Source organism: Paenibacillus sp. J14 (genome assembly GCF_000518465.1).
In the GTDB taxonomy this organism is placed as follows: domain Bacteria; phylum Bacillota; class Bacilli; order Paenibacillales; family Paenibacillaceae; genus Fontibacillus; species Fontibacillus barengoltzii.
The window spans coordinates 1-42,761 of the sequence record NZ_JADQ01000042.1 but is presented as its reverse complement, the minus strand read 5'-3'; the positions used below and the strand labels follow the sequence as shown (position 1 = coordinate 42,761).

The following is a 42,761-nucleotide window of genomic DNA, read 5'->3' as shown; positions in this document are numbered from 1 at the left end:
TTNNNANAAACTGACGAGATCGGATCGAATTTCAAGGCCGAAGTACACCGGTTTGAAATTCATCCTTAAAAATCTCAGTTTAATTACTCACTCGTTGTTCAGTTTTCAAAGATCAACTTCGTTTTTCGTCATCGCTTTGTTTCAGCGGCGACTTTTATAATATATCACAGTCAGTCAGGTTTTTGCAAGAGTTTTTTTGAACTTTTTTCTTGCTAATGTTTTCCTGTCCTTCACTGCTTGTCCATGCAAAACAAGGACGATTGCTAATTTACCATAAGATTAGCCCCGCCGTCAACTATTTCTTAACCTATTCTTTTGCTTGTGGAAAACGAGCCCGCCGGGCATATTTCGATAATTCCTTGGAGGGAGCAAAGCGAGCATACATCCGGAAAATCGTTTTATAGCGGTTAGCGATCGCCTGACGAATATCTTGATCGAGTCGCGTATCGTTCAGATCGAGCAGCATTTCATCCAATTCTTTTCGCAGCACATAATCCAGTTCCTTGCATTCCTTATCAGTGAACAACATTCCCAGCATGCATAACACTCCTTGTTCGATCCATGTTTTAAGATATCGATCTATTTATAGATGCTTTAATGTTATGCTCACTTTTTGGGAAATTTATGAATGCATGCGAAAATCATTAATCACTTTAATTTTCAAAGACCTGACTTGCCGCTCAACCAACGAGATAAAAAGTTAACGTGCTCTCAATCACCGCAGCGACCAGCAGCATAACAACAATCCAGATCGCCCCCCGCCCGGCAGAAACAAGAAAGCCTCTCCAATCCACCGTACGCTCCGAGGCATCTCTGGAACCAGCCTCTCCTAAGCTCTTTACCGCCAAATAGCCGAATTGCATCCCAAACCCTGCGGCAATCAGAATCGCAGGAATTTCAAAGATCCCATGAGGAAGCAGACCACGAACGATCAAATCCACTAAATTCTCACCTCGACCGCCAGCCGCCGCCACCACAAATCCTAAAGCCAAACCGTTCATCAACAAGAAGAAAGCCGGTAAAATCCCAAGAATGGCGCCTAGCAACATCACACCGAGACTTTTAGTCACATTATTAAAAAAGATAAACAGGAAGAAGTTCCACTCCGGATGCTCCGACTGTGCCAAATCCCGGCTGATCCGGCTAAGCTGTTCGAGATTAGGCATTACCAGGCGGGTTAACGTGTCTGCATTTGCTGCCCCCAGAACTAGTCCCGCTGCAAAAATCAAAATCGATAGCAGCATGGCTTTCTTATATTTACGTAAGTCGCGGATAAACTTCCGAATCGAGAACATTGCATCAATCTCCTTCAAATTATGATCGGCCAAGCGTCATAAAGCTGTGGAACAAGCATACATTTGTACAAGCGGATCAGTTCAGATCATTTCATTCTGATAACGAGAGGGGCTTAAAGGTTCATGAACAACTTCTTCTATGTCCTTAACGGAAAGAAAATCAAACGCTTTTTCTTTGTCTTCGCTGCGGCCCTCTTTGCTGCCGGCGTCATTTACGTGGAGCAGGGCCATGTCACGGTATTCTCAGAGGAAAGCGCTCCGTCGGCTATTTATAGCGTGTCCACGAACAAAAAAGTCATAGCCCTTACCTTCGATATCAGTTGGGGCGATACGCGGGCCGAGCCGATTCTCAACGTGCTGAAGGAGAAGAATGTGCAGAAAGCCACCTTCTTCCTGTCTTCGCCTTGGAGCAAGACCCATCCAGACATCGTCAAAGCAATTCAGAAGGAAGGTTATGAAATTGGAAGCCACGGGCATAAGCATACGAATTACAGCAGCCTGAGCGACGAGGAAATTGCCCGTCAGATTTCAACCGCACATACGATTTTGACCGAAGTAACAGGCCAACCTCCTAAGCTGCTGCGGCTTCCAAACGGTGACTTCGATAAGCGCGTGCTTAGAATTGCGGCAAGTCAAGGCTACAAAGTCATTCAATGGGATACGGACTCTCAGGATTGGATGAACAAAGGAGTTCAAACCATCGTTGACCGCGTCGTTAAAAAAGCCCATCCCGGGGATATCGTTCTCCTTCACGCCAGCGATTCGGTGAAGCAAACGCATGAAGCGTTGCCGATTATCATCGATGAGCTCCGCAAGAAAGGCTATGAGTTTGTGACCGTAACGGACCTGCTGCAGGAAGCCAGCGTTCAAGGCAACGAAGTCCGTGATCAAGCATGGCTGAAGAAGCAGCTTGAGTACGCAATTGGATTGTAAACTGTAGCAAAAAAGCCCAGTTTAGGCTGGGCTTTTTGGTATTTCTGTACTTCCTGAATTCAGCACGCGCTGCAGAATTAAGATTTGATATGCATTACATGCGACTAATGGCGCAACAATCCAGGCCGTCGCGGAATTGACCCCAATCTTCAATACGCCAACGGTCTCTACAATCGTAACCGCAATCATAAAGAACAACGTGGGAATCCAGGCAGTTGCATTCGTCAATTTCGCCTTATAAAACGCAGTCCCCACAGCCACAATAAGAATGACAATGCCAAGGACTATGTCAGAATACCCGTTCTTCTCCCCGCCTACGAAAATGCGGAAGAACATGAGTTCCAGCAACGCTAAAGCAGTTAAGACCAACTGGATATATTGCCACGTTCTTCTGGAGAAGACTCCGTTCCCCATATAATTGATCATTAAATATGCAAAAAAGCCCATTTGAGAATACACGCTAACCATAATGCCCACACCAAGTAAAATCCCGACATTGACCAGAATATCGGTCAAGCCTTTATATTGCAGGGTATCGGCCCATTGCAACAACAGGCCGACAATCAGCGACCCCGCCGCTCCTACGGCTAAGGTTGTCCCAAATAAGTAAAGCCACTTTTTTAAGTTCAAACCCCTTCCACCTCCACTAACGAAATATTTTACCAACGATCCCGGTAAAAAACCATTGTTTTTAAGCTTTTCGTTGGGATATTTCCGTTTCTAAGCCGCATACTAACTTCAGCAATGATGATAAGGAGGAAGGGAACCATGAAATGGCGGGGTACCCGTTGGATTTTATGCTTCTTATGTACATTCACTCTTCCGCTTGCAGCCTGCGGTTCTGAACAAAGCTCCTCCTCCTCTTCCCAGGGTGGGGGATATAAAGAAACGAAGTCGATGGTCATCGATATTCTTAAGACCGACGAAGGTAAAAAAGCTATATATGAAGCATTAAGCTCTCCGCCAAGCAGCGAGAGCGGCGGCTCAGAATCCGGTTCGGAGTCCGGATCTGACTCTGGTTCCGGTTCAGATTCCGGTTCCGGTTCAGGTGGATCCGGAGGAAGCGGCGGAAGCGGATCGTTTGGGGTGAAGATGATTCTCCCGTCCCAAACCGCCAATGAGGTGCGTATGGCGGTCAAGGAGACGATCACTTCCCCTGAATACAAAAAGGAAATTGAGAAGATCATGACCGATCCGCAGTTTGCCGGAGATTTTGCGAAGGCGATTAACGCCCAAAGCAAAGAGCTCCATATGCAGCTGATCAAGGACCCAACGTATCAGAAAGCGATTAGTGACATCCTGAAATCGCCGGAAGTCATGAAGATGTTCCTTGATTTAACCAAGACGCCGGACTACCGCAAGCAATCCATGACGGTTATGCAGGAGGCCATGCAAAGTCCATTGTTCAAAATGGAAGTGCTTGAGCTGTTAAAAACCGTTGTTCAAGAGCAACTGCAGCCTAAGGTCGAAAAAGAGCCTAAGGATGACGGAGGCAGCGGTGGCGACGACGGCGGCGATGAAGGCGGACAAAGCAAAGAAGGCGGAGGCAGCGGTGGAGCTTCATAAGCTGATAGCAATCAACGCTCCACAAAAAAAGACTGACCCTTTAGGGATCAGTCTTTTTTACATTTCAACACGATGCGCTGCGCCAGTTCGTCATACAGCTGACCCACCGGGGTCTCTGCTTTGTACACTGACGGAGAAAAGTCCGGCTCGGAGGGATGGTTATCCGGCGCCCCCAGCGGGAATTGTGCCAGCAATTCCGTATGTAAGGACTCTGCCAACCGAGCACCGCCGCCGCGCCCGAAGACATAATCCTTCTCGCCGCATTTGGAGCACTCGTAGTAAGCCATATTTTCGACGACGCCCAGCACTTCATGTTCCGTGCGCAGCGCCATAGCCCCTGCTCGGGCAGCAACAAAAGCAGCAGTAGCATGCGGGGTAGTGACGATGATCTCCTTGCTTTGCGGAATCATCTGGTGCACGTCAAGGGCGATATCCCCTGTACCCGGCGGAAAATCAAGCAGCATATAATCCAAATCGCCCCACTGAACATCGCTGAAAAATTGCCGAAGCATTTTCCCCAGCATCGGGCCCCGCCAAATGACCGGGTTATTGTCCTGGATAAAAAAGCCCATCGACATCACCTTGACGCCAAACCGTTCTACAGGTAAGATTTGGCCGTTCTCCACCACCGGGGCCTCTTCAATCCCCATCATATCGGGAACGCTAAAGCCATAGATGTCGGCGTCAATTAAGCCCACCTTCTTGCCTTGACGCGCCAGGGCCACCGCCAAATTCACCGTGACGGTGGATTTGCCTACTCCCCCCTTACCGCTGGCAACAGCAATAAATTGCACGCCAGATCTTGGATCAAGAATCGGCAGCCCCTCCAACCCTGCTCCATGCCCCTTCAGTTCGTTGCTTTGGCCATGAGATGAGTCCGAAGGTTGACGAGCCGCGCTAAACGCGGCCTCACGCTCCTGCTCCGAAGCTTCACGGAAGCGAAGATGCACATCCTTCACCCCTGCTTCGGATAAACGAAATCGGATCTCCCGCTCGGCTTCCACTTGTGCTGCACTGCCTTTCTCAAAGCCAACGACGGTTAATGAGACGCGGTCTTCCTTGATCATAATATCGCGAATCCACTGGAGGTCGACTAGACTGAGACCTGTGGTTGGTTCTGCAACCGGGCGTAATGTTGCCTGAAGCTGTTCTTTCGTAATCACTGACAGCACCTCGACTTCATCAGATAGTTAGGTCTATTAAGATAGTTAGTTCTATTATATCATTACCTGACATCCTCTGCCGGGGTTTGTACCTTTTCTCCAGAATAATATCGCAAGATCCCCTGATAAATGGAAGCAGCTACTTTCCGTTGGTACGATTCCGTGCCAAGCAACCCCGCTTCCTCTGGGTTCGATAGGAACCCGACCTCCACCAGGACAGCCGGAATCTTCATCGCTTCAAGCAAATACACTTTCTTATCCGCACGATTCGCTACCCGGTCGGTGTTCTCCAGATTCCGTCTAAGCTCTTCCTGTACGAGCGCAGCCAAGTTGGCGTTATCTGCATGATTGGGATAATAGAACGTTTGTGCGCCTCGCCAGCGCGGCGAAGGAATGCTGTTCATGTGTATACTCACGAGCAGATCGGCCTGCTGTTCCTCAATAAAGCGGACCCGTGTCATTAAATCCTCGGTCTTCCGTTTACTGTAGCCCCTCGTGTCGGCCGCGGCCAGGTCCTTGTCCTCCTCGCGGGTCATGACAACCACCGCACCCGCCTGCTGCAAATAATCGCGCAGGTACAAAGAGACGGCGAGATTGATGTCTTTCTCGATCAGCCCCTGCTTACTGCTGGCTCCCCCATCGGGTCCGCCATGCCCAGCATCCAGGGCAATCACCTGCCCCGCCAGCGGCAGACTCCAATAATTCCAGGCTTTCTGCGCCGGCACCCGGTAGAAGGCCAACCCCAGGATCACGGCAGCCAGACCTACGCCGATCAGCGCTATTTTGATGTGGTTCAGAGTAATCCATAACGTCACCTTATCTCGATCGCGCATAAAAAAAGCCACCTTTCTCCCTTCATGACATTACTCATGATATGGGACAAGGTGGACAAATATGACTCTTATCGGATTAGGCTAACCTGTGATTTAAGTGGGTTGCACCTGCTGCTTCATTCCTTCGATCAGGACCTCCGCAACCTCCGGCCGGGTAAATTCCGGCGGCGGACAAACCCCATCGCGCAGCAAACCGCGTACCTTCGTTCCGGACAAGGTTAAGTGATCTTCTTTCGGATGTGGACAGGTCTTGCTGGAAGCCATATTCCCGCATTTCGTGCAGAAGAAGCTATGTTCAAAGAACAGCGGCGTGATGCCCAACTCCTCCGAGGTGAAGTTCGAGAAGATCTCTTGGGCCTCATACGTGCCGTAGTAATCGCCAACCCCAGCATGGTCGCGACCCACGATAAAATGCGTGCATCCGTAGTTTTTGCGCACCATCGCATGAAAAATCGCTTCACGTGGTCCAGCATAACGCATCGCTGCCGGGAACACCCCTAGAAAAGCACGATTTGCCGGATAATAGTGTTTCAGCAGCGTTAAATAGCTCTTCATCCGAACATCGGCTGGTACATCGTCGGATTTGGTCTCGCCGACCAGCGGATTAAGGAATAGCGCATCCACGATTTCCATCGCACTCTTCTGAATATATTCATGCGCCCGGTGAACCGGATTGCGGGTCTGGAACCCTACAACGGTTCTCCACCCCTTCTCGGCAAAGATCCGCCGCGTCTCGGCTGGGTCAAAATAAAACTCCTTAAACCGCGCCGGTTCCGGTCGGTTCAACACTTGAATCGAACCCCCAACGTAGTATGGCGAACGTTCCAGCAGCTTCTTCACTCCAGGATGCGCAGGATCATCGGTTTTGAACACTTTACGCGCTTCCTCTGCCTGATCTACAGAATAGACGCTGCCTATCTCAAGCAGACCGTAAACAACGCCGTCCTGCTCACCAATCAACGCGACCTGTTCTCCTACTTCCAGACTTTCCGCTTGTTCTCGTCCGACAGAGAGAGTAATCGGAATACTCCAGACCGTCCCGTCAGCCAGCCGCATACGATCAACGACCGACCGATAATCGTCTTCGTTCATAAACCCGGTTAAGGGTGAAAAGGCCCCCACCCCAATGAGGTCCAAGTCCGAAATCGTCCAGTTATTGATTTGAATGGATGGAAGGCCCTTTGCCTTTTCCAAGAGACTGTCCCGTTCAGATCCAGTTACCACCCGGTTAATCAGACTTCCACCATGCGGTAATATTGACGTCACCCGTATCTCCCCCAATTCCGTTATTTCAATGCCGTGATTATTGGTGCAAACCGCATTCTGTTTTTTCCGTACCGGACCAACGCCCTGCCCGTGGATCTTCGCCTGGCATTACCGGACGGGTACAATGTTCACAGCCAATGCTAGGATAATTGCGGTCATGCAAAGGATTATAAATGAGCTGATGCTCGCGAATGTAGTTCCATACATCATCCGAAGTCCAGTTAGCGATCGGATTAAATTTCACCAGACCAAACTTGGTGTCGTATTCAATTTTCTTCGCATTGGCTCGGGTTGGTGCCTGGTCGCGGCGAATCCCGGTAATCCATGCATCGTAACGGCCTAACACCCGTGTCAGCGGCTCAACCTTACGCAGGTTGCAGCAAGCGTTAGGATCTGCCTTCCACAGCTCCTCCCCATACTTCTGTGTCTGTTCTTCTGGTGTTAGCAGAGGGGAAATTCGTACAAATTCCAACCCATATTTGGCCGCAATCGCGTCCCGGGTCTCATAAGTCTCTTTAAAATGAAAATCCGTGTCTAAGTAAAAAATGTCGGTAGACGGGCTGATTTGCTGCAGCATATCGACCAGTACAACATCCTCAGCCCCAAAGCTGCAAGCAAAGGTGATATTCGGAAATGTCTCTACCGCCCAGGCGAGGATTTCTTGGGGGGATAACGACTCAAATTCCTCGGCCTTGGCCGCAATCAGTTGCTCTTTTTCCAATAAATTCACTGTTCTTCAGACCTCCCGCATCTGGTTAATCCAGACTTGCAATTATTCCAACTAATCTGATTTGAATTATATTTAAAAGTATAGGGTATTCCCTCTAGAAGTCAATACTAAAAATTCCAAAATGAAAAAAAGTCCGATGGTATCCGTTAATTTAAACGCAAAAAAAGCCCCTTTCCAAAACGGAAAGGGACTTTCGTAAGCAATATAAAGATTAACGTTTCGAGAACTGAGGAGCACGGCGAGCTGCTTTGAGGCCGTATTTCTTCCGTTCCTTCATCCGTGGGTCACGCGTCAAGAAGCCTGCTTTCTTCAATGCAGGACGCAGTTCCGGATCTGCTTTGAGCAGAGCACGGGAAATCCCGTGACGGATTGCGCCAGCTTGACCGGAGATACCGCCGCCATGAGCGATGACGATCACGTCGTAGTTACCCAGCGTTTCCGTCAAAGTCAGCGGTTGTTTTACGATCAGCTTCAGCGTTTCCAGACCAAAATAATCGTTGATGTCGCGTTTATTGATGACAATGCGTCCTTCACCCGGTACAAGGCGAACACGAGCTACCGAATGTTTACGACGACCTGTCCCATAGTATTGTACTTGTGCCATGAAACTGTCCTCCCTTTTAATTATCCGCGAAGTTCGTAAACTTCAGGTTTTTGTGCCGCATGTGGATGCTCAGTGCCCGCATAAGCTTTCAGTCTCAGCTTCATTTTCTCGCCAAGACGAGTTTTAGGCAGCATGCCGTGAACGGCGGATTCAATTACACGTTCAGGTTTCGTTCTCAGCAAATCCTTAGCAACGGTCACTTTCAAACCGCCCGGATGCAGGGAATGACGATAATATTTTTTGTTATCGAGCTTTTTGCCGGTCAGGGCGATTTTCTCCGCGTTGATGACGATCACAAAGTCACCGCAGTCAACATGTGGAGTAAATTGTGGTTTGTGTTTACCGCGGATAAGAGCAGCAGCTTCGCTAGCCAAGCGGCCCAGCGTTTTGCCTTCGGCATCGATGATGTGCCATTTGCGCTCTACTTCGCCTGGCTTCGCCATATAAGTGGTACGCATGTAAAGATCCTCCTTCAAATTCGTCCGAAATGGTTCATCCTGCTGAACACGATCATGCTCTTCGGGTCGCTTGACCTACGTCAGCAGATTTATCTTCGATCGTTTCATTCATGTTTAGCAAGCATATAATTCTTGTTTAAGCGGCTTTCTTGACTGGGGGCTGTGGGATAGCCATCAAGAAAACACAACTTTTATTTTACAGGAAGCCCAGTTAATACGCAAGCCTTTTTCAAAGGTTATCCCGAAAAAATCAAGCTTCCAAACCCCACCATTTCAGTCGTTCAAATCTTCTTCTTCGTATTCTACGCTCCAGAGCATCAGCCCTTTACTCTCCGCCGTTGGGCCTGCGGCTGTCCGATCCTTCGCCTCCAGAATCGCTTGGATCGATTCAGGCGTCCGTTTACCTTCACCGACCTCGATCAAGGTGCCCACGATGATCCGGACCATATGCTGCAGAAATCCGCTCCCCGTGACATAAAAATGGACAATCCCCTGCCCCGTTGCTCCAGGAATTTTCGCTGATGAATCCACCTCGATGCGGGCATCATATATGGTACGAACGTGACTTAGCTTCGTGGACTGACGCGAGGCGAACGAAGTAAAGTCGTGGGTTCCCATCAGATAAGGCAGGCATGCCTGCATGGCCTCCACATTAAGCTGTCCTGGATGATGAAACTGATAGTTCCGTTGGAACACATCCGGGAATCGGTTGGTATTAATGGAGTAGCGGTAGGTTTTCCGTTTGGCCGAATGCCGTGAATGGAAGGTCAGAGGGACCTCCCGAGCCGTCAACACGCGGATATCAGAAGGGAGCCGCGCGTTAAGCGCCAAACACCAACGTTCCACAGGAATTCGCGAATCGGTGTGAAAATGAAAAGGCTGCTGTCTCGCATGCACCCCGGCATCGGTTCGTCCCGAGCCATGAATTTTCACCGTTTCTCCCGTTAAATGGCGGATGGCTCCCTCGATATGATCCTGAACCGTATTTCCGCCCGGTTGGGTCTGAAAGCCGAAATAGTTGGTTCCGTCATAGCTGACGGTCATCAGCAAGTTGCGCATCGGTTCCTTCCTTTCTCAAGGCCACACCTTCAGTTCAATAAAAAAACTCTCCGAAAGCTTAGCCGTAAGGCGAGCCGACAGAGAGTTTTACACGCAAGAAATGGGGAACCCCCGAATTACGCGCGATCTACCAGTTCCAGATAAACCATAGGAGCAGCGTCGCCGCGGCGAGGTCCCAGCTTCAGGATACGAGTGTATCCGCCTGGACGGCTGGAATAACGAGTTGCCAGTTCGGTGAACAGCTTTTGGATTGCATCCTGCTCGCCGTCGATCGATTCGCGACGAACGTAAGCTGCCACTTGACGACGAGCATGCAGGTCACCACGTTTTGCCTTGGTGATCAGCTTCTCAGCGATCGAACGAACTTCTTTCGCTTTTGCTTCCGTCGTTTGGATGCGTTCGTATAAGAACAGGTCGGTTACCAGGTCACGGAACAATGCTTTACGTGCGCTGGAATCGCGGCCCAACTTTTGGTATGCCATGAGTTTTCCCTCCTTCGCTAAAACGATTCAAGTCAACTTATTCTTCAGTGCGCAATCCCAAACCTAACTCTTGGAGCTTCTCTTGAACTTCTTCCAAAGACTTGCGACCCAGGTTACGTACCTTCATCATGTCTTCTTCAGTTTTCGTCGTAAGCTCTTGTACCGTATTGATACCGGCACGTTTGAGGCAGTTATAGGAACGAACGGAGAGATCAAGCTCTTCAATCGTCATTTCAAGCACTTTTTCTTTCTTGTCTTCTTCCTTCTCGACCATGATTTCCGCGTCTTTCGCTTCGTCCGTAAGGCCTACGAACAAGAAGAGATGCTCGGTCAAAATTTTCGCGCCGAGGCTTACCGCTTCTTCAGGTCTGATACTGCCATCGGTCCACACTTCAAGCGTAAGCTTGTCGTAGTTGGTCACTTGGCCAACCCGGGTATTCTCAACCACGTAATTGACCCGTGTAATCGGGGTATAGATCGAATCGACGGGAATGACACCGATCGGTTGATCATCTCGTTTATTTCGATCTGCCTGAACGTAACCACGTCCGCGGCCTGCGTAGATGCGCATGTGGAGTCTTGAACCCGGTTCAAGCGTTGCAATATGCAGATCCGTATTCAAAATTTCCACATCGCTGTCCGCACGGATATCCCCTGCCGTAACAACGCCTTCGCCTTCCGCATCGATTTCGAGGATCTTCTCCTCATCCGAATGAATTTTCAGCGAGAGTGCTTTCAGGTTCAGGATGATCTCCGTAACGTCCTCCATAACGCCCGGTACGGTCGCGAATTCATGCAGAACTCCATCGATTTGGACCGAGGTTACCGCAGCACCCGGCAGAGAAGAGAGCAAAATCCGGCGAAGCGAGTTGCCCAGTGTGGTGCCATACCCACGTTCAAGTGGTTCTACTACAAATTTCCCATAGGTGCCTTCATCGTTAACTTCTACGGTCTCGATTTTTGGCTTTTCGATTTCTATCACGAAAGTACCCCTCCTTCAAAACGTCGTTCCTTTCAATCTGCCTAAGGTGCTGAAGTTCGTAACGTAGTATGCCTAAACATCCATTGTTCCCAATTGACGCTGGTGTTATACCACGGCTTCAGCGCGGCTTCATTAAACGCGGCGGCGTTTTGGAGGACGGCAGCCGTTATGAGGAATTGGAGTAACGTCTTTAATCATGTTGACTTCAAGGCCTGCCGCTTGCAAGGAGCGGATAGCGGCCTCACGGCCGGCGCCAGGGCCTTTAACCATAACCTCAACGGTTTTCATGCCATGTTCCATCGCAGCTTTGGCAGCAGATTCAGCAGCCATTTGCGCAGCAAACGGAGTCGACTTACGGGAACCTTTGAATCCAAGACCGCCGGAGCTCGCCCAGGAAATCGCGTTACCGTGTGGATCCGTAATAGTGACAATCGTGTTATTGAATGTGGAGCGGATATGAGCCACGCCAGATTCAATATTTTTCCGGTCACGACGTTTCGTACGTACGACTTTCTTTGGTTTAGCCATTGTCTGTTATCCCCCCTTCTTATTTCTTCTTGTTCGCTACAGTACGACGAGGACCCTTACGAGTACGGGCATTCGTTTTCGTACGTTGTCCGCGAACCGGCAAGCCGCGACGATGACGCACTCCGCGGTAGCAGCCAATTTCGATCAAACGTTTAATATTTAAAGAAATTTCACGACGCAGGTCACCTTCAACCTTGACCGTTTTGTCGATCGTTTCGCGTAGTTTGCTAACCTCATCTTCCGTCAAATCACGAACACGAGTGTCCGGATTGATGCCTGTTTCTTTCAGGATTTTCTGGGAAGTCGTTTTACCGATTCCGAAAATGTAAGTTAAGGCGATCTCAACGCGTTTATCACGTGGCAAATCCACACCAGCAATACGTGCCATTTTACGCTACACCCCCTTCAATTAACCTTGTTTTTGTTTGTGTTTCGGATTTTCGCAAATCACCATGACATTGCCTTTGCGACGAATGACTTTGCATTTTTCGCAAATCGGCTTTACAGAAGGTCTTACCTTCATGCTGATTACCTCCTAAAAGTTTTACAGAAGTAAAACTGGGATCGAAAGCATACGTTCTTCTTTTGCGAAAGCAAAAATCCAATCGCACGCATTCTAATCATAAACTACTGTCAGAAACAACTCAACCTGAATATTGTACCACAACTTTACCATAATGGGTATAGTCTATTTGCGGTAAGTAATCCGGCCTTTCGTCAAATCGTATGGCGAAAGCTGTACGACCACTTTGTCTCCTGTCAGAATGCGGATAAAGTGCATCCGCAACTTCCCGGAAACGTGAGCGAGAATTTGATGACCATTCTCCAACTCTACTCTAAAGGTTGCATTCGGCAACGGTTCAATGACCGTACCTTCGACTTCAATGACATCTTCTTTAGCCACAGTCAGTCTCCTTTCTCTTCAGCCATAGAATTGGCGGACTTCTGATAAGCAAGAACTGCATGGCGCAGTTTCCCGTTCGTCACCCGTCCGCTTTCCTGCAAACTATGAACAACCTCGCTGCTAACGATGGGCAGTAGCTCAAGATGCTGGGCATTTTTACGTTTGGGTCCATCAAACTTCCGTTTGTTTCCGTCCGCGATCCAGACGAATTTGTCGTCCAGAATCCCGACAATCACATAAATCGCTCCGGCATCCCTGCCTTTGAGAACTTTCACCAACTGACCGATTTGCGGCGCTGAGCGCTCTTTCACGTTCATCACCTACGCATCCAGCTTCGTGAAAATTTCCATCCCGTCCGGCGTAACAGCTACCGTATGCTCAAAGTGAGCGCACAAGGAGCCATCCACCGTAACCACTGTCCAATTGTCTTCCAGCGTTTTAACATATCGCTTCCCCATGTTAACCATCGGTTCGATCGCCAGGACCATCCCCGGCTTAAGCCGCGGGCCCCGGTCGGGCAAACCATAATTCGGAATTTGCGGTTCTTCATGCAAGCTCGCGCCAATGCCATGACCCACATATTCCCGAACGACGGAAAAACCGGCAGCTTCGATGAATTGCTGAATTGCATGCGAGATCGTGTACAATCGAACATCCGGTTTAACGAGCGCAAGGCCCGCATACAAGGAACCTTCGGTGACTTCCAAGAGACGCTTGGCTTCCTCCGAAATTTGACCTACCGGATACGTCCACGCCGAGTCCCCATGGAAACCACGATACTCCGCGCCGATATCCAATGTAATGATATCGCCTTCGTTCAATTTGCGTTTGCCGGGAAATCCGTGTACCAATTCTTCGTTGACCGAAGCGCAAATGCTGTAAGGAAAACCGTTGTAACCTTTAAAGGACGGCACGGCGCCCTGACTGCGAATGTATTTATCGGCGAGTTGATCGAGTTCTCCCGTCGTAATTCCAGGCTGAATCGCTTGGGCCATGAGCCTGTGCGTTTCCGCGACGATCCGCCCAGCTTCTCGCATAAAGCCCAGTTCCGTTTCGGATTTACAAATGATCATTACACCTAACCTCGCAGTAGTGACACGATTTCCTTCGAAACCGCATCGATTTCCTGTTCACCATCTACCTGACGCAACAGGCCTTTGTCTTCATAGAACTTCAGAAGCGGTGCGGTTTTGTTGATATATTCGTCCAAACGAGTGCCTACGCTCTCTTCGTTATCATCCGAGCGTTGGTATAACTCGCCGCCGCATTTATCACAAACACCTTCCTGCCCCGGAGGATTAAAGATCACATGATAAGTGGCGCCGCAGGATTTGCATATCCGGCGTCCAGTCAGCCGCGCTAACAGCTTGTTCCGGTCCACTTTCAGGTTGATGACGTGGTCCAGCTTGCGACCCATACTATCAAGCAGCTCATCCAGCGATTCCGCTTGCGAAAGGGTTCTTGGAAATCCGTCCAATAAGAAACCTTTTTCGCAATCGGGCTGCTGCAAGCGTTCGCGAACGATCCCCACTGTCACATCATCAGGCACGAGCAGTCCCTGATCCATATATTCCTTCGCTTTCATCCCCACAGGTGTTCCCTGTTTGATTGCCAGGCGAAATGCGTCGCCGGTAGAGATATGAGGAATACCGAATTCGTTAACGATTGTCTCGGCTTGTGTTCCTTTTCCTGCTCCGGGAGGCCCCATGAATAGTAGGTTCATGTTTCTCACTCCCTCCAACACTTCTCTACAACAAGAAATAGCTCAGTTAGGTGCCAGGCAAGGACGTTTGCACGTCCTCTGATCCTGGTACCTACCGACTATTTATTAATAAAACCTTTATAGTGACGTTTGATCAATTGGCCTTCGATCGTCTTCATCGTATCCAGCGCAACGCCGATTACGATGAGGATCGATGTACCACCGATCAAGACGGTGCTCGGCAATCCTGCGATAGCCCCCAATCCCATAGGGAGAATGGAGATGGCTGCAAGGAAGAGCGCACCGGTCATCGTCAAACGAGTTAATACCCGAGTTAAGTAGGTTTCCGTCGCTTTACCAGGACGGATCCCTGGAATGTAGCCACCGTTTTTCTTCATGTTCTCAGCCATCTGCTGCGGGTTCATCTGTACGAACGTATAGAAGAACGTAAAGCCGATGATCATGATCACATAAAGCACCATCCCGAGCGGACGGTTGGTAGACAAATGGGTCGTAATCCATTGCGCCCATGCATGCGTCGACCAGAAGCTGGCGATGACAACCGGGAATTGCAGCAAGGATACTGCGAAAATGACCGGAATGACGCCGGCAGCGTTGATCTTGAGCGGAATATGCGTATTCTGTCCGCCATACATTTTGTTACCTACCACACGTTTTGCGTATTGCACCGGGATTTTCCGGATCGCTTGTTGTACGTAGATAACACCGATGACGATCAAGATGCACACCAAGAGAATCGCGATGGATTTCACCACATTAATGAAAGGCTGGCCTTCAATGATAAAATCCGATTGCGCAATCGTCGTAATGTGCGTAGGGATGGAAGCAACGATCCCCGCGAAGATAATCAGCGAGATCCCGTTACCAATCCCTCTTTCGGTAATCTGCTCACCTAACCACATCAGGAAAGAGGTACCCGCTGTCAACACAATCGCGATGACCAGATAATCACCGAAGGTCGCGTTCGGCACCATTTCCGTTCCGTACAAACGGTTAAAGCCAATCGACGTTGCGAACGCCTGAATGAGGGCCAAAATGACCGTTCCGTAACGGGTCACTTGGGCCATTTTCTTCTTACCGTGTTCCCCTTGCTTAGCCCATTCCGCAAACTTCGGAATGACATCCATCGACAAGAGCTGTACGATGATGGAAGCCGTGATATAAGGCATAATCCCGAGGGCAAAGATCGAGAAGTTCTTCAGGGCGCCGCCCGAGAAGGTGTTCAAGAGCCCAAGCAAGTTGTTTCCTGCTGCATTGTTTGTTGCTTCAAAAACGTCTTTATTAACGCCCGGAACCGGAACGAAGGATCCGATCCGGTAAATGAGGAAGATAAACAACGTGAACAGGATGCGGTTGCGAAGGTCTTGAACATGCCATATGTTCTTAATGGTTTTAAACATTAGATCACCTCGGTTTTACCGCCGGCAGCCTCGATTTTCTCTACCGCAGATTGGGAGAACTTATTCGCTTTAACTGTCAGTTTGACAGTAACTTCACCGTTGCCAAGAATCTTGATGCCGCTCTTCGCGTCTTTCACGATTCCTTGCTCAATCAACAGCTCAGGAGTTACTTCCGTATCCGCCGCAAAGTTGTTCAAATCTTCGATGTTGACAATCGCATACTCTTTCCGCGTCGGATTGATGAAACCGCGTTTTGGCAAGCGACGATACAGCGGATTCTGACCGCCTTCGAAGCCCGGACGCACACCACCGCCGGAACGAGCGTTTTGACCTTTGTGACCGCGAGTAGATGTTTTACCCATGCCGCTACCTGTACCGCGACCAACGCGTTTGCGTTCGTGGCGGGAACCAGGAGCAGGAGAAAGCTCATGTAACTTCATCGTTCGTTGCACCTCCTTATTTATTGTTGGCAATTAACAAGCTTACGCTATCCTTAGCCTTCAATTTCTTTAACCGAAACCAGGTGGCTCACTTGATTCACCATGCCGCGAATGGCTGGGTTATCGTTGTGAACAACGGATTGGTTAATTTTGCGAAGACCCAAGGTTTTCACGGTAGTACGTTGGTTCTCCGGACGACCGATCAAACTACGCACGAGGGTAATTTGCAGTTTAGCCATGAGATTCCCTCCTTAACCGAGAAGTTCTTCGACGGTTTTACCGCGCAATTTCGCAACATCCTCAGCGCGTTTCAGACGGGACAAGCCCTCCAAAGTCGCGTTGACCATGTTGATGGAATTCGAAGAACCCAAAGATTTAGTCAAAATGTCGCCTACGCCAGCCAATTCAAGAACCGCACGAACTGGACCGCCGGCGATAACCCCGGTACCTTCGGATGCCGGTTTCAGCAGAACGCGGCCAGCTCCGAAATGCCCGATTACTTGGTGAGGGATCGTAGTACCTACGAGCGGAACATGCACAAGATTTTTCTTCGCATCTTCAATGCCTTTACGGATCGCGTCAGGTACTTCGCCTGCTTTACCGATCCCAGCGCCAACCCAGCCTTTGCCGTCGCCGACAACCACGAGTGCACTGAAGCTGAAACGGCGTCCGCCTTTAACTACTTTAGCTACGCGGTTAATGTTTACAACTCTTTCTGTCAGTTCTAAAGTGTTCGGATCTACACGCAAGTCGTTAACCTCCTTTTAGTGATGATTTTTTAGAATTCCAGGCCTGCTTCGCGGGCTGCGTCAGCCAGCGCCTGAATCCGTCCATGGTACAGATATCCTCCACGGTCAAAAACAACGCTCTTATATCCTTTCGCTTGTGCGCGTTTTGCGATCAATTCGCCCACTTTACGAGCGGATTCCACGTTGCCGCCGTTACCGATCGAACCGCTCAGTTCTTTATCGACGGTCGAAGCACTAGCTACGGTTACGCCTGCTACGTCGTCGATCAGTTGAGCGTAGATATGTTTGGAAGAACGGTATACGTTCAGTCTTGGACGAGCTGCCGTTCCTTGGACTTTCTTACGTACACGCAGATGTCTTTTCAGACGTGCTTTGTTCTTATCAGCTTTTGTAATCATGACTTCCATTTCACTCCCTTCGGTTTACCGCTATCGGACATTTCGTTTCAAGACGCCAGAAGGCTAGGCACGAGAAGAAGAAACTTATTTCTTCTTACCGGCTTTACCTTCCTTACGAATAATGCGTTCGCCTTCATACTTGATCCCTTTGCCTTTGTATGGCTCAGGCTCACGGACAGAACGAATTTTAGCGGCATATTCGCCTACGCGTTCTTTATTGATCCCTTTAACGATGATCTTCGTATTCGAAGGTACTTCGAATTCGATGCCCTCTTCCGGTGTGATTTCTACCGGATGGGAGTAACCCACGTTCAGAACCAGTTTCTTGCCGGACAAGCTTGCGCGGTAACCGACACCAACCAGCTCGAGCGATTTGGAGAAACCTTCCGTTACCCCGCTGACCATGTTGCTGACAACGGAGCGGGTCGTGCCATGCAGGGAACGATGTAATTTATTATCAGAAGGACGCTCAACGGTAATGACGTTACCTTCAACCGTTACCTTGATGTCCTTGTGAAGCTCACGAGTCAAAGTACCTTTCGGACCTTTAACTGTAATGACGCTATTATCAAGTGTGACATCCACACCACTTGGTACTGTGATTGGTTTGCGACCAATACGAGACATTTATTGCACCTCCTTGTTATAAGACGTAAATTACCAAACGTAGCAGAGGACTTCGCCGCCGGCTTTGGACTGACGAGCTTCCTTGTCAGTCATGACACCTTTGGAAGTGGAGATAATCGCGATACCCAAGCCGCCGAGGACACGAGGAATTTCGTTGCTTTTCGTGTACACGCGAAGGCCTGGTTTACTGATTCTCTTAAGTCCAGAGATAACGCGTTCGTTGTTCGGGCCGTATTTCAGGAAAATACGGATGATCCCTTGTTTGTTATCATCGATATATTCAGCGTCACGGATGAAACCTTCACGCTTCAGGATCTCAGCGATTTGTTTCTTGATCGTGGACGCAGGCAGTTCAACCGTCTCGTGACGCACCGTGTTGGCGTTACGAATACGAGTAAGCATATCTGCAATTGGATCTGACATAGTCATACGTGTAAACCTCCTTCCCGTTGTTGATTAATTACCAGCTTGCTTTTTTCACGCCAGGAATCTGGCCTTTATAAGCTAATTCACGGAAGCAAATTCTGCAAATTTTGTACTTTTGCAATACCGAATGTGGGCGACCACAACGTTCACAACGGGTATAAGCCCGAACTTTAAATTTAGGTGTACGTTGTTGTTTAACTTTCATCGAAGTTTTAGCCACTTAGCCTGACACCTCCTAAATAGTTTCGGAGAAAATAGACGAATTACTTAGCAAACGGCATGCCGAGTTGCGTCAAGAGCTCGCGGGATTCTTCGTCGGTTTTCGCCGTCGTTACGATGACGATATCCATACCGCGTACTTTATCCACTTGATCGTATTCGATCTCAGGGAAGATCAGTTGCTCTTTCAGGCCCAGCGTATAGTTACCGCGACCGTCAAATGCTTTCGTCGATACCCCGTGGAAGTCACGGACACGCGGAAGCGTTACGTTAAACAGTTTGTCAAGGAAATGATACATGCGGTCACCGCGAAGAGTTACCTTCACACCGATCGGCATGTTCTCACGCAGTTTGAAACCAGCGATGGATTTCTTCGCGCGAGTGATAACTGGCTTTTGACCAGCGATCAGTTGCATATCGTTCACTGCGGAATCAAGTACTTTGGAGTTCGCTACAGCGTCACCAACACCCATGTTGATAACCACTTTCTCGATCTTCGGCACTTGCATTACCGTTGTATAGTTGAATTTTTGAATCAAAGCAGGTGTTACTTCGTTCAAAAAGCGTTCTTTCAATCTTGCTGCCATGAATCATGGACCTCCTTTCTTAACGTTTCTCGATTAGTCGATTACTTCTCCAGATCTCTTCGCTACGCGAACTTTTTTGCCGTTGTCCAATACTTTGTAACCGATACGGGTTACTTTTCCGCTCTTCGGATCAACGTGCATAACGTTCGAAACGTGAATCGGAGCTTCCTTCTCGATGATGCCGCCTTGTGGGTTCAGTTGGTTAGGTTTTAGATGTTTCTTAACCATGTTCACGCCTTCCACAAGCACGCGGTTTTCACGAGGATATGCGGCGATGACGCGGCCTTTTTTGCCTTTGTCTTTACCGGAAATCACGATCACCGTGTCGTCTTTTTTGACGTGCAGCTTATTGTTATGAGATTCAAGAATCTTCTTCAGTCTAGGCACTTGGTTTACACCTCCTGTTAAATCGGGCTCCCCGTTGGGTTATGGGGTGTTCTTAGATAACTTCCGGAGCCAAGGAAACGATCTTCATAAAGTCCTTGTCGCGAAGTTCACGGGCAACAGGTCCGAAGATACGCGTTCCGCGTGGGCTCTTATCTTCTTTAACAACAACTGCTGCGTTTTCGTCGAATGCGATGTAGGAACCGTCTTTACGACGAACGGAACGTTTCGTACGAACGACTACCGCTCTAACGACATCCCCTTTTTTGACAACGCCGCCTGGTGTTGCTTGTTTGACGGAGCAAACGATCAGATCTCCGATTTGTGCCGTACGACGACCCGTACCACCCAAAACGCGGATACACATCAGTTCCTTCGCGCCGGAGTTGTCAGCAACCTGCAAACGTGTAAATGGTTGAATCATGGATATTTCCTCCTTTCGGTCTAAGCTACCGTGCTATTAAATGATAACCGCTTCTTCAACGACTTCAACGAGTCTCCAGCGTTTGTCTTTGGACAGCGGGCGAGTTTCGGCGATTTTAACGATGTCACCGATTTTCGCGGTGTTGTTCTCATCATGCGCTTTAAATTTCTTCGTGTATTTAATGCGCTTATGGTACAAGTCATGCTTTTTGTAAGTTTCAACAGCTACAACGATCGTTTTGTCCATCTTGTCGCTGACAACTTTACCAATTTGCACTTTACGGCTGTTACGTTCGCTCATGGTTTGCCTCCTTCCTGGACTTAGGCGCTTTGCTAGATTCGCTCAGCGCTTCTTAACTAGTAATCCCAAGTTCTCTTTCACGGATAACGGTTTTAGCACGAGCTATTTCCTTGCGCACATCGCGGATCCGAGTCGGATTATCGAGTTGGCCGGTAGCCAACTGAAAACGGAGGTTAAAGAGTTCTTCTTTAAAACCTGCGATTTTTTGTTCGATTTCTGCAGTGGTTAAGTTGCGAAGTTCATTAGCTTTCATTTGCTTCACCACCCAATTCTTCACGTTTCACAAACTTCGTTTTGATCGGCAGTTTGTGGGCAGCAAGACGCATAGCTTCGCGTGCAACTTCCTCCGATACCCCGGCAAGCTCAAACATGATTTTGCCCGGCTTCACAACTGCGACCCATTTTTCTACGTTACCTTTACCGCTACCCATCCGGACTTCAAGAGGCTTCTGAGTAATCGGCTTGTCAGGGAAAATCTTAATCCATACTTTACCGCCACGTTTGATGTAACGAGTCATCGCGATACGCGCTGCTTCGATTTGACGGTTCGTGATCCAAGTCGGCTCCAGAGCCTGCAGGCCGTATTCACCGAAGTTCAGTTCGGTGCCGCCTTTTGCTTGGCCTCTCATATTACCGCGTTGTTGCTTGCGGTGTTTTACGCGTTTTGGTACCAACATGATTAGTTGCCTCCTTCCTGAGCAGCTTGTTGTTTCTTAGCCGTAGGAAGAACCTCTCCACGATAAATCCATACTTTTACGCCGATGCGGCCATAAGTCGTATGCGCTTCTGCCGTACCGTAATCGATGTCGGCGCGGAGCGTATGAAGTGGAACAGTTCCTTCACTGTAGCCTTCCGTACGAGCAATTTCAGCACCGCCGAGACGACCGCTGACTGCCGTTTTAATCCCTTTCGCTCCCGAACGCATCGTTCTTTGAATTGCTTGTTTCAACGCACGACGGAAAGAAACACGACGTTCCAATTGTTGTGCAATGCTTTCAGCAACCAAGATTGCGTCAAGATCAGGGTGTTTGATTTCAGAAATGTTGATGTGAACCTTTTTGCCGCCTGCGATTTTCGTAATTTCACCGCGCAGGTTTTCAACTTCCGAACCGCCTTTACCGATAACCATGCCCGGTTTAGCAGTGTGGATCGTCACGTTCACACGATTTGCCGCTCTCTCGATCTCAATCCGAGATACCGCGGAGTCTTTCAGTTTATTTTTCAGGTGTTCACGAATTTTTACGTCTTCCAGCAAAAGATCACCGAAATCTTTGCCTGCGTACCATTTGGATTCCCAATCACGGATAATCCCTACTCGTAATCCGACCGGATTTACCTTTTGGCCCACACGTTTTCCCTCCTTATTTTTCGGATACCACCAAAGTAATGTGGCTGGTGCGTTTGTTGATCCGGCTAGCACGTCCCATTGCCCGCGGACGGAAACGTTTCATCGTCGGGCCTTGGTTAACGTAGGCTTGCGTAATCACCAATTTATTTACATCCATAGAATAGTTATGTTCAGCATTGGCAATCGCCGAGTTCAACAGCTTCTCCACGATCGGGGATGCTGCTTTTGGCGTATGGCGCAGAATTGCAATCGCGTCGCCAACTTGCTTACCGCGGATCAGATCAACCACGAGTTGAGCTTTGCGGGGAGCAATACGAATCGATCTTGCATGTGCTTTAGCTTCCATGTAGTATTACCTCCTCTCAAACGAAGAACTTATCGTTATTAACGTCTCGTTTTCTTATCGTCATCCGTATGACCTTTGTAGGTCCGGGTTGGAGCAAATTCGCCCAGTTTATGTCCGACCATATCCTCGGTTACGTACACCGGTACGTGCTTGCGGCCGTCATAGACACCAAACGTATGACCAATGAATTGCGGATAGATCGTGGAGCGACGGGACCAAGTTTTGATCACGACCTTCTTGTTCGAAGCGCTCGCTTCTTCCACTTTCTTAAGCAGGTACCCGTCGACAAAAGGTCCCTTTTTCAGACTGCGACTCATTCATTTATCCTCCCTTCACAATGCGCTGCAAGTTACGCTTCGTTCATGCCGCGAAGTGATCCGCAGGATGCGGATTACTTCGTGCGACGGCGAACGATATATTTATCAGAAGCTTTGCCTTTTTTACGCGTTTTGTAACCAAGGGTTGGTTTGCCCCAAGGAGACAACGGAGATTTACGGCCGATCGGAGCGCGACCTTCACCACCACCGTGTGGGTGATCGTTCGGGTTCATGACGACACCGCGGACTTCTGGACGTTTGCCCAGCCAACGGCTGCGTCCGGCTTTACCGATTTTCACGAGCTCGTGGTCACCGTTACCTACGGAACCGATCGTTGCGCGGCAAACTTTCAGAACTTTACGAACTTCGCCGGAAGACAGGCGGATCGTTACGTATTTGTCCTCTTTACCGAGCAATTGAGCTTCTGTACCAGCAGCACGAACAAGTTGTCCGCCTTTACCTGGTTTCAGCTCGATGTTGTGGATCACGGTACCTACCGGGATGTTTTCCAGCGGCAATGCATTACCGATTTTGATGTCGGAACCTGCGCCAGATTCGATCACGTCGCCCACTTTCAAGCCTTTAGGAGCGATGATATAGCGTTTCTCACCATCGGCATAGTGGATCAAAGCGATGTTCGAAGTCCGGTTTGGATCGTATTCGATCGTAGCAACGCGGCCTGGAATTCCATCTTTGTTCCGTTTGAAGTCGATGATCCGATATTTACGTTTATGTCCGCCGCCATGGTGACGAACAGTGATTTTACCTTGGTTGTTGCGGCCGGCAGTTTTGCTCAGCGGCGCAAGCAAAGATTTCTCCGGCTGATCCGTCGTAATTTCTTCGAAGGTCGACACGCTCATCGCACGTCTAGCCGGGGAAGTCGGTTTGTACTTTTTGATTGGCACGAGATTTCCCTCCTTACTTTAAGCGATTTTATACCGATTCAAAAAATTGGAGCGGCTTGCTTTCAGGTGTTAATGTAACAAACGCTTTTTTCCATTCTGGAGTGTATCCGGAGTAGCGTCCGTAACGTTTCAGCTTCCCGGGAACACGCAGGGTGTTTACGTTCTTCACCTTCACGCCGAAAATGGACTCAACAGCTTGTTTGATTTCCGTTTTGTTCGCGCGAATGTCTACTTCAAAGACATATTTCAGGTCGTTCATATATTCCGTGGAACGTTCCGTAATCACCGGGCGTTTGATAATATCGCGAGGATCCTTCATTACGCGAGCACCTCCTCTACCTTCTGAACTGCTTCTTTCGTAATGATCAGTTTGTCGTGCGTCAGCACGTCAAGAACATTAATGCCGTCTGCTGCCACGAACTTCACGCCTGGAATGTTACGAGCGGAAAGCGCAATGTTGTCGTCATAGCTAGGAGCTACAACCAGAGCTTTACGTTCCACTTTCAGGTTGTTCAAGATCGCTGCAAATTCTTTCGTTTTCGGAGCGTTCATCGCAAGTGCATCCAATACGATGATGTCCTGATCGATCACTTTCGACGAAAGCGCCGATTTGATCGCCAAACGACGAACTTTCTTAGGCAGTTTGTAGGAATAGCTGCGCGGAGTTGGTCCGAATACCGTACCGCCGCCTTTCCATTGAGGAGCGCGGATCGAACCTTGGCGCGCACGACCTGTACCTTTTTGTTTCCAAGGTTTACGGCCGCCGCCACGAACTTCGGAGCGTCCTTTAACTTTGTGCGTACCGAAACGCAGGGAAGCACGCTGCATTACAACAGCTTCATGAAGAACATGAGTGTTCGGCTCAATTCCGAATACGGCATCGTTCAATTCTACTTCGCCCACTTGGCTACCGCTAATATTGAAAAGTGCTACTTTTGGCATTTGTTGTTCCTCCTTTCCTGAGGGTTAATTATTTCTTAATAGTTTGTTTTACTTTAACGAAGCTGTTTTTCGGTCCAGGAATCGAACCTTTCACGAGCAAGACGTTGCGTTCTGCATCGACTTTAACAACTTCAAGATTTTGAATCGTTACAGTTTCATGTCCCATATGTCCAGGCAGGTTTTTACCTTTGAATACACGGTTAGCTGCGATGGAACCCATGGAACCAGGTCTACGATGGTAACGGGAACCGTGAGCCATTGGGCCGCGGCTTTGTCCCCAGCGTTTGATTACGCCTTGGAACCCTTTACCTTTCGAAATCCCTGTTACGTCAACAAATTCGCCTTCAGCAAAAATATCGACTTTGACCTCTTGGCCAACCTCGTATCCTGCCAAATCAACACCGCGAATTTCGCGAACGTAGCGCTTAGGCGTTGTGCCTGCTTTCTTTGCATGCCCAACTTCAGGCTTATTCGCTCTAGCTTCCTTCTTATCGGAGTAGCCAAGCTGAATCGCTTCGTAACCGTCGTTCTCCAGGTCTTTCTTCTGCAGAACTACGTTAGAGCTAGCCTCAATAACCGTTACAGGAATGACATTCCCTTCCGGAGTAAACACTTGAGTCATACCAAGTTTCTTCCCTAAGATACCTTTCATGTTGACACCTCTTTTCCTTTCCTGGTTACCTTACAATAGTAGGTATTACAATTTAATTTCGATATCTACACCGGACGGCAGGTCCAAGCGCATCAAGGCATCCACAGTTTGTGGAGTCGGGTTCACAATGTCGATCAGACGCTTATGCGTACGTTGTTCGAATTGTTCCCGGGAATCCTTGTACTTGTGCACCGCACGGAGAATAGTAATCACTTGTTTCTCAGTTGGCAACGGGATCGGCCCGGATACGCCTGCACCCGAACGTTTTGCCGTTTCAACGATTTTCTCTGCGGATTGATCAAGAATTCTGTGGTCGTAAGCTTTCAAACGAATACGAATTTTTTGCTTTGCCATTTTAGTCCCTCCTTCTATCGCCCAATTTAGTATCGGACATACTCCGTGGAAATTTTCTGGCCACCCTCCCATGGCAAAGGGGCCGGGTGTGTCAGTAACCTCCCACATCATCGCAACGTCACAGAACAACATTCACTATTATATAGAAAAGGTAGGCGGAATGCAAGTATAATTCGTAATTTTTCATTCCCTAAATAAAGTAAAAGAGCTGCGCTCCGAAATCGGAGAGCAGCTCCTTCGATCAGGCGGTTAAGCCTAATTATTTGTTGATGGAAACAACGGCACCGGATCCAACTGTACGGCCGCCTTCACGAATGGAGAAGCGAGTACCTTCTTCGATCGCGATCGGGGAGATCAGTTGAACGGTAACTTCGATGTTGTCGCCAGGCATAACCATTTCAGTTCCTTCTGGCAGGTTGATGATGCCAGTTACGTCCGTTGTACGGAAGTAGAACTGAGGACGGTAGCCGGAGAAGAACGGCTTATGGCGTCCGCCTTCTTCTTTCGTCAATACGTATACTTGAGCGGTGAACTCAGTATGCGGGTTAACGGAAGCTGGTTTAGCCAATACTTGACCGCGTTCGATTTCTTTACGGTCAATACCGCGAAGCAGTGCACCGATGTTGTCGCCCGCTTGAGCGGAGTCGAGCAATTTACGGAACATTTCAACGCCGGTAACGACGGATTTTTTCGTTTCTTCAACGATACCCACGATTTCAACTTCATCGCCGACTTTAACCGTACCGCGTTCTACACGGCCAGTAGCAACTGTACCACGACCAGTGATCGAGAATACGTCCTCGACTGGCATCAGGAACGGTTTGTCGATTGGGCGTTCAGGCAGCGGAATGTACTCGTCGATGATTTCGAACATTTCAACGATTTTTTGAGCCCATTCGCCGTCTGGGTTTTGCAGAGCTTCACGAGCGGAACCGCGGATGATTGGAGTGTCATCGCCTGGGAACTCGTATTCGTTCAGCAGGTCGCGAACTTCCATTTCAACCAGTTCAAGCAACTCTTCGTCTTCAACCATGTCGCATTTGTTCAAGAATACAACGATGTAAGGAACGCCTACGTTACGGGACAGCAGGATGTGTTCGCGAGTTTGCGGCATTGGGCCGTCAGCTGCGGATACAACCAGGATTGCGCCGTCCATTTGAGCAGCACCAGTGATCATGTTTTTAACATAGTCGGCGTGCCCTGGGCAGTCAACGTGTGCGTAGTGGCGGTTGTTTGTTTCGTACTCAACGTGTGCCGTCGAGATGGTGATACCGCGTTCGCGTTCTTCTGGAGCTTTGTCGATTTGATCGAAAGCTACAGCAGCACCGCCGTATTTTTTGGACAATACAGTCGTGATGGCTGCAGTCAGAGTTGTTTTACCATGGTCGACGTGACCAATCGTACCGATATTAACGTGCGGTTTTGTACGTTCGTATTTAGCCTTTGCCATTTTAAACAGTTCCTCCTTAAAATATGGATTGTTATGTGTGACCGATCAAAGGAACAAGCCCTTCGACCGGCAATTACATTAAATTATTCGGCCCCTTTATGCTTGGACACGATTTCTTCAGCGATGTTCTTCGGAACTTCTTCATAGTGGGAGAGTTCCATCGAGAACACGCCGCGTCCTTGTGTACCGGAGCGCAGGGTCGTCGAGTAACCGAACATTTCGGAGAGAGGCACTTTCGCACGGATAATTTGCGCACCACCACGGGAATCCATACCTTCGATACGGCCACGGCGAGAGTTCAGCATACCCATAACGTCACCCATGTACTCCTCAGGCACCGTTACTTCAACTTTCATGATTGGCTCAAGCAGAACAGGTTGACATTTGTCTTTTGCTGCTTTCAGAGCCATCGAACCAGCGATCTTAAACGCCATTTCACTGGAGTCGACGTCATGGTAGGAACCATCGACGATCGTCGCTTTTACGTCAACAACCGGGAAGCCTGCAAGAACACCGTTCTGCATTGCTTCTTCGATACCTTGTTGAGCAGGTCCGATGTATTCTTTAGGAACAGCACCACCAACGATTTTGCTGTCGAATTGGTTACCTGTACCTGGTTCGAGCGGTTCGAATTCAACCCAGACGTGACCGTATTGACCACGACCACCGGACTGACGTACGAACTTACCTTCAACGCGAGCCGGAACACGGAACGTTTCACGATAAGCAACCTGAGGTTTACCTACGTTCGTGTCTACTTTGAATTCACGGCGCATCCGATCGATGATGATATCCAGGTGAAGCTCACCCATACCTGCAAGGATCGTTTGTCCCGTTTCTTCATCTGTATGTGCACGAAGCGTTGGGTCTTCTTCAGTCAGCTTCGCAAGTGCAACGCCCATTTTGTCTTGGTCGGCTTTCGTCTTCGGTTCAACCGCGATTTCGATAACTGGTTCTGGGAAGTTCATCGATTCAAGAATAACCGGTGCCTTCTCATCACACAGTGTATCACCTGTCCCGGTGTCTTTCAAACCTACAGCAGCTGCGATGTCACCAGCATAGACTTCGTTGATCTCTTGACGGTGGTTCGCATGCATTTGCAGGATCCGGCCGATCCGTTCGCGTTTACCTTTCGTTGCATTCAACACGTAAGAACCGGATTGCAGAATACCGGAGTATACGCGGAAGAACGTCAGTTTACCCACGTAAGGGTCGGTCATGATTTTAAATGCCAATGCCGCGAACGGCTCTTCGTCAGAAGAGTGACGTTCAACTTCTGTACCATCTTCCAGATGACCTTTGATGCTTGGTACATCAACTGGAGCTGGCAAGTAGTCGATAACGGCATCCAGCATCAGCTGAACCCCTTTATTACGGTAGGAAGAACCGCAGATAACTGGGAAGATTTTAACTTCACATACGCCCTTACGAAGCGCTGCTTTCAGTTCTTCAACGGTGATTTCCTCGCCTTCGAGGTATTTCATCGTCAATTCTTCGTCCAGTTCAGCAACTTTCTCTACCAACTCCGCACGAAGCTCTTCAACTTGTGCAGCGTATTCAGCAGGGATTTCTACTTCATCGATTTGTTGTCCCAGATCGTCTCTGTACATATACGCTTTTTGAGCGACAATGTCGATGATCCCGACAAAATCATTTTCTGCACCGATTGGCAGTTGGATAGCAACTGCATTCGCTTGCAGACGATCGCGCATATCCTTAACGACGTTCAGGAAGTCCGCACCGATGATATCCATTTTGTTGACGTAGGCGATCCGAGGAACACCATAGCGATCAGCCTGTCTCCATACGGTTTCAGACTGCGGCTCAACGCCTTCCTTCGCACTAAACACGCCTACAGCCCCGTCCAATACACGCAGGGAACGTTCGACTTCAACAGTGAAGTCGACGTGTCCCGGGGTATCGATGATATTTACGCGGTGACCTTTCCATTGAGCGGTCGTCGCAGCGGATGTAATCGTGATTCCGCGCTCCTGCTCTTGTTCCATCCAGTCCATCGTTGCCGCACCTTCGTGAACTTCCCCGATTTTGTGCGTACGACCTGTGTAGAACAAGATCCGTTCCGTCGTGGTTGTCTTACCGGCGTCAATATGCGCCATGATCCCGATATTACGTGTATTTTTCAAGGAGAACTCTCTTGCCATGAATCTGTCTCCCTTCAAAATATAAATTTTGAAATACGGGCGTTATCCTACCAACGGTAGTGCGCGAACGCTTTGTTCGCTTCCGCCATTTTATGCGTATCTTCACGTTTCTTAACGGAAGCGCCTGTGTTGTTGGATGCGTCGATGATCTCGGCAGCCAAACGCTCTTCCATTGTCTTCTCACCGCGAGTGCGGGAGTAGTTTACGAGCCAACGTAATCCCAAGGATGTACGTCTCTCTGGTTTAACCTCGATCGGAACTTGGTAGTTTGCACCGCCGACACGACGAGCTTTAACTTCCAGTACAGGCATAATATTTTTGATCGCTGCTTCAAATACTTCCATCGGGTCATTCCCCGTACGTTCACGGATGATGTCGAACGCATTGTAAAGGATGCTTTGAGCAACGCCGCGTTTACCGTCGAGCATGATGCGGTTGATCAAGCGAGTAACCAATTTGCTGTTATACACCGGATCTGGCAACACATCTCTCTTAGCAACTGGACCTTTGCGTGGCATAGTTTGTTATCCCCCTTTCAGTAAAAATTCAATCCTTAGCTGTTGTCTCCAAACTTAAGCGATCTTATTTCTTCGCTTTCGGACGTTTCGCGCCGTATTTGGAACGAGCTTGCATACGGTTGTTAACGCCAGCCGTATCCAAGGCACCGCGCACGATATGATAACGGACACCCGGAAGGTCTTTTACCCGGCCGCCGCGAATCAGTACAACGCTGTGCTCTTGCAGGTTGTGTCCGATACCCGGGATGTAAGCCGTCACCTCTACACGGTTCGTCAAGCGAACACGGGCATATTTACGAAGCGCGGAGTTCGGTTTCTTCGGAGTCATCGTACCTACACGAGTGCAGACGCCGCGTTTTTGCGGAGAGCTCAAATCCGTAGCTTCACGTTTCAGAGCGTTAAACCCTCTTTGCAACGCTGGCGATTTGGATTTGTACACCTTATCTTGGCGTCCTTTACGTACTAATTGGTTAATTGTTGGCATGTTGTTGCCACCCCCTTCCTCAGAGTTCAAATTCCATTTACAAACCACTTGTTTAAGCCCACAGACCCAGGCGGCTCATAAAAGAACAAAGGAAATGTTTTTGCCAAAGAGTTCCCCTCATTAGCAAAAACATTTTCGATCAACTATGACTTTACGATCACAGCCATCGCCGCTCCTACTTCAATCCCACAAGCCTTGCCGAGATTCGCCATTGTATCTACAAAGGTGACTTTCACGGCATGTTGGTTGCATAAGGCGACGATCCTTGACGTAAGGCGTGGATCTGCATTCTCAGCAACATAAACTTCCTCGGCCCGTCCAAGTTCAACCATTCGCATGGTCTGCTTGGTGCCGACCTTAATTGGTGCGTCCCGTAGTCCTTTATCATTAGACATCATAACGTCCTCCAAAGCACAGGGTTATCCGTACTCACGCACTATGATATAGTATCACTCCGCTATAGTAGGTGTCAAGCGAAATATTCAGCGGAATTTTCATAGAAAAAACAAGTCCGGCGCACCCCGGATCAAACTCGCTTCAGGGGCGCGCCGGCTTATCTTAACCTTCGTCGTTATTCGACCGAAACAGGTTCCAAGCTTTCTTCCGTAACTTCATCTTGTTCCGGCTCTTCGAATTGAATGTTGCGGTAGCGACTCATGCCGGTACCGGCCGGAATCAGCTTACCGATGATGACATTCTCTTTCAAGCCGAGCAGCTTGTCGACTTTGCCTTTGATCGCAGCGTCGGTAAGCACCCGCGTTGTTTCCTGGAAGGAAGCGGCGGACAAGAAGGAGTCGGTTTCCAGCGACGCTTTCGTAATCCCGAGCAGGACCGGTTTAGCCACTGCCGGCTCTTTGCCAGACAGAATCGCTTCTTTGTTGGCAGTTTCATACTCATGCAAGTCGACGAAAGACCCTGGCAGAAGCGGTGTATCGCCGGCATCCACGATCCGGATCTTGCGCAGCATTTGACGAATCATAACCTCAACGTGCTTGTCGTTGATTTCTACGCCTTGGTTCCGGTATACGCGTTGTACTTCCTGCAAAATATAGTTCTGTACGCCGCGAATCCCTTTGATGCGCAAAATTTCTTTCGGGTCGATGGAACCATCCGTCAGTTCGTCGCCGGCCTCGATCTCGTCGCCTTCGCTGACGCGCAGACGAGAACCGTAAGTAACGGAGTATACTTTCGTTTCCGCTTCGCCTTGAACCTCGATTTCGCGACGGTCCTTCGCTTCGCGGATTTCTTTGATCACGCCGTCAATCTCACTGATCGTTGCTTGACCTTTCGGATTCCGAGCTTCGAACAGCTCCTGAATCCGCGGAAGACCTTGGGTAATATCGTCACCCGCAACGCCCCCGGTATGGAACGTACGCATGGTGAGCTGGGTCCCTGGTTCACCGATCGATTGAGCCGCGATGATGCCGACAGCTTCCCCGATCTCCACGTGTTTCCCAGTAGCCAGGTTGCGTCCGTAGCACTTCTTGCACACGCCGTGACGAGCGCGGCAGCTGAGCACGGAGCGGATTTGCAGCTTCGTAATTCCCGCGTTGACGATTTCATGCGCTTTGTCGGAATCGATCAGCTCGTTCCGGTGAATGATGATCTCGCCGGTTTCCGGATGGCGCACCGTTTCGAACGAATAACGGCCTTCAATCCGGTCGTACAGATTTTCGATCACTTCTTTACCGTCTTGGATAACGCCAACGGTAAAGCCTTTATCCGTACCGCAATCCTCTTCGCGTACGATGACGTCTTGCGCCACGTCGACGAGACGACGGGTCAAGTAACCGGAGTCCGCAGTCCGCAACGCGGTATCCGCCAGACCTTTCCGGGCACCGTGCGTCGAAATAAAGTATTCCAAGACCGTGAGGCCTTCGCGGAAGTTCGATTTGATCGGCAATTCGATGATCCGGCCCGCCGGGTTCGCCATCAGGCCGCGCATACCGCCCAGCTGGGTGATCTGCGATTTGTTACCCCGCGCTTTAGAGTCGACCATCATCATGATGGAATTGTAGCGATCCATCGACTTCATCAGGATGTCGGTAATTTGATCCTTACACTTGGACCAGATATCGATAACGCGGTCGTAACGCTCTTCGTTGGTGATCAGACCGCGGCGGTATTGGTTGGTAACAACCCGTACCTTCTCCTCGGATTCGCGAAGGATTTCTTGCTTTTCCTTCGGAACAATAACGTCCGCCACCGCAATACTTACGCCGGCACGCGTGGAGTAAGTAAAGCCGGTTTGCTTGATTCTGTCCAGAATAACGGAGGTTTCCGTCGTTTGGTAGATTTCGAAGCAACGGCCGATGATTTCGCCGAGGTATTCTTTGCCCACACCGCCTGGTTGCGGTGCAGCCATGATCCGTTCCACAACATTGGCGCCCTTCTCATAAATAAAGTAATGATCCGGAGTGCCTTGGAACAGGTTCGCACGTGTTGGTTCATTAATATATGGGAAGCTGGCCGGGAAAATCTCGTTGAAAATAATTTTACCAACGGTCGTAATCAGCAAAGCGTTTTGCTGTGCTTCCGTAAAGCTGGTTTTGCCCAGCGCTTTCGCCGGAATGGCTACCCGTGCATGCAACGAAGCGGTGCCGCGTTGATAAGCCGATACGGCTTCATTAACCGAAGACAGGATCATACCGGTACCTTTGGCTTCCTTGTTATCCATGGTCAGATAGTAGGAGCCGAGGACCATATCCTGCGAAGGCGTAACGACCGGTTTACCGTCTTTCGGGTTCAGGATGTTACCGGACGCCAGCATCAGGATGCGGGCTTCCGCCTGAGCTTCCGCGGACAACGGTACGTGCACGGCCATCTGGTCACCGTCGAAGTCAGCGTTGTACGCCGTACATACGAGCGGATGCAGACGGATGGCGCGACCTTCCACCAGGATCGGTTCGAACGCCTGGATCCCGAGACGGTGAAGCGTAGGAGCACGGTTCAACAGAACCGGATGCTCTTTAATAACTTCCTCGAGCACGTCCCAAACTTCCGGACTCACGCGTTCTACTTTGCGTTTTGCACTCTTAATGTTATGTGCCAGACCTTTGTTCACCAACTCTTTCATGACGAAAGGCTTGAACAGCTCCAGCGCCATTTCTTTCGGCAAACCGCATTGGTACATTTTCAAGTACGGACCTACGACGATAACAGAACGACCGGAGTAGTCAACCCGTTTACCGAGCAGGTTCTGCCGGAAACGACCTTGTTTCCCTTTGAGCATGTGGCTCAAGGATTTCAACGGACGGTTGCCCGGACCCGTAACAGGACGGCCGCGGCGACCGTTGTCGATCAAGGCGTCAACGGCTTCTTGCAGCATCCGTTTCTCGTTCTGTACGATGATGTCCGGCGCGCCAAGGTCAAGCAGACGTTTCAACCGGTTGTTCCGGTTGATGACGCGGCGGTACAGATCGTTCAAGTCGGACGTCGCAAAACGGCCGCCATCGAGTTGAACCATCGGACGCAGCTCCGGCGGAATGACCGGAAGCACGTCGAGGATCATCCACTCCGGCTGGTTGCCGGAGCTTTTGAACGCTTCGATGACTTCCAAACGTTTGATCGCACGGTTGCGGCGTTGGCCTTGAGCCGTGCGCAATTCTTCTTTCAGGAATTCCAGCTCTTTGTCGATGTCGAGATCCTGAAGCAGCTTCTTCACAGCTTCCGCACCCATGCCGGCTTGGAATCCATATCCGTATTTCTCACGGTAGCTGCGGTATTCTTTCTCGGACAAAAGCTGCTTTTTCTCCAGCGGCGTTTCGCCTGGATCGGTTACGACATAAGATGCAAAATAAATGATCTCTTCCAGGGAACGCGGAGACATGTCGAGCGCAAGGCCCATCCGGCTCGGGATCCCTTTGAAGTACCAAATGTGAGATACCGGAGCTGCCAACTCGATATGCCCCATCCGTTCGCGGCGCACTTTCGCGCGAGTGACCTCAACGCCGCAGCGATCGCAGACAACGCCTTTGTAGCGAACGCGTTTATATTTACCGCAATGACATTCCCAGTCTTTGGTCGGGCCAAAAATCTTTTCGCAGAACAGCCCTTCCTTCTCTGGCTTCAACGTGCGGTAGTTGATCGTTTCCGGTTTCTTTACTTCTCCGCGGGACCAAGAACGAATTTTATCTGGGGAAGCAAGCCCAATTTTCATAAACTCGAAGTTGTTGACGTCCAACAAGGAGCATCCCTCCTTAACCAAGTCCTGATTTGACTGTATAACGCTCTATTCTACGCCGACTTCCGCGCCTTCCAGATTGAGACTGAGCTTGTCGCTCGACGCATCGTCCTCGTCGTCGATCTCTTTCATCTCGATCTCTTCTTCGTTTTCGGTCAGGATCTTGACGTCCATACCCAAGCTTTGCAGCTCTTTGATCAAGACCTTAAACGATTCAGGCACGCCCGGTTCAGGCACGTTTTCCCCTTTAACGATGGATTCGTAGGTTTTCACCCGACCCACCACGTCATCCGATTTGACGGTAAGAATCTCTTGCAGCGTATAAGCAGCACCGTAAGCTTCGAGCGCCCATACTTCCATCTCCCCGAAACGCTGACCACCGAACTGAGCTTTACCACCCAGCGGTTGCTGCGTAACGAGCGAGTAAGGACCCGTCGAGCGAGCATGGATCTTATCGTCAACCATGTGCGCCAGCTTGATCATGTGCATGACACCGACGGTAACTTCACGTTCGAACGGTTCACCTGTGCGGCCATCGTACAGGATCGTTTTACCGTTCCGCTGCATGCCCGCTTCTTCCATCGTATCGAATACGTCTTCTTCATTGGCTCCGTCGAATACCGGCGTTGCCACGTGAATCCCCATCTTAAGGGCAGCCATACCCAGGTGGATCTCCAGCACCTGCCCGATGTTCATCCGCGAAGGTACGCCCAGCGGATTCAGGACAACCTGTACTGGCGTTCCGTCTGGCATAAACGGCATATCTTCTTCCGGCAAAATCCGGGCCACGACCCCTTTGTTACCATGGCGTCCAGCCATCTTGTCGCCTTCGGAGATTTTCCGTTTCTGTGCAATGTACACCCGAACGAGTTGGTTAACACCTGGCGGCAATTCATCGCCGTTCTCACGGGTAAACACCTTCACGTCAACAACAATCCCATCGGTACCGTGAGGCACACGCAGGGAAGTATCACGAACTTCGCGAGCTTTCTCACCAAAGATGGCGTGCAGCAAGCGTTCTTCTGCGGTCAGCTCCGTTACACCCTTAGGTGTTACTTTACCAACCAGGATGTCGCCGGCAGCAATTTCTGCACCAACGCGGATAATACCGCGTTCATCCAGGTTACGCAGCGCTTCTTCGCCGACGTTCGGGATGTCGCGAGTAATCTCTTCCGGTCCGAGCTTCGTGTCGCGGGCTTCGGATTCGTATTCCTCGATATGGATCGAAGTATATACATCTTCCTTCACCAGCTTCTCGCTCAGCAGGATCGCATCCTCGTAGTTGTAACCTTCCCAAGTCATAAAGGCAACGACCACGTTGCGGCCCAATGCCAATTCGCCCATTTCCGTCGAAGGACCGTCCGCAAGGATGTCACCTTTCTTAACGATGTCGCCCCGTTTGACGATCGGACGTTGGTTAATGCAGGTTCCTTGGTTAGAACGCATAAATTTGTGCAACTTATATTTCACAAGGTCGCCTTTGACTTCTTTTCCGTCTACGACTTCGATACGGCGGAGCCAAATTTGGTTCGCTTCCGACCGTTCGATGATCCCGTCATATTTCGACACGATGCAGACACCGGAGTCTTTTGCAGCCTTATGTTCCATCCCCGTACCGACAAGCGGAGCTTTAGGAACAAGCAACGGCACCGCTTGACGCTGCATGTTCGAACCCATGAGCGCACGGTTGGAGTCGTCGTTCTCCAAGAACGGAATCAGCGCCGTAGCGACGGATACAACCTGTTTCGGCGAAATATCCATGTAGTCTACGCGACTGCTTGGCATCGTCAAGATGTTATCCGATTGCTTATTGTAACGAACGATGACGAACTCATCTTCGAACTTGTTGTCTGGCGTCAGCTTCGCGTTCGCTTGCGCAATGACATAGTTGTCTTCTTCGTCGGCCGTCAGGTAGGCCACTTGATCCGTAACGGTTCCCGTCTTCGGATCAACCCATCGATACGGCGCTTCGATGAAGCCATACTCATTGATTCGCGCATAAGTAGACAGGGAGTTGATCAAACCGATGTTCGGACCTTCCGGCGTTTCGATCGGACACATCCGGCCATAGTGGGACGGGTGAACGTCACGCACTTCCATGCCGGCGCGTTCCCGAGTCAAACCGCCTGGACCGAGTGCAGACAAACGACGTTTGTGCGTCAGTTCAGCGAGCGGGTTCGTTTGGTCCATGAACTGAGACAGCTGCGAGCTGCCGAAGAACTCTTTAATCGATGCAATGACAGGACGGATATTAATGAGCGCCTGCGGCGTAATCACGTTCGCATCCTGAATCGACATTCTTTCGCGTACGACACGTTCCATCCGGGACAAGCCGATGCGGAACTGGTTCTGCAGAAGCTCACCCACGGAGCGCAGACGACGGTTACCCAGATGGTCAATATCGTCCGTGCTGCCGATGCCGTGCAGCAAATTGATAAAATAGCTGATCGAAGAAATAATATCAGCAGGTGTAATATGTTTCACCGATTTATCGATATTACGGTTGGCAATCACCTTAACCACTTTACCGTCTTCAATCGGGGAGAATACGTCGATGGTTTGCAACGGCACATCATCTACGTCAAGGACGCCGCCGGCTACATGGTAGTTCTTGAAGCCCACGCCGTTCTCAAGGTAAGGCAAAATTTCATCCAGCAAGCGGCGGTCAACCATTTGACCCGCTTCGGCGATAATTTCACCCGTCGTTGTATCAATCAGCGTCTCAGCAAGACGTTGGTTGAACAAACGGTTCTTGATGTGCAGCTTTTTATTGATTTTATAACGACCGACATTCGCCAGATCGTAACGTTTTGGATCGAAGAAGCGCGCTACCAGCAAGCTCTTCGCATTTTCCAGCGTCGGCGGTTCACCCGGACGCAAACGTTCATAGATCTCGATCAGGGCTTTCTCTGTCGAATCCGTATTGTCTTTATCCAGCGTATTGCGGATGTACTCGTCGTTGCCGAGCAAATCCAGAATTTCCGCATCGGTTCCGAAGCCAAGCGCACGCAGCAACACGGTTACCGGAATTTTGCGGGTGCGGTCGATCCGCACGTAGATAATATCTTTCGCATCCGTCTCCAACTCGAGCCAAGCGCCGCGGTTAGGGATAACGGTTGCGGTATACATTTTCTTACCGTTCTTATCCACTTTCGTACTGAAATAGACGCTAGGAGAGCGAACCAACTGGCTGACAATAACCCGTTCCGCACCGTTAATAATAAACGTACCGGTTTCGGTCATCAGCGGGAAATCTCCCATGAACACTTCCTGCTCTTTGACTTCGCCGGTTTCCTTATTAATGAGCCGGACTTTGACCCGAAGCGGCGCCGCATAGGTAACGTCGCGTTCTTTCGCGTCATCCACCGTATACTTCGGTTCGCCCAGGCTGTAATCGATAAACTCCAACACCAGATTTCCGGTGAAATCCTGAATCGGCGAGATATCTTGGAACATTTCCCGAAGGCCTTCTTCCAAGAACCACTCATAGGATTTCTGTTGGATTTCGATCAGGTTCGGTACTTCGAGTATCTCGTTAATTCGCGCATAACTACGCCGAGTGCGTCGACCATATTGAACAAGATGTCCTGCCAACTTAAACTCACCCCTCATGTCTACTCACTTAAAAATACATTGCGAACCCGTGTTTGTGCCCTTATAATAGACCCATACGGATTCATCCACAAATAAAGAAAAGCCCTTATCGAATGCTTTCGAAAAAAGAGCATCATTTATCCGTGTCTGTTTCTGCTCTGATGTCCTCATAATCATTAGTTTATCCAAAATGTGCATATTATACGTAGAACGACACATTTTTATGCATTGTTCCCGTAGAACTATTGACATTTCAGCAAACTAAAGCCACAGAGGGCATCCTAATGCTGACATTTTATAATAATAACATATCGGATTTGTCAAGTCAACCTTATTCTTTTACCGCCCGATAAATGCGGTACCCCTTGTCCTTCGTCACTTCCTCCACCCGGGAAAACAGCGACTCCAACTTCTCTTTCGCTGACGGCGCCCCTTGTTTCTTCTGGATTACCACCCATAGCGATCCACCAGAACGCAACCGTTCATAGGCACCTTCAAAAATGGCGTGCACCGTAGCTTTACCAGCCCGAATCGGCGGATTGGTCAATACCACATCAAACTTCCGATCGTCTAACGCCGAGAACAAATCGCTCTCCAGTACGGTGATGTTGTTCACGCCGTTCGCAGCAGCATTCTCTTTCGCTAATTCAACAGCCCGGGAGTTCACATCGATCATCGTCACATGACCCTTGGTCGCCAGCCTCGCCGCTGCCAGTCCGATCGGTCCATATCCGCAGCCTACATCCAGTACCTCTGCGTCTTGCGGAATGTCCATAGCTTCAATTAAAGTGCGACTGCCGAAGTCAACGCCTCCCTTGGAAAAAACACCGGCATCGCTGACGAAGCGATAGCTTTGCCCCCGTAGCACCGTGTCCCAGGTTTTCCGATCATGCGCCGCAGTTGGCTGGCTTGCGTAGTAGTGATCCGCCATGATTACTTGTTTCCCTCCATTAGCATCTAGTCATCTCTCTGTACCTGTCCCCTATTATATCCATTCCCACATATTCATGTAAGGGGAGAAAGGCAACAAACCCCTTGAATCAAGTTCAAGGGGTTTGTGATCGAGAAACAAGCTACTATTTCAATTCTACAGTTGCGCCTGCTTCTTCCAGTTTTGCTTTGATGCCTTCTGCTTCTTCTTTGCTTACTTTTTCTTTCAGCGGTTTTGGAGCGTTGTCAACCAGGTCTTTGGCTTCTTTCAAGCCGAGGCCCGTGATTTCGCGAACCACTTTGATAACGTTGATTTTGGAAGCACCAGCGTTAGTCAGTACTACGTCGAATTCGGATTGTTCTTCAGCTGCGCCACCGCCAGCTGCACCGCCGCCAGCTACAACAACCGGAGCTGCTGCAGTTACGCCGAATTCTTCTTCGATTGCTTTAACAAGATCGTTCAGTTCAAGAACGGTCATACCTTTGATTGCTTCCAAGATTGCTTCTTTACTCATGGTAGAACCTCCATTATATAATAGTTTGTTTGTTGCGAATCAGATAACTTGCATCCGCAAGGCTAACTTACGCGCTTGCTTCTTCTTTCTCGGCAACGGCTTTGACAGCCAGTGCGAAGTTGCGAACAGGTGCTTGAAGTACGCTGAGGAGCATCGAAAGCAAACCTTCGCGGGAAGGAAGATCCGCGAGCGCTTTGATTTGGTCGACGCCAACTACACGGCCTTCAACCACGCCACCTTTCACTTTCAGAGCATCGTTCTTCTTGGCGAATTCGCTCAAGATTTTCGCTGGAGCTACTGCATCTTCCTTACTGAACGCGATGGCCGTAGGACCGGTCAACACTTCGTCCAGCTCGGTCAATTCCGCAGCAGCCGTAGCGCGGCGAATGAGCGTGTTCTTCAGCACTTGGAATTCCACGCCAGCTTCACGAAGCTGTTTGCGGAGTTCGGTAACTTGAGCAACATTCAATCCGCGATAATCCGCAACGACGGTCGTTGCGCTTTCGCGCAATTTGGACGTTACAGCTTCAACGGCTTCTTGTTTTGCTTGAATGACTTTTGCGTTTGCCAAACTGCACACCTCCTATTAGATTCATGAGCCTCTTGCTACTTCCGCAAGGCATTGAAAAAAGCCTCCGCAGAATCACGAAGGCTTTGATGGATCATCCGCACACAACAAGAGCTGTGTACAGCGACGTTCTATCACAACACCTCGGTAGGAAATTAAGCCTCACGGCACCTACTGTCTACGGTAAGCATATTCATATTTAAGTCTCACTTCAAAACAACTGTTTCAGTATACCAAGGCGACACCGTGGTGTCAATCCCCGTTCCGTCAAGAACGAAAGGTATTATCTGTAAGCAGCTGTATTTACGCGAGCGCTTGGGCCCATGGTCGAAGAAATCGCGATATTCTTCAAGTAAACGCCCTTCGCAGCGGCCGGTTTAGCCCGGTTCAATGCGTCGATGAGAGCCTTGAGGTTCTCATTCAATTGTTCGGCAGTAAAGGATACTTTACCGATTGGCGCATGAATTTGACCCGCTTTGTCCAGACGGTACTCGATTTTACCGGCTTTGATTTCTTGAACGGCTTTCGCTACGTCAAACGTAACTGTGCCTGCTTTCGGGTTAGGCATAAGGCCTTTACCACCGAGCAGACGGCCGAGTTTACCAACTTCGCTCATCATGTCCGGTGTAGCTACGCAGACATCGAACTCGAACCAGCCTTGTTGGATTTTGTTGATCATGTCTTGATCGCCGACGAAATCTGCTCCGGCTGCTTCTGCTTCCTTCGCTTTGTCGCCTTTGGCGAATACCAATACGCGTTGGGTTTTGCCCGTGCCATGCGGCAGAACAACGACACCACGAACGGCTTGGTCTTGTTTACGAGGGTCTACGCCCAAACGAACTGCAGCTTCAACGGTTTCGTCGAATTTTGCAGTCGCTGCCTTCTTCACCAGTTCAACGGCTTCCAAAGGCTCATACGTCGCTTCGCTGTCAATCAGCTTAGCGGCTTCCAGGTATTTCTTACCGTGTTTAGCCATGAATTCGTCCTCCTCTGTGGTATTAGCGGAAATTCCTCCCACTGTTGATGGGTCATATAAACAAGCTTCGCTGCTCATCTATAGAACCTCATCCGAGGATGAAATTTAATATCGTAAATGTAGATTAAGAAATTTCATCCATTCGACCAAGATTAGTCTTGGATCGTGATGCCCATGCTGCGGGCTGTACCTTCAACCATACGCATAGCCGCTTCAACGGATGCTGCGTTCAGGTCAGGCATTTTTTGCTCCGCGATTTGACGAACGGTGTCGCGTTTCACGGTAGCCACTTTCTTCTTGTTCGGTTCGCCGGAACCTTTCTCAATCTTCGCTGCAACACGAAGCAGAACGGCAGCCGGTGGAGTTTTGGTGATGAATGTAAAAGAACGGTCTTCAAACACCGAAATTTCAACCGGAATGATCAAACCCGCTTGATCGGCAGTACGCGCGTTGAATTCTTTACAGAATGCCATGATGTTGACACCTGCTTGACCCAGCGCCGGACCTACCGGAGGTGCAGGGTTCGCTTTCCCCGCAGGAATCTGCAGTTTTACCACTTTGATAACTTTTTTCGCCATGTAAAACACCTCCTTGCCCTAATAGTGGTAGACGGAAGCCTTACAGCCCCTCCCACTTTGAAACCCTAAGAAACCTTTAGAAGTTGCAAAATTATATCTTCTCCACCTGAGAGTAATCCAGCTCAAGTGGGGTTTCTCGTCCAAACATGTTGACGTGAACCTTAACCTTGCTCTTGTCGGTCAGAATTTCCTCAATTGAGCCTACAAAATTGGCAAAAGGACCAACTTTGATACGCACATTTTCCTTGAGCTCAAATTCGATGACCGGCTTCGGTTCCTCCATACCCATATGCGCCAAAATCTGATCCACTTCTTCAGGGAGCAGCGGCGTTGGCTTGGAACCGGAACCCGTAGAGCCGACGAACCCGGTGACTCCCGGCGTGTTGCGCACAACATACCAAGAATCGTCGGTTTGGATCATTTCCACCAAGACGTAACCGGGGTAAACTTTACGCATGACAGTCTTCTTCTTACCGTCTTTGTTCACCACTTCTTCTTCCATCGGAACAAGAACGCGGAATATCTTGTCTTCCATGCCCATGGACTCGACGCGTTTTTCCAAATTGGCTTTGACTTTGTTCTCATACCCAGAGTAGGTATGAACGACGTACCATCTTTTTTCCATATCAAGCCACCTAGGGACCCTTCTTAAATTATCGCTTCGATCACAGCAGAAATGCCGATGTCCAGAACCCAAAAATAAATCGCGACAACGGTAATTGTACCGAGCACAATCAGCGTATAATTAGTCAGCTCTTTACGATTAGGCCAGCGAACCTTTTTAAGCTCAGCCCAGCTCTCAGAGAAAAAAGAAAACAACGACTTGAAACTACGTTTCATGCGCGACTACACCTCCAAGGACTATCTGGTTTCGCGATGAGGAACTTGCTCGTTGCAGAACTTGCAATACTTCTTCATCTCCATGCGGTCGGGGTGGTTACGCTTGTTTTTCGTTGTCGTGTAGTTTCTTTGTTTGCAATTCGTACAAGCCAACGTAATTATTACCCGCATGATGTGCACCTCCCGAAGACATTCTTTAATGAGCTGTCTCTATATTGACCTAAAATCGAATGTTCGCCACCTAAAAAAGGGAAACACAAAATTAGGCCTACCTAAAACACTTTATCATATGGCACAACCCGTGTCAACGAGGCGCGATCACTCAGTTAAAATGTTACTAAAGAGGCATCGGTTCACTCACATCGAAATGTTACCGAAGGGATGTGTTTTGAAACTGAGCATGAAAACACGACGTGAAGTAATCCGTACCTTGGCTGATCAATACATGAGAGCGAAATCGCGAAATGAGAAATCTGCAATCCTTGACAACGCCGTGAAGGTGCTGGGGTGCCATCGGAAGCATGCTATCCGCGCTCTCACGAACCCTCCTGCGCTGACACCAGCGAAATCGAAACGTAATCGGCCATTAGCTTACCAGGAGGCGATGCCCGTCATTGAG

General features: G+C 49.5%; 58 protein-coding genes and 1 other annotated feature. Of the genes, 2 read left to right on the top strand and 56 right to left on the bottom strand.

What is annotated here, in order from left to right:
• Window positions 1-307: 307 nt before the first annotated feature.
• Entirely contained in the window at window positions 308-538 is a 231-nt protein-coding gene (locus M891_RS0115765) for a hypothetical protein (protein ID WP_016310733.1), read from the bottom strand.
• Between the two features lie 142 nt (window positions 539-680).
• Window positions 681-1,295 (bottom strand): stage II sporulation protein M, encoded by a 615-nt coding sequence (locus M891_RS0115760; RefSeq protein ID WP_028539499.1) that lies wholly within the window; start codon window positions 1,293-1,295, stop codon window positions 681-683.
• A 123-nt stretch (window positions 1,296-1,418) separates the two neighbouring features.
• On the opposite strand from M891_RS0115760, the gene pdaB reads away from it, so the two are divergent.
• Window positions 1,419-2,228: a polysaccharide deacetylase family sporulation protein PdaB gene (pdaB, locus tag M891_RS0115755; RefSeq protein ID WP_028539498.1), complete on the top strand. Its 810-nt coding sequence runs from the start codon at window positions 1,419-1,421 to the stop codon at window positions 2,226-2,228.
• 21 nt (window positions 2,229-2,249) lie between these two features.
• Here the strand turns inward: pdaB and M891_RS0115750 are convergent, their stop codons facing one another.
• The gene (locus M891_RS0115750) at window positions 2,250-2,858 is read right to left on the bottom strand and encodes a KinB-signaling pathway activation protein (protein WP_016310730.1); all 609 of its coding nucleotides are present in this window, start codon (window positions 2,856-2,858) and stop codon (window positions 2,250-2,252) included.
• Between the two features lie 138 nt (window positions 2,859-2,996).
• Here M891_RS0115750 and gerD point away from each other — a divergent pair, with 138 nt between their 5' ends.
• Entirely contained in the window at window positions 2,997-3,794 is a 798-nt protein-coding gene (gene gerD / locus M891_RS0115745; protein ID WP_028539497.1) for a spore germination lipoprotein GerD, read from the top strand.
• A gap of 47 nt (window positions 3,795-3,841) precedes the next feature.
• Here gerD and M891_RS0115740 read toward each other — a convergent pair whose 3' ends face one another.
• From M891_RS0115740 to rpmG, 53 genes are all read right to left on the bottom strand, one after another.
• Window positions 3,842-4,957, bottom strand: a complete 1,116-nt coding sequence (locus tag M891_RS0115740; protein ID WP_028539496.1) for an Mrp/NBP35 family ATP-binding protein — start codon at window positions 4,955-4,957, stop codon at window positions 3,842-3,844.
• Between the two features lie 62 nt (window positions 4,958-5,019).
• A complete protein-coding gene (gene cwlD / locus M891_RS0115735) occupies window positions 5,020-5,790 on the bottom strand; it encodes an N-acetylmuramoyl-L-alanine amidase CwlD (protein ID WP_028539495.1) in 771 nt (256 codons plus the stop codon).
• A 93-nt stretch (window positions 5,791-5,883) separates the two neighbouring features.
• Window positions 5,884-7,056 (bottom strand): sulfate adenylyltransferase, encoded by a 1,173-nt coding sequence (gene sat, locus M891_RS0115730; protein ID WP_028539494.1) that lies wholly within the window; start codon window positions 7,054-7,056, stop codon window positions 5,884-5,886.
• Window positions 7,057-7,093: 37 nt separating this feature from the next.
• Window positions 7,094-7,786: a phosphoadenylyl-sulfate reductase gene (locus tag M891_RS0115725; protein WP_016310725.1), complete on the bottom strand. Its 693-nt coding sequence runs from the start codon at window positions 7,784-7,786 to the stop codon at window positions 7,094-7,096.
• Between the two features lie 211 nt (window positions 7,787-7,997).
• The gene (gene rpsI / locus M891_RS0115720; RefSeq protein WP_009226668.1) at window positions 7,998-8,390 is read right to left on the bottom strand and encodes a 30S ribosomal protein S9; all 393 of its coding nucleotides are present in this window, start codon (window positions 8,388-8,390) and stop codon (window positions 7,998-8,000) included.
• Window positions 8,391-8,410: 20 nt separating this feature from the next.
• Window positions 8,411-8,848 carry a 50S ribosomal protein L13 gene (gene rplM / locus M891_RS0115715; protein WP_009226667.1) on the bottom strand — a complete coding sequence of 146 codons (438 nt, stop codon included), beginning with the start codon at window positions 8,846-8,848 and terminating at the stop codon, window positions 8,411-8,413.
• Window positions 8,849-9,121: 273 nt separating this feature from the next.
• Window positions 9,122-9,907, bottom strand: coding sequence for a tRNA pseudouridine(38-40) synthase TruA (truA, locus tag M891_RS0115710; protein ID WP_016310724.1), 786 nt, complete (start codon window positions 9,905-9,907; stop codon window positions 9,122-9,124).
• Between the two features lie 116 nt (window positions 9,908-10,023).
• Entirely contained in the window at window positions 10,024-10,389 is a 366-nt protein-coding gene (gene rplQ / locus M891_RS0115705) for a 50S ribosomal protein L17 (RefSeq protein WP_009226665.1), read from the bottom strand.
• Window positions 10,390-10,426: 37 nt separating this feature from the next.
• Entirely contained in the window at window positions 10,427-11,371 is a 945-nt protein-coding gene (locus M891_RS0115700) for a DNA-directed RNA polymerase subunit alpha (RefSeq protein WP_009226664.1), read from the bottom strand.
• 132 nt (window positions 11,372-11,503) lie between these two features.
• Window positions 11,504-11,899, bottom strand: a complete 396-nt coding sequence (rpsK, locus tag M891_RS0115695) for a 30S ribosomal protein S11 (RefSeq protein WP_009226663.1) — start codon at window positions 11,897-11,899, stop codon at window positions 11,504-11,506.
• Between the two features lie 19 nt (window positions 11,900-11,918).
• A complete protein-coding gene (gene rpsM, locus M891_RS0115690) occupies window positions 11,919-12,287 on the bottom strand; it encodes a 30S ribosomal protein S13 (protein ID WP_016310723.1) in 369 nt (122 codons plus the stop codon).
• Window positions 12,288-12,308: 21 nt separating this feature from the next.
• Window positions 12,309-12,422: a 50S ribosomal protein L36 gene (gene rpmJ / locus M891_RS0115685; protein WP_003333770.1), complete on the bottom strand. Its 114-nt coding sequence runs from the start codon at window positions 12,420-12,422 to the stop codon at window positions 12,309-12,311.
• Between the two features lie 165 nt (window positions 12,423-12,587).
• Window positions 12,588-12,803 carry a translation initiation factor IF-1 gene (infA, locus tag M891_RS0115680; RefSeq protein WP_007132547.1) on the bottom strand — a complete coding sequence of 72 codons (216 nt, stop codon included), beginning with the start codon at window positions 12,801-12,803 and terminating at the stop codon, window positions 12,588-12,590.
• A 2-nt stretch (window positions 12,804-12,805) separates the two neighbouring features.
• Window positions 12,806-13,120 (bottom strand): KOW domain-containing RNA-binding protein, encoded by a 315-nt coding sequence (locus M891_RS0115675; protein ID WP_009226661.1) that lies wholly within the window; start codon window positions 13,118-13,120, stop codon window positions 12,806-12,808.
• Between the two features lie 3 nt (window positions 13,121-13,123).
• Complete coding sequence (map, locus tag M891_RS0115670) at window positions 13,124-13,876, bottom strand: type I methionyl aminopeptidase (RefSeq protein WP_016310722.1); 753 nt, start codon at window positions 13,874-13,876, stop codon at window positions 13,124-13,126.
• Between the two features lie 5 nt (window positions 13,877-13,881).
• The gene (locus tag M891_RS0115665; RefSeq protein ID WP_016310721.1) at window positions 13,882-14,526 is read right to left on the bottom strand and encodes an adenylate kinase; all 645 of its coding nucleotides are present in this window, start codon (window positions 14,524-14,526) and stop codon (window positions 13,882-13,884) included.
• A 98-nt stretch (window positions 14,527-14,624) separates the two neighbouring features.
• Window positions 14,625-15,926: a preprotein translocase subunit SecY gene (secY, locus tag M891_RS0115660; protein WP_028539492.1), complete on the bottom strand. Its 1,302-nt coding sequence runs from the start codon at window positions 15,924-15,926 to the stop codon at window positions 14,625-14,627.
• Window positions 15,926-16,366, bottom strand: a complete 441-nt coding sequence (gene rplO, locus M891_RS0115655; RefSeq protein ID WP_028539491.1) for a 50S ribosomal protein L15 — start codon at window positions 16,364-16,366, stop codon at window positions 15,926-15,928. Before rplO ends, secY begins: the two co-directional genes overlap by 1 nt.
• 53 nt (window positions 16,367-16,419) lie before the next feature.
• Complete coding sequence (gene rpmD, locus M891_RS0115650) at window positions 16,420-16,605, bottom strand: 50S ribosomal protein L30 (RefSeq protein ID WP_009226656.1); 186 nt, start codon at window positions 16,603-16,605, stop codon at window positions 16,420-16,422.
• 12 nt (window positions 16,606-16,617) lie between these two features.
• Complete coding sequence (gene rpsE, locus M891_RS0115645) at window positions 16,618-17,115, bottom strand: 30S ribosomal protein S5 (RefSeq protein WP_009226655.1); 498 nt, start codon at window positions 17,113-17,115, stop codon at window positions 16,618-16,620.
• A gap of 29 nt (window positions 17,116-17,144) precedes the next feature.
• Window positions 17,145-17,513: a 50S ribosomal protein L18 gene (rplR, locus tag M891_RS0115640; protein ID WP_028539490.1), complete on the bottom strand. Its 369-nt coding sequence runs from the start codon at window positions 17,511-17,513 to the stop codon at window positions 17,145-17,147.
• An 84-nt stretch (window positions 17,514-17,597) separates the two neighbouring features.
• Window positions 17,598-18,140, bottom strand: a complete 543-nt coding sequence (rplF, locus tag M891_RS0115635) for a 50S ribosomal protein L6 (protein WP_009226653.1) — start codon at window positions 18,138-18,140, stop codon at window positions 17,598-17,600.
• A gap of 30 nt (window positions 18,141-18,170) precedes the next feature.
• Window positions 18,171-18,569, bottom strand: coding sequence for a 30S ribosomal protein S8 (gene rpsH, locus M891_RS0115630; RefSeq protein ID WP_009226652.1), 399 nt, complete (start codon window positions 18,567-18,569; stop codon window positions 18,171-18,173).
• Between the two features lie 31 nt (window positions 18,570-18,600).
• Window positions 18,601-18,786, bottom strand: a complete 186-nt coding sequence (locus M891_RS25005) for a type Z 30S ribosomal protein S14 (RefSeq protein WP_009226651.1) — start codon at window positions 18,784-18,786, stop codon at window positions 18,601-18,603.
• Window positions 18,787-18,829: 43 nt separating this feature from the next.
• Window positions 18,830-19,372, bottom strand: a complete 543-nt coding sequence (rplE, locus tag M891_RS0115625) for a 50S ribosomal protein L5 (protein WP_016310718.1) — start codon at window positions 19,370-19,372, stop codon at window positions 18,830-18,832.
• A gap of 33 nt (window positions 19,373-19,405) precedes the next feature.
• On the bottom strand, window positions 19,406-19,759 hold the full coding sequence (rplX, locus tag M891_RS0115620) for a 50S ribosomal protein L24 (RefSeq protein WP_084628906.1): 354 nt from the start codon (window positions 19,757-19,759) through the stop codon (window positions 19,406-19,408).
• 52 nt (window positions 19,760-19,811) lie between these two features.
• Window positions 19,812-20,180, bottom strand: a complete 369-nt coding sequence (gene rplN, locus M891_RS0115615) for a 50S ribosomal protein L14 (protein WP_009226648.1) — start codon at window positions 20,178-20,180, stop codon at window positions 19,812-19,814.
• 36 nt (window positions 20,181-20,216) lie between these two features.
• Window positions 20,217-20,480: a 30S ribosomal protein S17 gene (gene rpsQ, locus M891_RS0115610; RefSeq protein ID WP_009226647.1), complete on the bottom strand. Its 264-nt coding sequence runs from the start codon at window positions 20,478-20,480 to the stop codon at window positions 20,217-20,219.
• Window positions 20,481-20,532: 52 nt separating this feature from the next.
• Window positions 20,533-20,733: a 50S ribosomal protein L29 gene (rpmC, locus tag M891_RS0115605; RefSeq protein WP_009226646.1), complete on the bottom strand. Its 201-nt coding sequence runs from the start codon at window positions 20,731-20,733 to the stop codon at window positions 20,533-20,535.
• The gene (gene rplP, locus M891_RS0115600; RefSeq protein WP_009226645.1) at window positions 20,723-21,157 is read right to left on the bottom strand and encodes a 50S ribosomal protein L16; all 435 of its coding nucleotides are present in this window, start codon (window positions 21,155-21,157) and stop codon (window positions 20,723-20,725) included. Before rplP ends, rpmC begins: the two co-directional genes overlap by 11 nt.
• 2 nt (window positions 21,158-21,159) lie before the next feature.
• Window positions 21,160-21,828, bottom strand: a complete 669-nt coding sequence (rpsC, locus tag M891_RS0115595; RefSeq protein ID WP_009226644.1) for a 30S ribosomal protein S3 — start codon at window positions 21,826-21,828, stop codon at window positions 21,160-21,162.
• Window positions 21,829-21,841: 13 nt separating this feature from the next.
• Window positions 21,842-22,174: a 50S ribosomal protein L22 gene (rplV, locus tag M891_RS0115590; RefSeq protein ID WP_009226643.1), complete on the bottom strand. Its 333-nt coding sequence runs from the start codon at window positions 22,172-22,174 to the stop codon at window positions 21,842-21,844.
• A gap of 38 nt (window positions 22,175-22,212) precedes the next feature.
• Window positions 22,213-22,491, bottom strand: a complete 279-nt coding sequence (rpsS, locus tag M891_RS0115585) for a 30S ribosomal protein S19 (protein WP_009226642.1) — start codon at window positions 22,489-22,491, stop codon at window positions 22,213-22,215.
• Window positions 22,492-22,565: 74 nt separating this feature from the next.
• Window positions 22,566-23,396 (bottom strand): 50S ribosomal protein L2, encoded by an 831-nt coding sequence (gene rplB / locus M891_RS0115580; protein ID WP_016310717.1) that lies wholly within the window; start codon window positions 23,394-23,396, stop codon window positions 22,566-22,568.
• Window positions 23,397-23,424: 28 nt separating this feature from the next.
• Window positions 23,425-23,715: a 50S ribosomal protein L23 gene (gene rplW, locus M891_RS0115575; RefSeq protein ID WP_016310716.1), complete on the bottom strand. Its 291-nt coding sequence runs from the start codon at window positions 23,713-23,715 to the stop codon at window positions 23,425-23,427.
• Window positions 23,715-24,338, bottom strand: coding sequence for a 50S ribosomal protein L4 (gene rplD, locus M891_RS0115570; RefSeq protein ID WP_016310715.1), 624 nt, complete (start codon window positions 24,336-24,338; stop codon window positions 23,715-23,717). Before rplD ends, rplW begins: the two co-directional genes overlap by 1 nt.
• A gap of 28 nt (window positions 24,339-24,366) precedes the next feature.
• Window positions 24,367-24,990 carry a 50S ribosomal protein L3 gene (gene rplC, locus M891_RS0115565; RefSeq protein WP_016310714.1) on the bottom strand — a complete coding sequence of 208 codons (624 nt, stop codon included), beginning with the start codon at window positions 24,988-24,990 and terminating at the stop codon, window positions 24,367-24,369.
• A gap of 45 nt (window positions 24,991-25,035) precedes the next feature.
• Complete coding sequence (rpsJ, locus tag M891_RS0115560) at window positions 25,036-25,344, bottom strand: 30S ribosomal protein S10 (protein WP_009226637.1); 309 nt, start codon at window positions 25,342-25,344, stop codon at window positions 25,036-25,038.
• Between the two features lie 259 nt (window positions 25,345-25,603).
• Window positions 25,604-26,794 (bottom strand): elongation factor Tu, encoded by a 1,191-nt coding sequence (gene tuf / locus M891_RS0115555; RefSeq protein ID WP_016310713.1) that lies wholly within the window; start codon window positions 26,792-26,794, stop codon window positions 25,604-25,606.
• Window positions 26,795-26,877: 83 nt separating this feature from the next.
• Complete coding sequence (fusA, locus tag M891_RS0115550) at window positions 26,878-28,956, bottom strand: elongation factor G (protein ID WP_016310712.1); 2,079 nt, start codon at window positions 28,954-28,956, stop codon at window positions 26,878-26,880.
• Between the two features lie 47 nt (window positions 28,957-29,003).
• A complete protein-coding gene (gene rpsG / locus M891_RS0115545) occupies window positions 29,004-29,474 on the bottom strand; it encodes a 30S ribosomal protein S7 (protein WP_009226634.1) in 471 nt (156 codons plus the stop codon).
• A gap of 64 nt (window positions 29,475-29,538) precedes the next feature.
• On the bottom strand, window positions 29,539-29,958 hold the full coding sequence (gene rpsL, locus M891_RS0115540) for a 30S ribosomal protein S12 (RefSeq protein ID WP_009226633.1): 420 nt from the start codon (window positions 29,956-29,958) through the stop codon (window positions 29,539-29,541).
• Between the two features lie 143 nt (window positions 29,959-30,101).
• On the bottom strand, window positions 30,102-30,353 hold the full coding sequence (locus M891_RS0115535) for a ribosomal L7Ae/L30e/S12e/Gadd45 family protein (protein ID WP_028539488.1): 252 nt from the start codon (window positions 30,351-30,353) through the stop codon (window positions 30,102-30,104).
• 176 nt (window positions 30,354-30,529) lie between these two features.
• A complete protein-coding gene (gene rpoC, locus M891_RS0115530) occupies window positions 30,530-34,144 on the bottom strand; it encodes a DNA-directed RNA polymerase subunit beta' (protein WP_028539487.1) in 3,615 nt (1,204 codons plus the stop codon).
• Window positions 34,145-34,189: 45 nt separating this feature from the next.
• On the bottom strand, window positions 34,190-37,735 hold the full coding sequence (gene rpoB / locus M891_RS0115525; protein WP_028539486.1) for a DNA-directed RNA polymerase subunit beta: 3,546 nt from the start codon (window positions 37,733-37,735) through the stop codon (window positions 34,190-34,192).
• Between the two features lie 331 nt (window positions 37,736-38,066).
• A complete protein-coding gene (locus M891_RS0115520) occupies window positions 38,067-38,666 on the bottom strand; it encodes a class I SAM-dependent methyltransferase (RefSeq protein ID WP_028539485.1) in 600 nt (199 codons plus the stop codon).
• Window positions 38,667-38,811: 145 nt separating this feature from the next.
• Window positions 38,812-39,180, bottom strand: a complete 369-nt coding sequence (rplL, locus tag M891_RS0115515; RefSeq protein ID WP_016310707.1) for a 50S ribosomal protein L7/L12 — start codon at window positions 39,178-39,180, stop codon at window positions 38,812-38,814.
• Window positions 39,181-39,247: 67 nt separating this feature from the next.
• On the bottom strand, window positions 39,248-39,751 hold the full coding sequence (gene rplJ / locus M891_RS0115510) for a 50S ribosomal protein L10 (RefSeq protein ID WP_016310706.1): 504 nt from the start codon (window positions 39,749-39,751) through the stop codon (window positions 39,248-39,250).
• Window positions 39,752-39,795: 44 nt separating this feature from the next.
• Window positions 39,796-39,950 (bottom strand) — a sequence feature (ribosomal protein L10 leader region).
• Between the two features lie 81 nt (window positions 39,951-40,031).
• Window positions 40,032-40,724 carry a 50S ribosomal protein L1 gene (gene rplA, locus M891_RS0115505; RefSeq protein ID WP_009226626.1) on the bottom strand — a complete coding sequence of 231 codons (693 nt, stop codon included), beginning with the start codon at window positions 40,722-40,724 and terminating at the stop codon, window positions 40,032-40,034.
• 152 nt (window positions 40,725-40,876) lie between these two features.
• On the bottom strand, window positions 40,877-41,302 hold the full coding sequence (rplK, locus tag M891_RS0115500) for a 50S ribosomal protein L11 (RefSeq protein ID WP_016310704.1): 426 nt from the start codon (window positions 41,300-41,302) through the stop codon (window positions 40,877-40,879).
• Between the two features lie 91 nt (window positions 41,303-41,393).
• Window positions 41,394-41,927 (bottom strand): transcription termination/antitermination protein NusG, encoded by a 534-nt coding sequence (gene nusG, locus M891_RS0115495; RefSeq protein ID WP_009226624.1) that lies wholly within the window; start codon window positions 41,925-41,927, stop codon window positions 41,394-41,396.
• 23 nt (window positions 41,928-41,950) lie between these two features.
• Window positions 41,951-42,142 carry a preprotein translocase subunit SecE gene (secE, locus tag M891_RS0115490; RefSeq protein ID WP_009226623.1) on the bottom strand — a complete coding sequence of 64 codons (192 nt, stop codon included), beginning with the start codon at window positions 42,140-42,142 and terminating at the stop codon, window positions 41,951-41,953.
• Between the two features lie 21 nt (window positions 42,143-42,163).
• Window positions 42,164-42,313, bottom strand: a complete 150-nt coding sequence (rpmG, locus tag M891_RS25000; protein WP_009226622.1) for a 50S ribosomal protein L33 — start codon at window positions 42,311-42,313, stop codon at window positions 42,164-42,166.
• Window positions 42,314-42,761: the final 448 nt, after the last annotated feature.

Coding starts and splice junctions, on each gene's coding strand:
- M891_RS0115765 (WP_016310733.1), bottom strand. CDS start 538: ATGCTGGGAATGTTGTTCACTGATAAGGAATGCAAGGAACTGGATTAT.
- M891_RS0115760 (WP_028539499.1), bottom strand. CDS start 1,295: ATGTTCTCGATTCGGAAGTTTATCCGCGACTTACGTAAATATAAGAAA.
- pdaB (WP_028539498.1), top strand. CDS start 1,419: ATGAACAACTTCTTCTATGTCCTTAACGGAAAGAAAATCAAACGCTTT.
- gerD (WP_028539497.1), top strand. CDS start 2,997: ATGAAATGGCGGGGTACCCGTTGGATTTTATGCTTCTTATGTACATTC.
- cwlD (WP_028539495.1), bottom strand. CDS start 5,790: ATGCGCGATCGAGATAAGGTGACGTTATGGATTACTCTGAACCACATC.
- rpsI (WP_009226668.1), bottom strand. CDS start 8,390: ATGGCACAAGTACAATACTATGGGACAGGTCGTCGTAAACATTCGGTA.
- rplM (WP_009226667.1), bottom strand. CDS start 8,848: ATGCGTACCACTTATATGGCGAAGCCAGGCGAAGTAGAGCGCAAATGG.
- truA (WP_016310724.1), bottom strand. CDS start 9,907: ATGCGCAACTTGCTGATGACCGTCAGCTATGACGGAACCAACTATTTC.
- rplQ (WP_009226665.1), bottom strand. CDS start 10,389: ATGGCATACCAAAAGTTGGGCCGCGATTCCAGCGCACGTAAAGCATTG.
- rpsK (WP_009226663.1), bottom strand. CDS start 11,899: ATGGCTAAACCAAAGAAAGTCGTACGTACGAAACGTCGTGACCGGAAA.
- rpsM (WP_016310723.1), bottom strand. CDS start 12,287: ATGGCACGTATTGCTGGTGTGGATTTGCCACGTGATAAACGCGTTGAG.
- rpmJ (WP_003333770.1), bottom strand. CDS start 12,422: ATGAAGGTAAGACCTTCTGTAAAGCCGATTTGCGAAAAATGCAAAGTC.
- M891_RS0115675 (WP_009226661.1), bottom strand. CDS start 13,120: ATGAACGTGAAAGAGCGCTCAGCGCCGCAAATCGGTCAGTTGGTGAAA.
- map (WP_016310722.1), bottom strand. CDS start 13,876: ATGATCATTTGTAAATCCGAAACGGAACTGGGCTTTATGCGAGAAGCT.
- M891_RS0115665 (WP_016310721.1), bottom strand. CDS start 14,526: ATGAACCTACTATTCATGGGGCCTCCCGGAGCAGGAAAAGGAACACAA.
- secY (WP_028539492.1), bottom strand. CDS start 15,926: ATGTTTAAAACCATTAAGAACATATGGCATGTTCAAGACCTTCGCAAC.
- rplO (WP_028539491.1), bottom strand. CDS start 16,366: ATGAAGTTACATGAGCTTTCTCCTGCTCCTGGTTCCCGCCACGAACGC.
- rpmD (WP_009226656.1), bottom strand. CDS start 16,605: ATGGCTAAACTGCAAATTACCCTCGTGCGTAGTTTGATCGGTCGTCCG.
- rplR (WP_028539490.1), bottom strand. CDS start 17,513: ATGATTACAAAAGCTGATAAGAACAAAGCACGTCTGAAAAGACATCTG.
- rplF (WP_009226653.1), bottom strand. CDS start 18,140: ATGTCTCGTATTGGTCGCAAACCAATCACAGTACCAAGTGGTGTGGAT.
- rpsH (WP_009226652.1), bottom strand. CDS start 18,569: ATGACTATGTCAGATCCAATTGCAGATATGCTTACTCGTATTCGTAAC.
- rplE (WP_016310718.1), bottom strand. CDS start 19,372: ATGGCAGCAAGATTGAAAGAACGCTTTTTGAACGAAGTAACACCTGCT.
- rplN (WP_009226648.1), bottom strand. CDS start 20,180: ATGATTCAACCATTTACACGTTTGCAGGTTGCTGACAACTCCGGCGCG.
- rpsQ (WP_009226647.1), bottom strand. CDS start 20,480: ATGAGCGAACGTAACAGCCGTAAAGTGCAAATTGGTAAAGTTGTCAGC.
- rpmC (WP_009226646.1), bottom strand. CDS start 20,733: ATGAAAGCTAATGAACTTCGCAACTTAACCACTGCAGAAATCGAACAA.
- rplP (WP_009226645.1), bottom strand. CDS start 21,157: ATGTTGGTACCAAAACGCGTAAAACACCGCAAGCAACAACGCGGTAAT.
- rplV (WP_009226643.1), bottom strand. CDS start 22,174: ATGGAAGCTAAAGCACATGCAAGATCGATTCGTATTGCTCCCCGCAAA.
- rpsS (WP_009226642.1), bottom strand. CDS start 22,491: ATGAGTCGCAGTCTGAAAAAGGGACCTTTTGTCGACGGGTACCTGCTT.
- rplW (WP_016310716.1), bottom strand. CDS start 23,715: ATGAAGGATCCTCGCGATATTATCAAACGCCCGGTGATTACGGAACGT.
- rplD (WP_016310715.1), bottom strand. CDS start 24,338: ATGCCAAAAGTAGCACTTTTCAATATTAGCGGTAGCCAAGTGGGCGAA.
- rplC (WP_016310714.1), bottom strand. CDS start 24,990: ATGAAAGGTATCTTAGGGAAGAAACTTGGTATGACTCAAGTGTTTACT.
- rpsJ (WP_009226637.1), bottom strand. CDS start 25,344: ATGGCAAAGCAAAAAATTCGTATTCGTTTGAAAGCTTACGACCACAGA.
- tuf (WP_016310713.1), bottom strand. CDS start 26,794: ATGGCAAAGGCTAAATACGAACGTACAAAACCGCACGTTAATATCGGT.
- fusA (WP_016310712.1), bottom strand. CDS start 28,956: ATGGCAAGAGAGTTCTCCTTGAAAAATACACGTAATATCGGGATCATG.
- rpsG (WP_009226634.1), bottom strand. CDS start 29,474: ATGCCACGCAAAGGTCCAGTTGCTAAGAGAGATGTGTTGCCAGATCCG.
- rpsL (WP_009226633.1), bottom strand. CDS start 29,958: ATGCCAACAATTAACCAATTAGTACGTAAAGGACGCCAAGATAAGGTG.
- M891_RS0115535 (WP_028539488.1), bottom strand. CDS start 30,353: ATGTCTAATGATAAAGGACTACGGGACGCACCAATTAAGGTCGGCACC.
- M891_RS0115520 (WP_028539485.1), bottom strand. CDS start 38,666: ATGGCGGATCACTACTACGCAAGCCAGCCAACTGCGGCGCATGATCGG.
- rplL (WP_016310707.1), bottom strand. CDS start 39,180: ATGAGTAAAGAAGCAATCTTGGAAGCAATCAAAGGTATGACCGTTCTT.
- rplA (WP_009226626.1), bottom strand. CDS start 40,724: ATGGCTAAACACGGTAAGAAATACCTGGAAGCCGCTAAGCTGATTGAC.
- rplK (WP_016310704.1), bottom strand. CDS start 41,302: ATGGCGAAAAAAGTTATCAAAGTGGTAAAACTGCAGATTCCTGCGGGG.
- nusG (WP_009226624.1), bottom strand. CDS start 41,927: ATGGAAAAAAGATGGTACGTCGTTCATACCTACTCTGGGTATGAGAAC.
- secE (WP_009226623.1), bottom strand. CDS start 42,142: ATGAAACGTAGTTTCAAGTCGTTGTTTTCTTTTTTCTCTGAGAGCTGG.
- rpmG (WP_009226622.1), bottom strand. CDS start 42,313: ATGCGGGTAATAATTACGTTGGCTTGTACGAATTGCAAACAAAGAAAC.